Annotated in this window: 53 protein-coding genes, 1 rRNA gene and 1 riboswitch; of the genes, 12 read left to right on the top strand and 42 right to left on the bottom strand. The window is 41.0% G+C overall.

Going from position 1 to position 54,773, the window contains the following annotated elements:
• The 6 genes from BMX26_RS07585 to BMX26_RS07560 form a co-directional block, all read right to left on the bottom strand.
• A 16S ribosomal RNA gene (locus tag BMX26_RS07585) occupies nt 1–315 on the bottom strand; the annotation flags it as partial.
• A gap of 438 nt (nt 316–753) precedes the next feature.
• Complete coding sequence (locus BMX26_RS07580) at nt 754–1,374, bottom strand: histidine phosphatase family protein (RefSeq protein ID WP_075530838.1); 621 nt, start codon at nt 1,372–1,374, stop codon at nt 754–756.
• A gap of 73 nt (nt 1,375–1,447) precedes the next feature.
• On the bottom strand, nt 1,448–2,725 hold the full coding sequence (serS, locus tag BMX26_RS07575) for a serine--tRNA ligase (protein WP_075530837.1): 1,278 nt from the start codon (nt 2,723–2,725) through the stop codon (nt 1,448–1,450).
• Nucleotides 2,726–3,010: 285 nt separating this feature from the next.
• Nucleotides 3,011–4,462: an amino acid permease gene (locus tag BMX26_RS07570; protein ID WP_075530836.1), complete on the bottom strand. Its 1,452-nt coding sequence runs from the start codon at nt 4,460–4,462 to the stop codon at nt 3,011–3,013.
• Between the two features lie 124 nt (nt 4,463–4,586).
• Nucleotides 4,587–4,766, bottom strand: a riboswitch (Lysine riboswitch).
• 40 nt (nt 4,767–4,806) lie between these two features.
• Complete coding sequence (locus BMX26_RS07565) at nt 4,807–5,346, bottom strand: Rrf2 family transcriptional regulator (RefSeq protein ID WP_075530835.1); 540 nt, start codon at nt 5,344–5,346, stop codon at nt 4,807–4,809.
• Nucleotides 5,347–5,423: 77 nt separating this feature from the next.
• Entirely contained in the window at nt 5,424–6,233 is an 810-nt protein-coding gene (locus tag BMX26_RS07560) for a zinc-ribbon domain-containing protein (protein ID WP_075530834.1), read from the bottom strand.
• Between the two features lie 146 nt (nt 6,234–6,379).
• On the opposite strand from BMX26_RS07560, the gene BMX26_RS07555 reads away from it, so the two are divergent.
• The 3 genes from BMX26_RS07555 to BMX26_RS07545 are packed head-to-tail and all read left to right on the top strand — an operon-like array spanning nt 6,380 to nt 8,784.
• Nucleotides 6,380–7,225 (top strand): sulfite exporter TauE/SafE family protein, encoded by an 846-nt coding sequence (locus tag BMX26_RS07555; RefSeq protein WP_075530833.1) that lies wholly within the window; start codon nt 6,380–6,382, stop codon nt 7,223–7,225.
• The gene (locus BMX26_RS07550) at nt 7,225–7,596 is read left to right on the top strand and encodes a DUF1634 domain-containing protein (protein WP_075530832.1); all 372 of its coding nucleotides are present in this window, start codon (nt 7,225–7,227) and stop codon (nt 7,594–7,596) included. The genes BMX26_RS07555 and BMX26_RS07550 overlap by 1 nt, the downstream gene beginning before the upstream one ends.
• A gap of 12 nt (nt 7,597–7,608) precedes the next feature.
• Nucleotides 7,609–8,784, top strand: a complete 1,176-nt coding sequence (locus BMX26_RS07545; protein WP_075530831.1) for an LCP family protein — start codon at nt 7,609–7,611, stop codon at nt 8,782–8,784.
• A 31-nt stretch (nt 8,785–8,815) separates the two neighbouring features.
• Here BMX26_RS07545 and BMX26_RS07540 read toward each other — a convergent pair whose 3' ends face one another.
• From BMX26_RS07540 to BMX26_RS07510, 7 genes are all read right to left on the bottom strand, one after another.
• Nucleotides 8,816–9,244 (bottom strand): threonine/serine exporter family protein, encoded by a 429-nt coding sequence (locus BMX26_RS07540; RefSeq protein ID WP_075530841.1) that lies wholly within the window; start codon nt 9,242–9,244, stop codon nt 8,816–8,818.
• A 21-nt stretch (nt 9,245–9,265) separates the two neighbouring features.
• The gene (locus BMX26_RS07535; RefSeq protein ID WP_075530830.1) at nt 9,266–10,015 is read right to left on the bottom strand and encodes a threonine/serine exporter family protein; all 750 of its coding nucleotides are present in this window, start codon (nt 10,013–10,015) and stop codon (nt 9,266–9,268) included.
• 110 nt (nt 10,016–10,125) lie between these two features.
• On the bottom strand, nt 10,126–10,326 hold the full coding sequence (locus tag BMX26_RS07530) for a cold-shock protein (protein WP_075530829.1): 201 nt from the start codon (nt 10,324–10,326) through the stop codon (nt 10,126–10,128).
• Between the two features lie 148 nt (nt 10,327–10,474).
• The gene (locus BMX26_RS07525; RefSeq protein WP_075530828.1) at nt 10,475–11,122 is read right to left on the bottom strand and encodes a metal-dependent transcriptional regulator; all 648 of its coding nucleotides are present in this window, start codon (nt 11,120–11,122) and stop codon (nt 10,475–10,477) included.
• Between the two features lie 69 nt (nt 11,123–11,191).
• Complete coding sequence (locus BMX26_RS07520; RefSeq protein WP_075530827.1) at nt 11,192–12,076, bottom strand: RluA family pseudouridine synthase; 885 nt, start codon at nt 12,074–12,076, stop codon at nt 11,192–11,194.
• A 38-nt stretch (nt 12,077–12,114) separates the two neighbouring features.
• Nucleotides 12,115–12,936: a hypothetical protein gene (locus BMX26_RS07515; RefSeq protein ID WP_075530826.1), complete on the bottom strand. Its 822-nt coding sequence runs from the start codon at nt 12,934–12,936 to the stop codon at nt 12,115–12,117.
• A gap of 54 nt (nt 12,937–12,990) precedes the next feature.
• Entirely contained in the window at nt 12,991–13,179 is a 189-nt protein-coding gene (locus BMX26_RS07510) for a hypothetical protein (protein ID WP_075530825.1), read from the bottom strand.
• Between the two features lie 152 nt (nt 13,180–13,331).
• On the opposite strand from BMX26_RS07510, the gene BMX26_RS07505 reads away from it, so the two are divergent.
• Nucleotides 13,332–13,973: a phosphatase PAP2 family protein gene (locus BMX26_RS07505; RefSeq protein WP_173647770.1), complete on the top strand. Its 642-nt coding sequence runs from the start codon at nt 13,332–13,334 to the stop codon at nt 13,971–13,973.
• 143 nt (nt 13,974–14,116) lie between these two features.
• Nucleotides 14,117–14,806, top strand: a complete 690-nt coding sequence (locus BMX26_RS07500) for a GntR family transcriptional regulator (protein WP_075530824.1) — start codon at nt 14,117–14,119, stop codon at nt 14,804–14,806.
• Nucleotides 14,807–14,835: 29 nt separating this feature from the next.
• On the opposite strand, the gene BMX26_RS07495 is transcribed toward BMX26_RS07500, so the two are convergent.
• The 5 genes from BMX26_RS07495 to BMX26_RS07475 all read right to left on the bottom strand — a co-directional run bounded on the left by BMX26_RS07495 (nt 14,836) and on the right by BMX26_RS07475 (nt 18,170).
• A complete protein-coding gene (locus tag BMX26_RS07495; RefSeq protein WP_075530823.1) occupies nt 14,836–15,666 on the bottom strand; it encodes a hypothetical protein in 831 nt (276 codons plus the stop codon).
• A gap of 110 nt (nt 15,667–15,776) precedes the next feature.
• Nucleotides 15,777–16,118 (bottom strand): AzlD domain-containing protein, encoded by a 342-nt coding sequence (locus tag BMX26_RS07490; RefSeq protein WP_075530822.1) that lies wholly within the window; start codon nt 16,116–16,118, stop codon nt 15,777–15,779.
• Between the two features lie 12 nt (nt 16,119–16,130).
• Nucleotides 16,131–16,889 (bottom strand): AzlC family ABC transporter permease, encoded by a 759-nt coding sequence (locus tag BMX26_RS07485; protein ID WP_075530821.1) that lies wholly within the window; start codon nt 16,887–16,889, stop codon nt 16,131–16,133.
• Nucleotides 16,890–17,382: 493 nt separating this feature from the next.
• The gene (locus BMX26_RS07480; RefSeq protein ID WP_075530820.1) at nt 17,383–17,619 is read right to left on the bottom strand and encodes a hypothetical protein; all 237 of its coding nucleotides are present in this window, start codon (nt 17,617–17,619) and stop codon (nt 17,383–17,385) included.
• A 44-nt stretch (nt 17,620–17,663) separates the two neighbouring features.
• Nucleotides 17,664–18,170 carry a DUF1836 domain-containing protein gene (locus BMX26_RS07475; RefSeq protein ID WP_075530819.1) on the bottom strand — a complete coding sequence of 169 codons (507 nt, stop codon included), beginning with the start codon at nt 18,168–18,170 and terminating at the stop codon, nt 17,664–17,666.
• A gap of 185 nt (nt 18,171–18,355) precedes the next feature.
• On the opposite strand from BMX26_RS07475, the gene BMX26_RS07470 reads away from it, so the two are divergent.
• Nucleotides 18,356–19,183, top strand: a complete 828-nt coding sequence (locus BMX26_RS07470) for a DegV family protein (RefSeq protein ID WP_075530818.1) — start codon at nt 18,356–18,358, stop codon at nt 19,181–19,183.
• Between the two features lie 46 nt (nt 19,184–19,229).
• Here BMX26_RS07470 and BMX26_RS07465 read toward each other — a convergent pair whose 3' ends face one another.
• The 15 genes from BMX26_RS07465 to BMX26_RS07395 all read right to left on the bottom strand — a co-directional run bounded on the left by BMX26_RS07465 (nt 19,230) and on the right by BMX26_RS07395 (nt 37,278).
• On the bottom strand, nt 19,230–22,109 hold the full coding sequence (locus BMX26_RS07465; RefSeq protein ID WP_075530817.1) for a YhgE/Pip domain-containing protein: 2,880 nt from the start codon (nt 22,107–22,109) through the stop codon (nt 19,230–19,232).
• A 165-nt stretch (nt 22,110–22,274) separates the two neighbouring features.
• Complete coding sequence (locus tag BMX26_RS07460; protein ID WP_075530816.1) at nt 22,275–23,618, bottom strand: serine hydrolase; 1,344 nt, start codon at nt 23,616–23,618, stop codon at nt 22,275–22,277.
• Nucleotides 23,619–23,744: 126 nt separating this feature from the next.
• A complete protein-coding gene (locus BMX26_RS07455) occupies nt 23,745–24,926 on the bottom strand; it encodes a sensor histidine kinase (protein WP_075530815.1) in 1,182 nt (393 codons plus the stop codon).
• Between the two features lie 12 nt (nt 24,927–24,938).
• Entirely contained in the window at nt 24,939–25,628 is a 690-nt protein-coding gene (locus tag BMX26_RS07450; RefSeq protein WP_075530814.1) for a response regulator transcription factor, read from the bottom strand.
• Nucleotides 25,629–25,745: 117 nt separating this feature from the next.
• A complete protein-coding gene (locus BMX26_RS07445; protein WP_075530813.1) occupies nt 25,746–26,459 on the bottom strand; it encodes a hypothetical protein in 714 nt (237 codons plus the stop codon).
• A gap of 1 nt (nt 26,460) precedes the next feature.
• Nucleotides 26,461–27,285, bottom strand: a complete 825-nt coding sequence (locus tag BMX26_RS07440; protein ID WP_075530812.1) for a glycosyltransferase family 8 protein — start codon at nt 27,283–27,285, stop codon at nt 26,461–26,463.
• Between the two features lie 62 nt (nt 27,286–27,347).
• Nucleotides 27,348–28,601 (bottom strand): glutamate-5-semialdehyde dehydrogenase, encoded by a 1,254-nt coding sequence (locus tag BMX26_RS07435; protein ID WP_075530811.1) that lies wholly within the window; start codon nt 28,599–28,601, stop codon nt 27,348–27,350.
• An 8-nt stretch (nt 28,602–28,609) separates the two neighbouring features.
• Nucleotides 28,610–29,416: a glutamate 5-kinase gene (gene proB / locus BMX26_RS07430; protein WP_075530810.1), complete on the bottom strand. Its 807-nt coding sequence runs from the start codon at nt 29,414–29,416 to the stop codon at nt 28,610–28,612.
• A 50-nt stretch (nt 29,417–29,466) separates the two neighbouring features.
• Complete coding sequence (locus BMX26_RS07425; RefSeq protein WP_075530809.1) at nt 29,467–30,306, bottom strand: alpha/beta hydrolase; 840 nt, start codon at nt 30,304–30,306, stop codon at nt 29,467–29,469.
• On the bottom strand, nt 30,300–31,454 hold the full coding sequence (locus tag BMX26_RS07420; protein ID WP_075530808.1) for a hypothetical protein: 1,155 nt from the start codon (nt 31,452–31,454) through the stop codon (nt 30,300–30,302). The genes BMX26_RS07425 and BMX26_RS07420 overlap by 7 nt, the downstream gene beginning before the upstream one ends.
• Nucleotides 31,455–31,543: 89 nt before the next feature.
• On the bottom strand, nt 31,544–32,494 hold the full coding sequence (locus BMX26_RS07415) for an ABC transporter ATP-binding protein (protein ID WP_075530807.1): 951 nt from the start codon (nt 32,492–32,494) through the stop codon (nt 31,544–31,546).
• A 20-nt stretch (nt 32,495–32,514) separates the two neighbouring features.
• Entirely contained in the window at nt 32,515–33,558 is a 1,044-nt protein-coding gene (locus tag BMX26_RS07410; protein WP_075530806.1) for an ABC transporter ATP-binding protein, read from the bottom strand.
• Between the two features lie 9 nt (nt 33,559–33,567).
• Complete coding sequence (locus tag BMX26_RS07405; protein ID WP_075530805.1) at nt 33,568–34,593, bottom strand: ABC transporter permease; 1,026 nt, start codon at nt 34,591–34,593, stop codon at nt 33,568–33,570.
• 4 nt (nt 34,594–34,597) lie between these two features.
• Complete coding sequence (gene opp3b / locus BMX26_RS07400; RefSeq protein WP_075530804.1) at nt 34,598–35,527, bottom strand: oligopeptide ABC transporter permease; 930 nt, start codon at nt 35,525–35,527, stop codon at nt 34,598–34,600.
• A 122-nt stretch (nt 35,528–35,649) separates the two neighbouring features.
• Complete coding sequence (locus BMX26_RS07395; protein WP_075530803.1) at nt 35,650–37,278, bottom strand: peptide ABC transporter substrate-binding protein; 1,629 nt, start codon at nt 37,276–37,278, stop codon at nt 35,650–35,652.
• 375 nt (nt 37,279–37,653) lie between these two features.
• On the opposite strand from BMX26_RS07395, the gene hflX reads away from it, so the two are divergent.
• A complete protein-coding gene (gene hflX, locus BMX26_RS07390) occupies nt 37,654–38,910 on the top strand; it encodes a GTPase HflX (RefSeq protein WP_075530802.1) in 1,257 nt (418 codons plus the stop codon).
• 28 nt (nt 38,911–38,938) lie between these two features.
• Here the strand turns inward: hflX and BMX26_RS07385 are convergent, their stop codons facing one another.
• The 5 genes from BMX26_RS07385 to BMX26_RS07365 form a co-directional block, all read right to left on the bottom strand.
• Nucleotides 38,939–39,337 carry a GNAT family N-acetyltransferase gene (locus BMX26_RS07385; protein ID WP_075530801.1) on the bottom strand — a complete coding sequence of 133 codons (399 nt, stop codon included), beginning with the start codon at nt 39,335–39,337 and terminating at the stop codon, nt 38,939–38,941.
• A gap of 213 nt (nt 39,338–39,550) precedes the next feature.
• Complete coding sequence (locus BMX26_RS07380) at nt 39,551–40,378, bottom strand: DUF6681 family protein (RefSeq protein ID WP_075530800.1); 828 nt, start codon at nt 40,376–40,378, stop codon at nt 39,551–39,553.
• Nucleotides 40,379–40,380: 2 nt separating this feature from the next.
• The gene (locus BMX26_RS07375) at nt 40,381–40,818 is read right to left on the bottom strand and encodes a hypothetical protein (RefSeq protein ID WP_075530799.1); all 438 of its coding nucleotides are present in this window, start codon (nt 40,816–40,818) and stop codon (nt 40,381–40,383) included.
• Between the two features lie 85 nt (nt 40,819–40,903).
• Nucleotides 40,904–41,335: a Fur family transcriptional regulator gene (locus tag BMX26_RS07370; protein WP_075530798.1), complete on the bottom strand. Its 432-nt coding sequence runs from the start codon at nt 41,333–41,335 to the stop codon at nt 40,904–40,906.
• A 39-nt stretch (nt 41,336–41,374) separates the two neighbouring features.
• Nucleotides 41,375–41,926 (bottom strand): guanylate kinase, encoded by a 552-nt coding sequence (locus tag BMX26_RS07365; RefSeq protein WP_075530797.1) that lies wholly within the window; start codon nt 41,924–41,926, stop codon nt 41,375–41,377.
• Between the two features lie 131 nt (nt 41,927–42,057).
• On the opposite strand from BMX26_RS07365, the gene BMX26_RS09625 reads away from it, so the two are divergent.
• Both BMX26_RS09625 and BMX26_RS07360 read left to right on the top strand, forming a co-directional pair.
• Entirely contained in the window at nt 42,058–42,225 is a 168-nt protein-coding gene (locus BMX26_RS09625) for a hypothetical protein (protein WP_173648006.1), read from the top strand.
• Between the two features lie 104 nt (nt 42,226–42,329).
• Nucleotides 42,330–43,499: a cation:proton antiporter gene (locus tag BMX26_RS07360; protein WP_075530796.1), complete on the top strand. Its 1,170-nt coding sequence runs from the start codon at nt 42,330–42,332 to the stop codon at nt 43,497–43,499.
• Nucleotides 43,500–43,534: 35 nt separating this feature from the next.
• On the opposite strand, the gene BMX26_RS07355 is transcribed toward BMX26_RS07360, so the two are convergent.
• Together BMX26_RS07355 and BMX26_RS07350 are read right to left on the bottom strand one after the other, a co-directional pair.
• On the bottom strand, nt 43,535–44,932 hold the full coding sequence (locus tag BMX26_RS07355) for an amino acid permease (RefSeq protein WP_075530795.1): 1,398 nt from the start codon (nt 44,930–44,932) through the stop codon (nt 43,535–43,537).
• Between the two features lie 103 nt (nt 44,933–45,035).
• The gene (locus tag BMX26_RS07350; protein ID WP_075530839.1) at nt 45,036–46,637 is read right to left on the bottom strand and encodes a peptide ABC transporter substrate-binding protein; all 1,602 of its coding nucleotides are present in this window, start codon (nt 46,635–46,637) and stop codon (nt 45,036–45,038) included.
• 161 nt (nt 46,638–46,798) lie between these two features.
• On the opposite strand from BMX26_RS07350, the gene BMX26_RS07345 reads away from it, so the two are divergent.
• Entirely contained in the window at nt 46,799–49,219 is a 2,421-nt protein-coding gene (locus BMX26_RS07345; RefSeq protein WP_075530794.1) for a Xaa-Pro dipeptidyl-peptidase, read from the top strand.
• A gap of 30 nt (nt 49,220–49,249) precedes the next feature.
• Here the strand turns inward: BMX26_RS07345 and BMX26_RS09515 are convergent, their stop codons facing one another.
• Complete coding sequence (locus BMX26_RS09515; protein WP_143454881.1) at nt 49,250–49,363, bottom strand: hypothetical protein; 114 nt, start codon at nt 49,361–49,363, stop codon at nt 49,250–49,252.
• 106 nt (nt 49,364–49,469) lie between these two features.
• Between BMX26_RS09515 and BMX26_RS07340 the strand changes: the two genes are divergently transcribed.
• Nucleotides 49,470–51,230 carry a 1-deoxy-D-xylulose-5-phosphate synthase gene (locus tag BMX26_RS07340; protein WP_075530793.1) on the top strand — a complete coding sequence of 587 codons (1,761 nt, stop codon included), beginning with the start codon at nt 49,470–49,472 and terminating at the stop codon, nt 51,228–51,230.
• A gap of 522 nt (nt 51,231–51,752) precedes the next feature.
• Here the strand turns inward: BMX26_RS07340 and BMX26_RS07335 are convergent.
• On the bottom strand, nt 51,753–52,622 hold the full coding sequence (locus BMX26_RS07335) for an ROK family protein (RefSeq protein ID WP_075530792.1): 870 nt from the start codon (nt 52,620–52,622) through the stop codon (nt 51,753–51,755).
• A gap of 266 nt (nt 52,623–52,888) precedes the next feature.
• Between BMX26_RS07335 and BMX26_RS07330 the strand changes: the two genes are divergently transcribed.
• Entirely contained in the window at nt 52,889–54,193 is a 1,305-nt protein-coding gene (locus BMX26_RS07330; RefSeq protein ID WP_075530791.1) for an MATE family efflux transporter, read from the top strand.
• Nucleotides 54,194–54,773: the final 580 nt, after the last annotated feature.

Below are 54,773 nucleotides of genomic sequence, written 5' to 3'. Positions count from 1 at the left end.
CGGCTACGTATCATTGCCTTGGTAGGCCATTACCCCACCAACAAGCTAATACGCCGCAGGCCCATCCAAAAGTGATAGCCGAAACCATCTTTTACATAAAAACCATGCGGTTTTCATGGTTATGCGGTATTAGCACCTGTTTCCAAGTGTTATCCCCCTCTTTTGGGCAGGTTGCCTACGTGTTACTCACCCGTTCGCCACTCAGTCTTTTAATCGCTAAATGCAAGCATTTATTGATTAAAAGCTTCGTTCGACTTGCATGTATTAGGCACGCCGCCAGCGTTCGTCCTGAGCCAGGATCAAACTCTCGATTTATAAGTTTGTGACTCAAAATTTAAATTTACTAGCGAATTGACTTCGCAAATATTGTTGCTCTTGTCCAAAACAAGAAGCCCTGCACATTTGCTTATCGAAACTTTGTTCAGTTTTCAAAGATCTACTTTGTCGCGTTAGCAACTTAATCATTATATCATCAATCTTTTTGGATGTCAACTTCTTTTTTAAGGAAGTTTTTCTAAAAAAGACAGCCCAATTATTTTATTAAATTCAAAATAATTTGTCAAATGATATTTTTTATTGTCATGCGACAACTCAATTATCATACCACCTTTTAACAAATCATGTCAAGAGGTATTTTCCCTTGAAGTTATCTCGCTTAACAACAAATATTATGATACCAACGTTTTAAGCGACCGTCAAGGGAATTTTAAAATTAATTCTTTCTTTTTTAATATTGTGAATTATTATATTTTTTTACTGCAAAAAGTCCGTGTTATTCCACATTTCCAATTCAAAATGATTGAAATCGTTCGTCTTTATTACTGACAAAGATGTATTAGCCACTAACCCCTGCTGCCTAATTTCACTGAAACCAAGTCCCAGCATTCCCTTAATGGCAAAGGTATTCACCAAAGCATGGGCAAAAAGCAAAACTTTACCGTATGGGTGACTTGTATAAATTTGACGACAAGCAGCTAATAACCGCTGCGTAAATTGATAATAATCTTCACCACCCATTAAATCCGCAGTAAATTGTTCCGGTTCTTCCATAAAAATGCGATAAGTTTCACTTTGAATATGATCTTTAACCAAGTCACCATCCCAAAACCCAAAATCAAATTCAGCTAAATCGTTGACCGTTTGAATAGCTGCATTAAGCCCCATCCCTTCTAGCACCTTTTGACCTGTAATTTGTGCCCGCGGCATCGGACTGGTATAAAAAGCGCTAAATTGCGTTCCTTTGAGATATCCACCCAATTTCACGGCATCTTTTAAACTTTGTTCTAATAAAGGCGAATCTTTTCGACAACCTTGAAAACGCCCCTCTAAGTTAAATTCCGTTTTTCCATGACGGACAAAATAAAATTCAGTCATTTTTTTACCTCACTTTAATTTTTATTTTCATATATAAAAAAGGGTCGGTCAAAACCAACCCTTTTAAACCTGCTTAGTCTTCCTTGGTAATTTTTTCTAAACCACCCATATATGGACGTAAAGCTTCAGGAATCGTTACAGAGCCATCTTCATTTTGGTAATTTTCCAAAATAGCAGCTACAGTACGGCCAACAGCCAAGCCGGAACCGTTCAAAGTATGAACAAATTGCAGCTTGCCTTTATCGTCACGATATTGGATGTGTGCCCGTCGTGCTTGGAAATCTTCACAGTTAGAGCAAGAGGAAATTTCACGATACTTATTTTGTGCAGGCATCCATACTTCAAGGTCATGGGTCATTGCAGCTGAAAAGCCCATATCACCAGTTGATAAAGTAATAACGTGGTAAGGAAGGCCTAATTTTTCCATGATACTACCAGCATTTTGCGTCATCTTTTCCAATTCCTTGTAAGATTCGCCTGGTTTAGCAAACTTAACCATTTCAACCTTATTAAATTGGTGCATCCGGATTAAACCACGTGTATCACGTCCGGCACTCCCGGCTTCAGAACGGAAGCAAGGTGTCAAAGCTGTGAAGTAAACAGGCAATTTTTCGGTTGGGATTACTTCATCACGGTAATAGTTAGTCAAAGGAACTTCCGCTGTAGGAATTAAAGTCATATCTTCGCCATTAACCTGGTAGACATCTTCTTTAAACTTAGGGAATTGACCTGTACCATACATGGTTGCATAGTTAACAATGTATGGTGGCAGCATTTCCGTATAGCCTTCCTTAGCATGTTCATCTAACATAAAGTTATAAACGGCACGTTCTAAACGCGCACCCAAACCTTTGTAGTAGACAAAACGGGCCCCGGAAACTTTAGCACCACGTTCAAAATCTAAAATACCCAAGTTTTCACCAATATCCCAGTGAGCTTTTGGTTCAAACGTAAATTCTCTTGGAGTACCAACTTTACGCAATTCAACATTAGCTTCTTCATCAGGACCAACTGGAATGGTTGGGTTTGGCAAGTTAGGCAAGCGGGAAGCCATATCCTTAACCTTGGCTTCAACTGTTTCCAATTCTTCATCCAAAGCTTTGATTTTTGCGCCAACTTCACGCATATCAGCGATAGCTTGGCTGGCATCTTCTTTATTGCGCTTAGCTTGGGCAATAGCTTCAGACACTTCGTTACGTTTTTGCTTCAAACCTTCAGATTCAACCAATAATTCACGGCGGCGTTTGTCTTCTCCTAATAAAGCATCAATCTTAGCCGGATCAACATTGCGCGTTTTTAAACGTGCTTTGACTTCATCAGTATTTTGACGAATCATCTTAATATCTAACATCTTTTTTCCTCCTCTAATCTAATCGAAAAAAAGAGCCTCCTCATCCCCATCTGGGACGAAAAGACTCTTCTCGCGGTACCACCCAAGTTCGGCACAAGGCCGCTCTTTTAGAGTTAACGATCTCCCGTGCGGCATTACCCGCCCATATTAAATACGCTGGAGTTTCGGCTTGTGATTCTCAGCAATCTCACTTCTCTGTATAGCCTACTTATGGCGAACTTAGATGTTTTTTCGATTATTTACCAATATCGTATTACATTTGCTTTTAAATTTCAAGCTCAAATCTTATTTTTCATCTTTTTCAGAAATATCAGGCCGCTTTAAATCAATCTCTTCCAAAGGAATCAGCTTCGTTTTATGCCTAATTTTATAGTATAAAAATAAAATGAAGAACAATGGAACTGACATATAAGTAACCCCGATAGCCTGCCAGTCAAAGTTGGCAAATGATTTCAAATCTTGACCAACAATAACTAAAATACACAAAACAAAAGCCAAAATTGGCCCTAAGGGGAACCACTTAGCATGATACTTCAATTCGCTTAAATCATGTCCTTGCGCAATAAAAGCTTTTCTAAACCGGTAATGAGCCATGGCAATCCCGACCCAAGCAATAAAACCGGTCAATCCGCTGGCATTAACCAAGAAGGTATAAATCCGGGTCCCAAAAATGCTGGTCAAGAAAGTTAATAACCCGACAAAGGTCGTGCCCAGCAAGGCAAAAATCGGAATCCCGCGCCCATTGACCATGGCAAAAGGTTTCGGAGCGTCTCCACTGACACCTAAAGCAAACAGCATTCTGGTCGAAGCATACATCCCTGAATTAGCCGCTGATAAAACAGATGTCAAAATAACAGCATTCATCACCGAAGCAGCTGAAGCTAATCCTGCCCGCTTAAAGACCAAAGTAAAAGGACTGATAGCAATATCAGAAGCACTTGACCCCAGCAGGTTAGGGCTGGTATAAGGAATTAAACAAGCAATCACAAAGATTGACAAAATATAAAAGAGTAAAATCCGCCAAAAGACCTGCTTAATGGCTTTAGGCAGACTTTCTTCAGGATTCTTTGTTTCACCGGCAGTAATCCCAATTAACTCTGTCCCTTGAAAAGAAAAACCTGCCACAACAAAAACACTCAAAATAGCAGGTACGCCACCAACAAAAGGTGCTTTCTTATAGGTAAAATTTTCCAAATAAGTCGCCTTACCGCCTAAAATGCCAAAAATCGTCAGCAAACCGACTGCTAAGAAAACAACCACAGTGACAACTTTAATCAGCGCCATCCAAAATTCAGCTTCACCAAATGATTTAACGGATAAGGCATTAATTGCAAAAATAATTGCAAGGAAAAATAGTGAAAAAATCCACGCTGGAAGGTGGGGAAACCAAAATTTAAGCACCAATGAAGCGGTCGACAAATCGACTGCCAGCGTAATCGCCCAATTAAACCAATAATTCCAGCCCATCGCAAATCCTAAAGCCGGATCAACAAACCGCCGGGAATATTCCGCAAAAGAGCCGGTAATTGGCAAATATGTGGCCATTTCGCCTAATGATGTCATCAAAAAATACACCATAATTCCAATACCAAGATAAGCTACCAAAGCCCCGCCCGGACCGGCTGTACTAATGGCACTGCCACTAGCTACAAATAGCCCCGTCCCAATACTTCCACCCAGAGCAATCATCGACAAATGTCTCGTCTGGAGTGTCCGCTTAACCTTATTTTCCGCCATAAAAAAATCCTCCTAAAAATTAATTTACGAGGAGGTCATGCAAGCAAAAAAACGCACAATTCACGAAGAATTGTGCGTTGCGTTTTCTATCTAAATACTTTCATTCTGGTAATAATAAAGTATATATCTCGATAGCGCTCCGCTGCCATGAAGCAGCGACAGTCCTTGGTCTCTTAAACCAAGTCCCAGCGCAGGCTAGGTAAAGCTAACCGGCGCTTCGGCAAATATCCCTTTCACTCAGCTTCTAAGCTTCTTTACCCGCTCAGCTGACTTACTGATAATATTCGCGACCTCTTCTTCGACATGGACTATCTTAAGCCCTTTCTTAAAAAAATGCAAGTATTTTAGTTTTTGTTATTGGCCAAATTGTTCTTTAACTTCTCCATCCACAGGGCCGCTTGTTCACTATAGGAAAGCTGCAATTGGTTCCAATCGACCAAAGGAATATCTGTTGTCCCCAGCGTTTGACATAAAATATCATAGAGAGTAACCCTGTTTAAGGCCTTTTCCCACGCCAAATCCGCCTGCTCAAAAACTTTATTGATGGCGCTGCTGCCTTCATTGGCTAAAGGCCTAAAATCGCTAAAAACTAATTCCAGCAAACCATTATTAGGATAAGTGTGAATATTGCCTTCAACGGCTTGTACCACCTGCAAAACGGTAATCTTTTTAGGATCATCCGCCAAAGTAAAACCGCCGCTATTGCCTGAGGCTGACTTGATTACACCACCAACCACCAATTTGCGCATAATCTTTTTCAAATATGTCGCCGATCCGCTGACCCGTGTATGGATGACATGTGAAGCCAGGGGAATACGGCGGTCTTGGGTCGCCAAAAGCGCCGTAATACAAGCTGCTTGTTCAAATCCTTTTGTCAATTGCATCTTCATCCCGCCTTTCACCATGGATATTTAATATCTATATTGTAAAAGGAAAACCGGGCAAATACTATCAACGTTTTTTAAAATTTGTCCCTCTTTTTACTCCTAAAAGTATATTTGCCGCTGGTAATTTTTTGTGACTTCAAAGCCAGCAGCAAACAGATAAATTCACCAAACCCAGGGATAAATCTCAGCCAAATCAGCCAAGCCGGCAGCTCGCTGTCATGAAATCGTCTGATAAACGCCGTGAGCGTTACAAAAACAAAAAAGATAATCCAGCCATAAAAGCCGACAGCAAAAATCAAGCTGACCAAATGAGAATTTATTTGACTTACAATACTTAAAATAACACCCAAGCCTATACTATAAATGATTGTTAAGACATACATACCTAAATAGCCCCAAAAAAAGTCATCTGCCCCTAGGCGTTTGTTGACTTTAAACATATCTTTTAACATCAGTTTAGTAGATACGATCAATCCTGGTTTAACCGATTCATTTTTGCCAATATGATATTTTTTGGCATTTGCGGCCTGCATCTTTTTGGTTTCAGCCTCAATTTTCATTAAGAAATTTTCCAAATCCTGGGGCGAATTAATTTCGATTTTTTCAATATTTTTCAACGTATCATCATTGAGCATCTGTTCTAGTAATTTATCAGGGTCATCCTCTTGCGGCTCTGGCTGGCTGACAGTTTCGTCATAAAAAAGCGTGGCTTGATCAAGCCCGCAGTAAGGGCAAAAATTGGCATTGACCGGAATAGCTTTTTTACATTGCTTGCATGGTTTGGTTTCAATCGATGTGCCCTCACGTTCTTGGACAATACCGCAAAAGTGGCATCTCAATTCATTAGCTTCCAGCTGGCGCCCGCATCTTTGGCAATAAAACATTTTAGGCCCTCCATTCTTAATATACTCATACCTACTTTATTAAGTTTTTATTTTTTTTGCAAGAAATTGCACCATTTTTGAAAAAAAAATTTACCTAATCTGCTAGAATAGATTTTGTATTTTTTGATTTAGAAAGGATTCTTTTTATGCTTCATACAGCAATTATTATGCTCCTTATCGGCCTTTTCGCCGGTATCATGGGAGCTATCCTCGGCATCGGCGGTGGGATGATTATCACACCCATTGTTACTTTGGCTTTAGGTTTAGATATCAAATACGCCATCGGAGCCAGTATCATCGCCGTTATCGCCACCAGTTCAGGCTCAACCATTGCCTTTTTGCGTGACGACGTTTTAAATCTCAGAGTAGCCATGTTTTTGGAAATTTTCACAACCATTGGCGCCATTATCGGTGCTTTATTAACCGGTTTATTTGATCCAATGATTCTTTACATCTTATTTGGCTCTCTTTTGATTTTCTCAAGCTGGAATATGTACCGTAAATTGTGCCGCGGACAAGAAGTTCTCAAACGGGTGGAACCCGACCATTTGGCCCAAAAATTACGGCTAAACAGCTCTTACTATGACAAAAATTTGCACCAACAAATCGACTACCAAGTGGAAAATGTACCTTTAGGTTCTTTAATTATGTTTGGCGCAGGGTTAGCCTCCGGCATGCTCGGGATTGGCTCGGGAGCTTTCAAGGTGATGGCTATGGACGGTGCTATGAAAATGCCGCTCAAACCTTCCAGCGCTACCAGTAATTTGATGATGGGTGTTACGGCAGCAGCCAGTGCCACCGTTTATTTCTTCAATGGCTCCATCAGGCCTGAAATTGCCGTTCCTTTAGCCCTTGGTATCATTGGCGGGGCTACCATCGGCAGCCGCATTATGCAGATTCTGCCATCCAAAGTTATTAGAGCAGTCTTTATTCCTATCCTGCTTTATTTGGGCTTACAGATGATTTTGAAAGGATTTGGGGTGACAATCTAATGAATAAGAAAGAAACGACACGGGAAGAAATGATGGCCGTCGAAGTCGTTATCGGCAAAATTATGCGGATTGGTGTACTCTTAGCAGCCGGCGTGATGATTTGCGGCTTTATTTTATTTTTAGTTCATCAAACAAGCGGCTATCCTGGGCAAACTTTTCCCACAACCTTAGCTGCCATTATCACAGGAGTCGGCCAGCTTAAAGCCTATGCCTGGATGATGGCCGGTATCTACTTGCTTATTTTGACTCCCGTCTTGCGGGTCGTGGTCTCCATTTATGCCTTTATCAAGGAAAACGACCTGCTTTACGCAAAAATTACCACTTTCGTCTTACTTATTTTGATTATCAGTTTTATCATAGGTCATAGGTAAGGAGGAAAAGTCATGCCACAAAGATCATATGACCACAACCGACGGCTGCAACGCCCACGGCAAAGTGTAAATCAACGACCACACCGGTATGCTAAAAAGAAAAAGCAAAAACGACGAGGCTGCTTCTTTTGGGCTTTGCTAGTGGCCGTCATTTTAGCTGTTGTCGGCGGTCGCTTTGCTTATGCAAAAATTATGAGCGCTAAAAAAGCAGCTGATTCTATTTTTCAATCATCTAACATCCAAAAAGCACGGAATGTTGCTTCAGCCTTAAAAAAAGGCCGTCCCATCTCCGTCTTATTGATGGGGACTGATACCGGGGCTTTAGGACGTAACTTCAAAGGCAGAACTGACACCATGATGATTGCCGTGCTCAACCCCCAAAAGAAAACCATGACCGTCGTCAGTTTGCCACGTGATACCAAGGTTACGATCCCAGGTTATGAATCCATGACGCCTTCAAAGCTGAACTCAGCCTATTTCTACGGCGGATCTGGTACAGCGGTCAAAACGGTGCAAAAATATCTCAATGTGCCAATTGATTTTTACGCTACCATCAATATGGGTGGTTTGGAAAAGCTAATCGATTCTGTGGGCGGCATCGATGTTACCCCTGAACTAACTTTTACCTATGACAATCAGTCATTCGTCAAAGGTCAAAAAACACATATGAATGGTGCTCGCGCTTTAGCCTATGTCCGAATGCGGCATGACGACCCACTTGGCGATTACGGCCGCCAAACTCGTCAACGACAAGTTTTAACCAAATTAGCCTTCAAAAGCAGCCAGTTGACCTCATTAATCAGTCAAAAGTTTTTGTCAACCGTTTCCAACCAAATGGTGACTGACCTAAGCTTCAACGACTTGCTGGTCGTTGGCAGCAAATACCGGGTTGCAACCCACAATATGGTCACTGACCACTTAGCCGGTCAATCGACGATGGTTGACGGCCAATCATTTGAAGTTCCAACCACTACCGAAAAACAACGCATTACCAACCTTTTGCGCAAGGCTTTGGGTTTGAAAAAAGCTACAACCGGTTCAACCGGCCTCTTCAATGATGACGACGACGCAAGCGACAGTGATTACGATAGCAGCTATTCATACACAACGACTAACGACTATTCAACTGATACTAATGGGTATGACTCCAATACAACGTCTGATTATAACAATCAAAATAACTACTAATTAATAAAAAAATAGACGGTGACTGCACCGTCTATTTTTTTGCACTTATAACTTTAAAATAAACTTGCGAGACAAATTCCGCTAAAAAAAAGCCGACGGCAATCGCACCGGCAATCATCCCGGCTTGAACTAAATAATCTAGGGCTTGATCGTTCATTCCAAAGGCAAATGAACGCACCGCATTGTATGACTGGCCTCCAGGAACCAAAGGTACTAAACTGGGAATATTAAATAAAATCATCGGCATTTTCATCATCCGCGCACAAAACATCGCCGAAATACCAATCACAAAAGCTGCCAGTAAGTTAGCCAAAACCATACTGTGTCCATAATCTTTAACTAACAAATAAACAGCCCATCCCAAAGTCCCCACTAATCCGCAAGGGATAAGCCCTTTTCTGGGGATATTTATGATAATTCCAAATCCGACCGTCGCTAAAAAGCTGAAACTAAGCTGCATTAACCATTCCAAAATCTCACCTCATAAAAAGCGCAGTACGACAGCAATCCCAAAGCCAATCGCACACGCTGAAATCAAAGCTTCGGTTCCTCTAGCAATTCCACTTAGCAAATGACCGGCTAAAACATCACGCACTGCATTAGTCAACGGCACCCCCGGCACCAAAGGCATGATAGCCCCAATTGCTACCATACTCATATCACTGGCTAAATGATAATGCGTCGCTAAAGCCGACATCAGGCCAATTGATACCGCCGCTAAAAATTCACTCACAAATTTAACCCGAAACTTAGTATTGATATACCAATAAATATAATAGCTGATTCCGCCGATAATAAATGCCGGTAAAAAATCAATCCATTTGCCACCATACATCACCATCAGCGTCGCACTTACTGCGGCCGCCGCAAAGACCTGCCAAGAAATTTTAAAGGTGGGCGCCGTTTGACTCAAAATCACCAGTTTATCCCGCATCTCTTCTAAAGAAATATTCCCAGCTTGAAAATCACGCGACATTTGGTTGACCCGCGAGACTAATTCCAGATCAATACTGCGCTTATTAATCGGCTCAATCCGTGTTAATTTGGTTTTAGGCGCCGTCATCATAATTCCCGTCGTTGTTTCAAAAATGCGCGGCTCAACAATGCCGGCGTTGCGTGCAATCCGATACATGGTATCATCTACCCGAGCCATATCAGAGCCACTTTCAATCATCAATCTGCCGGCATTTAAAATGACTTCCATTGCTAATTCATCATGCTCTACATCCATTTGCCTTACCTGCCCTTTCTTACCGATTATGACAAAGAAAAAAACGAAAGTAAAGCACAAAAAAAGCTAAGGGCTTTACCCTTAGCTTTAATAGTTAAGTTAAAAACTTTTTAGTCCTTAACCACGTTAGCAGCTTGCAAGCCGCGTTCGCTTTCTTCAACATCAAATGTTACGTGTTGGCCTTCTTCTAAAGTCTTGTAGCCTTCACCTTGAATTGCAGAAAAGTGTACGAAAACATCGTTGCCGTTTTCACGAGTAATGAAGCCGTAACCTTTTTCTGAATTAAACCATTTAACTGTACCTTGTTCCATATTGAAATTCCTCCTGCGCCCTTTTGAGGGCAAAAATATTGTAATTCTGCCGGCGCATGGAGATGTTGATGAAACGATACCCAAACTAACCAATCAAAAATACTAAATCATTATAACACATTTAAAGTTTTTATAATAGCTGATTAGCTTATTTAACGAAAATATAATGTGCTGCCTTGTAGCCAATGCTGGTTTTTTCACCGCTATCACTGTAAGTTAATGCAATCGGCCCTTCGAAAGGCGCATGTTCACCTACAATCAATTTGTCGCCTAATTTAATGTGAATATCATCCAAATAAGTCAGCAATTCATGGTTATCAATAAAACGATCCACGATAACTTCTTGTCCTTCAGGCACATCTGCTAAAATCAAATAACTTTCTTCGCGATAAGTCCCTGATAAATCAGGAATAATTCCGCCATGAGGGCAGTGTTCCGGATGACCCAAAAAAACTTCTAAATGATCCATCAGATTATCACTGGTAACATGCTCTAAAACTTCGGCATCATCATGCACATCGGGCAGCTTGTATTTCAACTTATCAACCAAAAATGTTTCCCATAGGCGATGACGGCGTACTAAAGCTTCAGCCACCTTGGTTCCTTGCGCAGTCAATGAAATTCCTGCATAAGGCGTATGATCTACCAAGCCTTCCTTAACCAGCTTAGCCACCATTTCAGTAACCGATCCTGCCGCCACATTTAAACTAAGTGCAATTTGTTTATTTGAAACTTTTTTCTTACGCCCACCCAATTCAAAGATGATTTTTAAATAATCTTCTTTCTTTGGTGTCATACCTTTCACCTCAAACTATTTTTAGCTTAACTTGATTATACCAAAAAAATCTTACCAGTTAGCCTAATTTTACGTCTTTTGTGCTAATTTTGCCAAAAGAGCTTCCAAATCATCCGGCAGCTCCGCATTAAAAGTCAACTGCTTTTTTGAAAAAGGATCATTGAAGCTTAAATAGTAAGCATGCAGGGCCTGTCTAGGGCAGGCTTCTTCCAGGGGTCCGCCATATAAACTATCTGACACAAGCGGGTGGTTTAAAGCTGCAAAATGCGCTCTAATCTGATGAGTCCGCCCCGTTTTTAAGGTGCACTCAACTAAAGAAGCCTCGTGATATCTTTCTTTTACTTCATAACAGGTCACCGCTTTTTGACCGGTTGGATCAACCAACCGTCTAAAAGCCCCTTCTTCTTGTTTTAAAGGCAAATCGATAACACCCTTATCCTGCTTCAAATGCCCTGAAATAACGGCTAAATATTTTTTATCCAATTGCAGCTGGTCAACCATGCCCTGCGCAAAACTGTGCTTAGCAAACAGCATCAGTCCGCTTGTGAAGCGGTCCAGTCTTGAAACCACATGGATAACCAGATTTTCCGCTTGACTGGATACTAAATAACCCTTAACCCGGTTCACCATCGTATCGGTTTGGTTAGTCGGACCAGGGACACTGGATACGCCGGCTGGTTTATTCACCAGAAGCCAGTTTTGATCTTCATAAACAACACTGATAGGCTCAAAACTGGTTTCAATTCTGGGATCCGCTGCTTCTTTTGGCAAAACAAATGTAATTGTTTCGCCTGGCTGAACCTTAAATGACAAAGACCTTGGTTTTTGCTTTTTTAAAACCTGTCCTTGTCCATGCTTAAGTTTGGCCAGCATCCGCTTGCTGACACCATTTTGCTTCAAAAGCTGCTTAATGGTTAGGGATATTTGGCCAGTATTTTCAAAAATAAATTCCATTCTTCAACCTCTAAAAAAGGCGACCTACGCCGCCTGTTTTAAAATTTAAATTCAATTTTAGTTAAATCATCCGACAAATAATCAATAATTAAACAAATCATTGCTGGTACCAATAAACCAACAGCTAAAAGCCACTTTGTTTGAATTATCAAAATCACATACATATAAAAGGCGCTATTGGCTAAATCTAAATTAGTAGGAATATAGTTATTAAACCGATAAGACCAAAAAAGCGCCGATATTAAAATCCCGATTCCAGCTAACAAAAGCGCACAGCCAACTGTACAAAGGTAATCAAGCTTTGGTTCTTTAATTAGGCAAGCTATTAAAGTCGCCACCAGCAAACAAAGACTTAAAGGAAAAACAATTTTAGCCAGCCAAACGGTCTTTTGATACCAGGCATAATTAGCTTGAACCCGTGTTTTCTGCTGTCTGACAGCTAAATAAATTTTAAGATTCTTTTTAAAAGCTGCGCGATGCTTTTTCCAATAACTTTTATCAGCGGCTGAACTATGCTTTAAGATATTGCTGTTTAACATTTGATATAATTCCTGACTGGAAAAAAGCCGTGAAGAATTATGCGTAAATTTTTGGGCAGCATGATGATACAAATGATCCACTTGCCCGGTTGTCAGCGTTAATTCTTGTGTCAAAGACAATTTCAGATTACTGAATTGCGCCACCTCAACGATAGCATTATCCAGCCCTTTAATCAGCACCTTATTGACCGTTAAAGGCGACTTAGCTAGTGGTAATTTCGTCACTAAAAAAGTACTGCTTAGCGTATCAGCCGCCAGCAGCAAATTAAATATCAACCCTGCCAGCCAAAAGATCATATAAAATTTCGCTTTACTTTTCAATTCTCTTCTCCTATGCAATCCGAATGTTATCTTATCACATAGGAAAATTAAAAGCTAATCTTGTCTCCAATAAATCATCGTTACAATGTCAATCAGCATCACAATAATCAGCAAATTCAAAAAAGTATAGCCAATAAAACCGTCATAAGCAAACAGCCATTTAAACAAAGGAATTTTAAATGCTGCCAGGACAAGCACCACAAATAGTGCAACTAATTCTAAATAATTTCTTTTGCTAAGCATTATTATCTTCCTATTCTATCATTCTCATTATCCATTGTCGCATTATAACATATTTAGTTCTAAATTCCTAAAGATTTGTTTAACATGTTTAACAAAAATTAGCTTTTACTTGCGGATTTACATGCTACAATTTTTCAGAAAGGATGTTAGTTATGATCAATATTATGCAAAATAAATACCGTCCCCTCTATGCCGGTATCAATTTTAGTTTATTTTTAGTTCTCGCTTTTTCGATACATTTCAATTTAGCTTGGGTCAAAGTTTTCGATGATACTATTCGCCATTTCTTGGGACAATTCATTACACCTAGTCACACCAAAATCGTTATTTTTTTAACCAATCTGGGCAGTCCCAGTGTTTCTTTCGTCTTTTCCTTATTAATCTGCTTTTTAGTTTGGAAAAAACATGATTTGGTTGATGCTACGTGGGCCTCTTTAGTCATTATCAGCTTTAATTTAACCAATTTTATCGTCAAAAATATTGTTCAGCGCAAGCGACCAACCGATAAGTTGATTCCGCAGGCTGGCTTCAGCTTTCCCAGCGGACACACCTTCGGGACAGCTCTCTTCGTTTTTTTGGTCTGCTTGCTGCTGGTGCCTCATATCAAAAGTCGTCTCTTGCGTTGGATAGTTGATGGCTTAGGTTTTCTTTGGATTATTATTATTGCTTTAACCCGCATCTATTTGCATGTCCATTTTCCCTCAGACACGCTTGGCAGCGTCCTTTTGGTCTTTTCCTTGTGGGAAATAGCTCTGCCAATTTCATATCATTGGCAACATAAATACCGGTCGTAAAAATCTGATTCCAATCAGATTTTTTATTTTATAAGAATATAATTTACTAATATAAAAAAGATACAATTTTATATTAAATAAATTTGCTTTTATTTAAAAGTTAGCGCATAATAGCCCGTAAGGAGTTAAAGGGGGGAGATTATGTGCCAACCAAATATCAAATTGTGGCTCACACCATTCAAGAACAGATTACAGCGGGGTTTTACCAGCCCAAAGACAAATTACCTAATCAAAAACAATTAGCTGCACTTTTCAGTGTCAACCGCTTAACCGTCAAAAAAGCCCTAGACTCATTAGAAGCTAAAGGCTTAATTTATAAACAGTCTGGTCTGGGAACATTTGTTGCTCCCCAGCCTTGTTTTAGACAAGCACTGGATATTCCGCTGGAAACGGCTTTTGATAGTCAGGTTCAACCTGAGATTTTAAAGATTAACGTCGGTCTGCCCGATTTAAAGATTGGCAAAATTTTACAGTTAGGCCGGTTTGAGCCGGTTTTTACCCTGTATATTTTATTAAAAGATCAGACGCACTGTTTTTTACAAAAAACATTTTTGCCCGTTAAACTGGTTCCTAAACTGGCTGAAGCTAAGCTTACGTTAGGGCTTAAAAATTATCTCTTAGAGCAATGCGGCTTTAAATTTGGCGGTAGTTTCAACCGCATACACGCTACTTACGCCGACTCTTTGGATGTTAAATATTTAAACCTGCCTCCCAAAAGTCCGGTATTAGAACTCAACCACCTCACGTGGCTTTCCAATGGTCAAATGCTGGCCTATACCGTCCGACACGATTCCAGTCAGGCTAATTATACTGTTTCCTGTTCTCACCAGTAAAAAAAGAGCTGCGGTTAACGCAGCTCTTTTTATTTAAATTCATCAGCAATGTCCTGAATGTTCTTGCCCTCATTTTTCGAACGCCAGATAACCTGTTTTACCTGTTCATCTGTAAAAGCTTTTTCATCTAAGCCCCGCTGTTTCAAAATTTTACGGGCTTGTTTAATCTCTTTTTTGGTAATATTTTGATAGACTTCATCCGATGAAAAATGATTGCTTACAATCACATTTTGCTTCGTATTCTTGCTACTATCGCTGGACGTATCGGTGTCACTATCAACGGTATATCCCAGCGAACTTAAAATTTGATCATTTTTATTTTTTAACTTCTTCGCCTTTTGATAAAGATCTTGATAATAATCTTCCGTGATACTGCCATAGCCTAAAATAACAGCTAACTTGGTATTAGAGGCTGTATATTCATAATTATCAGCTAAAATTTCGGCTCTGCGATAAGCTTTAGTAAAAATTTTTCTTTCTTTAAGCACCTCTGTCAGTTCAGTGGCCATCCCAGCAGATCGCCGAACCAGCATTGAAGAGCCGGCATCAACATTTGAAGCTTTTTGAAAGTGTGCTTTAGCCTTGCTATATTGGCGCTTATTTACTTCATTGAGCCCGCGCTGATAATTGTTTAATTGGCCTAAAACCACCGTTGCCAGCTGATCGTTGGGTTTTTTCTTTAAGGCATTGCGATACGAAAGTTTAGCCGCTTTATAATCGCCGTCTTTAATATGCTGCTTGCCTTCAGCAATCGCATTTTCATAGTATTGACGTGTTTGGATTTTGCTGGTATAAGCATAGCCGCCGAAAATAACCAGCAGGATAATTCCAATAATCGTCCACCACAACCATCTTTTCATCAAATTCACCTCTTTTACCTTCAATTATAACATGCTTTAACTTTTCCTTAACAGGAATTAAAAATTTATCGTTATACTAAAAAAAGAGCTGTTAATCCAGCTCTACTTTCTTACAGTGGAAATGTCATCGCTAGCAATGCGACCGCTACAAGCCCAAACACAACGGATAATCCCATTGAGCGTGACCTATAGGCAATAGCCACAACGATAACGGAAGCTAAAATTTTTGCCATGTAGTCAAAGCCAACAAAAGTATAATTTTTCGTATTCATAAAAACATCTTTAACAACTAAAGCTGTAAATAGTGAAACGGGCACATACTTCATCCACTCGTTGAACCATTGCGGAATCTCCCGTGTCGAAAAAATTCGCAACGGAATAAACCGCGGTCCAAAAGCAACTAACATCGACAAAATAATCAAAATAAAATGATTTGTCGTCGTCATATTCATCCTAAATTACCCCTACCTGCTGATAACTTTGCGACTCGCCTTTGGCTTGATACGCTTCAGCCAAAAACCTTTGGTGTGCCCCTTTTTTACTAAAGTATCTTCGATTGCAAAACCAATCAAAGAGGCAATCAGCGTCGCCACAACTAGTCCCATTGTACTCTTGAGCACAGCCATCGAAACAATTGCTAAAATAGCCGAAATCAAACTGGTTAAAATCGTCAATTTATTCTTAATCTGCATGACAATCATATACAAGAAAAGTGCAGTTAACGCATAATCAACAATAGCTAAATCAATTTTTATCACATTTCCGATGAGGCTCCCGATTAAATTAGCCAAAGTCCAAAATAACAGTGAATAATGTTCGACCATTAACGCATCTTTAGGCGTCCATTCTTTATCAGTAGCGAATTTCAGGTAATTGACTGCATAATTTTCATCGTTCAAAGAAACAGCAAAGAAGTATAAAAATTTTTTACTTGTTCCCCGAACATATTGCGACAAACTGGATCCTAAAAGTGCATAACGCAATTCTAGGAAGAACAGCATAACTAAAATTGTATGCATTGGGGCACTCGTCGTTAGCATGGACGCAATCATGAATTGCGCCCCGCCAGAAAAGACTAACATTGAAACCAAAGCTGTCAGCAATGGATTAAACCCAGCTGCATTCAGCAAAATCCCACAGGCAAGTCCGATGGGAATATAACTCAAACACAGTGGCATAGCAATCTTAAAGACCTCTGCCCAACGTGGTTGTTCTTTTTCCACAGTATTCCTCCATCATTATCTGAATGTCAATTTAAATGCGGAACAAACCCCGCAATTTCGATTATAACATAAGATGTAAATGAACTGAAATCCAAAATCGCGCTTTCATGCAAATCTAATTAAAATCCGAACAATAAAAAAAGAGGACTTTTCCCTCTTTGCACCTGATATTCAAATGTAGTAAAAAAATCCTCCAAAGGTGCCCGTCTGCTTGCAGGAGGCGTATGACCTCTCACGCTTGCACCCTAGTGTAGTACGGCTTTGGCTCATAGGCTTTTAGCGCTAAGGCTCCACCGCCTTGATGGCTAAAGCCATACGGCGTTGGTGGAGCCAGCTTAGCGTACAAAGCCTAAGCATTCGCCAAAGCACCCTAGTTTTAGTCGGGCAATCGCTCGCATGAGCCTATAAATAAGCACAACCACCTTGGGGGCTTGCAGACCCACGGCGGTGGTCGCAGCTTATTTTACGGCTCATAAGCGCTCACGCTTGCACCCTAGTTTTGCAAGGTCATTTTTTGATATGAGATAACAATTTTTTGCTTTAAATCAAGGGCCGTGGTGGTGTTCTTGAATTCATCATCAAAAACTAAAATAGCTGAATTGCGCAGTTGCTTTTCCACAACACCTGAAAAATGGTGGCGGTGATAGGTAAATTCAACATGGGTTCCCGGCATAAAGTCTTGACCCAACTTTGAAATTTCAATTTTGCGTTCTTCTCTGGACGATTCCATAAAAATCCCTCCTATATCTCAATTATACCACGCCCCTTTTAATCCTAACGCAGCAGGGTAAAATAGTTATCTAGATAAATTTTATATGAAGCAGCTTGAATAATACTTTGCAGCATGGCTTTTTCTTCTGTCTGTTCCGTTCCTATCACTGCTAAAGGCTTATTTTCATCAATAACATGCGCCCAAATATTTTGAAATTCAGCTTGAAAATACGGGTAAGCAACCGTTAAAGGATAGGTTTGGTGCTGTATTTTCATCAACAGTTTTAAATCATTCAACGAAAGCACTGTTTTGGCAATCGCAATAAAAAATAAATCTGCTATTTGCTCACGGTAGTACATTTTTTTAACTGGTCCTTGGATAATGCCCTGCTTGACATAATTACTCACCATCGAGCTCGTCAAATTAGTTCCATTTAAGGGCTTTAAATGCTCATTAATAAAATAGACCGTCTGCTCTAAATAAAGCCCCACATCAGGAATCTGCTCAAAAGCCGGCAACCTATATTCGGATAAGTTCGCTTGTAATTGTTGTTTTTTTGGTGAAACCATTTCCTCACCTTTCTTCACTTATTGCCTGTATTATAAAGGCTTAACCAAAACTAGTCAATCATTCTATCTAAGCCGTTTTTCAAAAACGCTTTACAAGTAAGTCAATTCAGGCTATACTCTAATAGTAAATCAGCGGTTTTTTAAAAACCTATAACTAAGAATTTAAATCTAAAAGGACTTAAAAAATGACAACAAAAATTATTTCTGATTCAGCTTCAAATGTCTTAAGCTTAGACAAGGTTGCTTTTGAAACAGTTCCCTTAACTATTAGCATTGACGGTCAGGATTTTAAAGATGACACCTCCTTATCCATCGAAACATTAGTTGATAAACTTCATCAAGGTGAAAAAACTTCAACCGCTTGCCCTAGCATTGCGGCTTGGCAGGAAGCTTTCGCTGGTTATGATGAAATTTTTGCCGTAACGATTACAAGTAAGCTTTCCGGCAGCTACTCCAGCGCCGTCCAAGCTGCTCAACTATATATGGAAGACCATCCCGAAGTTAAAATTCACGTCATCGACTCTAAATCAGCTGGTCCTTCCATCGCCTTAATCATCGAACATCTGGAAGACTTAGTTGCTTCCGGTATGCCTTTTGAGGCCATCGTCACTGAAATTGAAGCTTATACTAACAAAGCTAAGTTAAGTTTTGCTTTAGAAAACCTTGAAAATCTGGCTAAAAATGGTCGTATCAAGCCTGCCGTGGCTAAATTAGCAACCATGCTTAAAATTCGTCTCGTGGGTATCGCCCAAGATGGTGAATTAACCCCTATCGGCAAACCACGCGGCTTGAAAAAAACCGTCGCTATCATGCTCAAAGACATGGAAGAACGCAACTATACCGGTGGTAAAGTGATTATCGCCCATACTTTAAATGAAACAGCCGCTAATGTTTTAAAAGCTTCCATCATTAACATTTATCCTAAGGCCCAAATCAAAATCACTCAGACTAGAGGATTATGCACTTATTACGCCCAAAAAGGCGGCTTAATGCTCGGCTTCGAAGGTAAATAAGGCCAAAAAAAGGTTCACGCTATTGCGTGAACCTTTTTTATTTTACTTAATTGCCTGGATATTCGCTAACCCAATCTTCCTTGTATTCTTGATCCGGACGGATAATCCGCATTGTGGTATAAAGAAAACCACCAAAGACTACAATAAAGACTAATTGCACTAAGATGGAATGCAAGACTTGCATTGAACCAAGACCTGATGTTAAAGCTTCACGGAAGCCGTAAACTGAATAAGTCATCGGCAAGTATGGATTAATAGCTTGGTAGAAGCCAGCCATCCCTTTCGTAATTTCAATTGGGAAAGACCCGCCACAGGCGCCAAGTTGGATAACCAGCAAAATCATGGCCACAAACCGGCCTGGGTTGCCAAATGACATCGCTAAGAACATCACTAAGAACATACATGTCAAAGAGAAGAAGATGGCATTAGCGACCATTTGGAATGGGTGGTCAGGATGAAGACCGCAAATCATCATCAAACCTGTTTCAACTATAGCGTTGCCCACGGCTACTAAAGCGCCAATCGATACTTTGCTTAAGAACCATTCTTCTGCTGTACCATCTTCGGTGGACAAACGGCGAATTGGGTAAACCAAGTTGAAGACTAAAGAACCAACAAATAAAGCAACTGAAAGCATGTATGGTGCTAAGGCATAACCGTAGTTAGGCACAACACTGTAATGTTTTTCGTTGAGTTTAGTTGGACTAGCAAACATCTTGGCATTAACATTATTCAAATTAAGCTTGGAAACAGTTCCTGAAGCTGTCACTAAACCGCTAGCCAATTTCTTATTGCCTTGATATAAGGTCTTAGAACCTTGGTTTAACTTATTGGAATTAGCATCCAACTTAGCTGTTCCTGAAGCAAGCTGGCTGATACCGCTAGTCAAGGTTGGGACACTATCATTTAAGGTATCCAAGCCTGAAGCAAGCTGATTTGCACCCGAATTGAGTGCGGAAGAATTAGCCGCTAATTGACTCGTTCCAGAAGCTAGTTGGTTAACACCTGAAGCTAACGTTGGAACCTTACTATTGAGCTGGCCTAAGCCGTTTGCTAAAGTAGCTGAGCCACTGTAAAGCTGGCTTGAACCGGCAGCTGCTTGATCCACCCCATTAGTATAAGCTGCCACCCCAGAAATTAACGTTGGGATGGATGATTTAGCAGACATTTGTGCAACTTGAGACGTAATCACAGCAGTAGCTGAACTAGTGCCGCCATTGTTAGCCGCAGCTAAAATAGCTGAAACATTAAGGGCTTTAGCTGCACTTGCACCATTGACCCCACTGTTCAGTTGTGCAGCATAAGTTTGCGCACTTTTAGCTAAGGTTTGCAAGTTGGAAACCCCGCTGGCCAATTGCTTAACGGTCGTCTGCATCGTGGTATTCGTCATGGAATCACTCGAAGACATCAAAGCATTAGCTTTCGTTAATAAGCTTTGCACATTTGTCATGGCACTTTGTAAGCTGGTCAGCTGACTCTTCATTTGCGTTAAACTGGAGGCTACAGGTGACATTGCTGAAGCAAATGACTTAGCTGCCGTTTGAATAGTGGTAATATTAGTCCCGGTCTTTTGCGCATCAGCCATAACCGTCGCCGTTTGCGTTTGCGCATCTTCTAAGGCTGCTTTTTGCATACTCGTTAAATTACTGTCACTAGCCAATACCTGCTTAATTTCAGCATTTGCTGTGGCTGCAGCCTTATAAGATTCAGTGGTTTGGCCGCCAATAGAAGTCAGATTGCTGGTCAAAGCACTGGTAAAGGCTGTTTGCGCTGTCTCAATGCTTGCCAACTGACTTTCAGCCGTCTTAAGTTCAGTTGCCAACGTTGGCAATTGGCTTAAAACGGGGGTCAATTGTGCTTCTAAGGCTTTAATTTCAGCCATTTGGGTTTGCACGCTCGCCATTTCATTCGCCATGCTGGTTAATTGGCTGGCTGGAATCTGATTTAAGCCGGTTGCAATTGTGCTGTTCAAAACATACATAGCGGCTGCCCCTTGCGGCAATTGGGAAAGCTTGGCAGCCCCATTCTTCAAAGTAGCTGAATTATTGTGCAAAGTAGCTAAACCATTATTAAGTGTAGCTGTACCACTAGTCAATTGGTTAGAACCACTGGCCAATTGGCTGACACCGCTGGTCAAAGCCGGCACGGAAGTCTTCATGGTTTGAACCCCAGTGTTGACTTGGTCAACGCCGTTAGTATAAGTACTAATTCCGTTAGCTAAGGTATTAGCCCCGCTGGCCAATTTCAAAACACCGCTGCCTAAAGGTTCAACCCCGGCATTTAACTTGATAACGCCCTGGTTTACTTGACTGACACCAGCAGTATAGGTATTAACCCCATCAGATAAAGTCTTTGACCCATCAGCCAGTTTTTTAGAGCCTGTGGCTGCGGTCTTAAAGCCGGCGCCAACCTTTTTGATAACCTTAAACATGGTATCAGCATAGGCTGTTGAAACCGACTTTTTAATACTGGAATCGACTTTGGTTGCCCCCTGCTTAGAAATAACTTCCCCGATGTAGTTAAGTGAATCATTGGTTTTATAGGTTAACTGCATCTTCTTAGGATTTTTATCTAAAACAGTTGTCGCATTTTTAGAAAAATTCTTGGGAATGGTGATAACCATATAATACTTCTTATGGCTAAGTCCGTATTGAGCTTGCTTTTTGGAAACAAAATGCCAGCCCAAATCATCGTTCTTCTTCAATTTATTAACCAATTGATCACCGACGGCAAAAGTCTTGCCTTGGAATTTAACGGACTTGTCTTGGTTAACCACGGCAACCGGCAAATATTGGGTGTTGCCATATGGATCCCAAACAGACCGCAAGAAGAAGACCGCATACAAGAATGGAATAATCATCATCGCACACACTGTGGCTGTCAAAATCTTATGACTGAAGATATATTTAAATTCCGCTTTAAGCATCTTGTATTTTCCTCCTTAATAATTAATTTCTATTTTCAACTTCATAATATACACTCAATGTCCACGAAAAACAATGAAATAGTATGCGACAAACGTTCTAATTTGTTCATAATAACGTTTTTCGTACAAAAAAAGCCGGCTTAAAAAGCCGACTTATCTTTACTATTAATAATTTTTTCCGGTAATTGTTCGCCAAGCAATCACAAAAATATTGGCTTTATCAACACTTTTGGTGGTCTTAGCTTTCAAAGTCAAGGCATTAGATCCGTCAAGGTAGTACAAATCTTGTCCCTTAACAGTTACCTTGAAAGTCCCTACTGTTTTGCCTTTAGCGATTGGAGCTAACAATTTATGCTTTTCTGTCAGTTTCTTATCAGCTGTAACTGTAGCCGTTAAATTAGAAGCTGAAACCGTATTTTTGAGCCAAATATTAGTAGCTTCTTTGGTGTTAACCCCAACTGATAAAGCTTTGCCATGATAAACCGGCAAAGTTTTAGCGGAACTAAAAGTCTTATTAGCCGCAATATCGGTGTAAGAATAGCTGTTATAGCAATATGACATTAACTTTTGCGTTTGTTCAAACCGGGATAAATCTTCTTGGCTGGCATGCTTAGCACCTAAAACAACCGTAATCAACCGGTGGCCATCCTTGTTAACAGTAGCTGTAAAGCAGGCACCGGCACTATCAGAAGTACCTGTCTTAAGGCCATCAACCGGCAAAGCTGTATAAGCCTTAGCTAAACCTTTTAACATCCAGTTCCAGTTTTCCATTTGCGTTTCTGAAGTACCGTTGTTGAACTTCATGCGGGCAATACTGGTGGTTTCCAAAATTTCAGGATAATCTTTCAAAGTGCGGTAAGCCAAAATAGCCATATCTTTGGCTGACAATTTGTTTTCAGCACTATCAGATGCACCAGGATATTTACCGGTACCAACTTCACCATTAGCTAAACCATTAGCTGTATACCATTCAGAATCTTTGATTCCCATCTTAACAGCTTCTTTACGCATCATATCGATAAAGTTCTTTTGCGTACCCCCGACAGCACCGGCCAGGGCCATGGCTGCCCCATTAGCTGAATAAACCAGCATAGCCTGATACAAGGATTTAACTGTATACCGTTGTCCTTCCTTCAAAGGAACATTGGATAAGGTAGTATCTTGACTGACTTTTTGTGCAGCACTATCAGGTAAAATCTTTTGATTCCAACTGAGCTTGCCTTGCTTAACAGCTTGCAAAACAAGGTAGGCTGTCATAACTTTGGACATTGAAGCAATTGGTAAAACTTGTTCAGCGTTCTTAGCGTACAAAATTTGACCCGTATTAGCATCAACGGCAATAGCCGCTTTAACATCTAAATTCAAGCCGGTATCCGTTTGACCAGGCAAAGATGCGGCTGAAACTTTTTGATTTGACAGGCTTGATATACCTGCTAAAGCAGTGGTACCAACAGTTACCCCTGCAATAAGTGAGATCATTGTTTTCTTCAATGATTTAAACAACTTCATGGTTAAGCAGTCCTCTCTAATTAATTCATATATAAGAATAAACAAAAAAAATCACTTATTCAATAGCTTTTTGACGTATTTCAGAAATTTAATGTTTATCAAACAAAAAAAGTAGGTTTTAAAAACCTACTTCATTGTTTCAAGCCCTAATTCTTCCTTAGGCTTGATCAATTTTTGCTCATGTTTAACCGGAAAATGCATGATAAAGCTTGTTAATTTTTCATCGGATGTCACATAAATATAGCCATGGTGTAATTCAACAATACTTTGAACAATCGCTAAACCAAGCCCCGATCCACCAGTTTCACGTGAACGTGAGGATTCCGCCCGATAAAAACGTTCAAACACCTGGCCGACCGATTCGGCCGGGATGGGCTGGCCATCGTTTGAAACCTTGACAATTAATTCTTGTTCCGATAAATTTTTGGCTTCCAAATAGATGTGTTTACCGCCTTTGCCATATTTAAAAGCATTCGTAATCAGGTTATTGAAGACACGCGCTAATTTTTCACCATCAGCTTCCATCATTAAAGGATGGTCAGGGACATCAATCACAAATTCCATCCCCTTCTTTTGCCCTTCAAGCTCATATGAAGCTCCCATCTGCTCTAACATCGCGCCTAAGTCTAATTGGCCGATATTTAACGGTGCATCTGTTTGCCGCACCTTGGTATATTCGAATAAATCTTCTACCAAAGACTTCATTTGTTTTGATTTCAAAAAAGCCGTATGGGTATAAGATAAAAGTTCAGCTTCATCCTGATATTTTTTTTGCTCAACTAATCCCAAATAGCCGATAATAGACGTCAAAGGCGTTCTGATATCGTGGCTGACATTGGTAATCAATTCATCTTTAGACCGTTCAATCCGCCGTTCTTCTTCCATCGCACTAATCGTACTGTCGACCAACGCATTCACGCTTTCGACCACCCGCTGCATTTGTCCTGTCAGTTTAAAAGGAATCCGGTGGGAAAAGTGCCCTGAAGCGATGTAGTGAAGTTCAGCAATAATATGCCGCAATTGCATTTGACGGTAACGCCGCATTAAGCGCCAATAAACCACAAAACCATCCACCAGCAGCATGGTACAGGTAAAGACCCAACCCCAAGACCAGAAACGAATCGCATGCGGGCCAAAGGATAATGACAGCTTAATTTGAAAAATACCGGCTGCCAAACCTGGATTTCTGGCAATTTCTTGATCAATGAGCACAAAAATGGACATATTAAGCAGCAGCAATAAAATGACGGTCGCGATACCTTCGCCAAAAAGTTCGCTTTTTTCCCGTGTGGTTAATTTAAATTGCAAACGACCACCCCATTAACGTGATTCAATCTTGTAGCCTACACCCCAAACTGTTTGGATAACTTTTTCACCGCCAGTCGCTTCTTCAATCTTATCCCGCAAGTGGCTGACGTGTACCATAACCGTCTTAGCTGATACAACTGATTCTTGTTGCCAGACACGTTCAAAAATTTCATCCGCAGAAAAGACACGGTTGGGATGGCTAGCAAGCAGGTACAAAATACCAAATTCAAGTGCAGTCAGCTGAATTGAGTTGCCCGTTACCGTTTCAACTTCGTGGGAATCCTTTTTAATGATTAAAGGCCCAATTTCAATTTGATCAGGTTCATCATTTTTAACATCATGCTGGCTACGACGCAAGAGCGATTTTACCCGTGCCATAACTTCCAACGGGTTGAAAGGCTTAGTCACATAATCATCAGCCCCTTGAATCAACCCTTGAATCTTATCCAAGTCATCCGTCTTAGCTGACAGCATCAAAACCGGAATTTGGCTTTCTTTTCTAACTTCTCTGACCACTGCCAAGCCATCCATTTGCGGCATCATAATATCCAAGATGATTAAGCAAATATCGGGATTGGTGTTTAATTTAGTGATGGCTTCTTTGCCGTTGTAGGCTTTTTCAACTTCATAACCTTCATTTTTAATGTAAATACTGAGCAATTCAACAATATCTTTATCGTCATCAACAACTAAAATTTTCATTTGAGTCCACTCCTTTTCACCGTAACATTGTCGTTATCCCTATCATAACAGAATTTAGTACCCCTGTTCGTAAAGAAACATCTAAAAATCAACGCATAATTTAAGAAATCTAAAGATTCAGCTGGCAATAAAGACCTGGTCGTCAATAAAATCGATGGCTGGATGGTTAATATTTAATGCGGCTGGCACAGTCAAGTGTGCCAAATCCCAAAAAGCTTGCGAATTAGTGGCCCCATGATACTCGCCAATCACGATAAAATCTCCCTGCCACTGGTGATCGCGCAAAAATTGCAGGATTTTAACATCCTCCTGGTCAAAATCAGGAGCCCATTCTAAAATAAAAGCCTGGGTCGTCAGATAATATTTTTTTACGGCTGCTAAAGCATCCATTTGCTCCACATCAGTCCACGGATTGGGGGCTTGATTGTCCTGTCCTTGCCAATCAAGCTGGTCAACGGCCAAAACATTGTCCAAAAAAGATGCTATCACCGCGTTGCCGGCCATCAGCTGGATTGTTTTTTTGCCCGCTAAAAAAGTTGCCAAATCATTAAGCCAACTCTTTGAAAAAAGGTGCCACAGGCCGAAATTTTCAATGACCACCTGCCTTAAGTCGGCTAACGTTTGATCAATATCCATAATCTGCGGACAATCGCCTAAATGATCCACTATAAATTGCTCGCTAAAATTAAAAGCACTAATTTCAGCCGGCAGATCATGCTGCGCTAGGCTATCAATCAGGTCGATGGCCTGGCTTAACCTGCACTTTACGCTTTTATTTGACGTTTGCGCCTTAAAAGCGGCTAATTGTTTGAGATATATTTGATATTCCATTTTACCTTCCTAAAAGATCCTGACATTTTTTGTGATAATGCTTATAAAGGCCTGCAAATCGGCCATTATATGCCTTTTTCCACGGCTTATCCCGTCCACAAAAATGTAAAAGGCGTGTATTTTTAATAACCCAGTCTAAATCATATCTGCCAAAACTGATGGCTTCATATATCGTGGGCTTTCTGGCATCATAATTATCATATTCATCCGGCAGGGCCAAGATTTTTTGACCATATAAACCATTTAAAATATCCTGGTCAGGCAAAAATAAATTATTCTGATTTTCTTTCAAATATTGAAAAATAGCTTGTGCCTTGACCTCAGCTCTGATTTGCGGCAAATTCATTAATAAAACGCCCGAATTATAATAATTTGCGCCACTTTCGGGTCCAAGGCGCACATTATTTAATACATCCACCATTTCCAATCTAGTGTGACTGCAGGCAGCATATAAATAATCTTTTAAATCAAGCTCATAAAGGGGCTTTAAATCATTAATGCAAAGCAAATCGTTATCCAAATATAAAATTTTATCCAAGTCATTCGGCAAATATTCCTGCGCTAGTAAGCGGTAATAAATGGTCGTCGGATACCGGTCGGTCGTCGGAGCGGATGCAAATAATTTTTCATCAATCAAAACCGGCCGGTAGACAAAACCTAATTTAGCTGAAAGGCCTTCAATCAAGGCTGTTTGCTGCAATTTTTGCTTTTGCAAAACATAGACGATCAGCTTTTCTTTTTCTAAGCTGGTATTTTCCACAATCGAATAAATGGTTGTCAGCATTTGTCTAGCGCCTAAATCATCAACCGCAAATAACAAATTCATATAACCCCTCCTTTAACTCTATTATACAAAAAAACACCAGCTAAAAAGCTCGTGTTTTTGGTTTATTTTCTAATTTGACCATTGCCTAAAATGACATATTTGAAGGTTGTCAATTCATTTAAGCCCATTGGTCCTCTAGCATGCAATTTTTGAGTCGCAATGCCGATTTCAGCGCCAAAACCAAATTCAAAACCATCGGTAAAGCGGGTTGAGGCATTCACATAAACACAGGCTGAGTCAATTTCATTTAAAAAGCGCTGACTAGCCTGGTAATCATTGGTAACAATAGCTTCAGAATGGTGGGTACTATGCTGATTGATGTGCTTGATGGCTTGGTCTAAGGAATCAACCACCCCCACAGTCATAATATAGTCGTTATACTCAGTATCCCAGTCTTCTGGTTGCGCCTTTTTGCAGCCAGGACCTAAGATTTGACAGGCCCGGTCATCTCCGCGCAGTTCCACGTGGTATTTAGCCAGGGCTTTGGCCAGGTGCGGCAGCATCTTATCGGCTGAATCTTTATGCACCAATAAGGTTTCAGCCGCATTGCAAACGGACGGCCGTTGGCATTTAGCATTGACGACAATATCCTGCGCCATTTTTAAATCGGCATCCTGGTGTATATATACGTGGCAGTTTCCCGCACCGGTTTCAATCACTGGCACCTTAGCGTTTTTTACGACCGTTTGGATGAGCCGGGCTGACCCGCGGGGAATCAGCACATCTAAATAGGCTGTCATTTGCATAAAGCGGTTAGCCAATTCATGCGACGTGTCCGTAATCAGCTGCACTGCGTCAGGATTTATGCCGGTTTGTTCAAGGCCTTGGCGCAAGACCTTGGTTAAAGCAATATTAGTCTGCAAGGCTTCTTTACCGCCTCTTAAAATCACCGCATTGCCGGATTTAAAACATAAGCCAAAAGCATCTACGGTTACATTAGGCCGGGCTTCATAAATCATCCCCACAACCCCTAAAGAAACACGTCTTTTGCTGATTTGTAAACCGGCATGGTTAATCCAGCCCTGGTCAACGCGGCCGATTGGATCAGGCAGGCTGGCAACTTGCTTTAATCCTTCTGCCATCGCCACTATCCGGTCGCGATTTAACGTCAACCGGTCGGTAAATTTTTGCGGTCGTCCGCCCTGCTTAGCCTGCACTAAATCAGCTTTATTAGCTGTTAAAATAGCTGTTTCATGTTCAAGCAAGGCCTGAGCCAGTTGTTTTAAGACCTCATTTTTCTTAGATGTAGGCAATTGTGCCAATTCAAAAGCCGCTTTCTTGGCCTTTTGTCCCATTTCTTCTAAATTAAATTCCATAATCTGCCTCATTTTTTACGAAATAAAGTTCCTATCTTATCGCCGTGCATAATCTTAAAAATCACCGCCGGATCAGCCCCGTTGGCTAACACCATCATCCGGTCATGTTTTAAAATACGTTTGGCAGCCTTCAGCTTGGTCATCATCCCACCAGTACCGAATTTACTGCCTTTGCCGCCGGCTTTTTTAACTACGTCAGCATCGATTTTGTTAATCTCAGCAATTAATTTAGCGTCTTTGTGCTTTTGCGGATTTTTATTGAAAAAACCGTCAATATCAGACAGCATAATCAACAAATCAGCATCCACGATATCTGCTACAATCGCTGACAGTTGGTCATTATCACCGAATTTTGTATGGTGGTCCAACTCATCAACGGCAATGGTATCATTTTCATTAATAATAGGAATGACACCCCACTTTAGCAATGTATCCAATGTGTTAAACACATTTTGCTTGCTGGTAGGATAATCAAGCACATCATGGGTTAACAAAACCTGGCTGATTTTTTGACCATAAGTACTAAAACGTTGCTGGTAAATTGTCATCAGCAAGCCTTGACCGATTGACGCCAAGGCTTGCTGGGCGGGAATCTCATCAGGTCGTGTGCTTAAACCTACTTGACCCATTCCAACACCGATAGCACCCGAAGATACCAATACTACTTGCTTGCCTTCGTTAACCAAGCCGCTGAGAACAAAACACAACTGATCAAGCGCATGCAGGTTAATTTGACCATTGGCATGAATTAAAGTACTGGTCCCAACTTTGACGACAACACGTTTAACATCGTCTAATTGGCGCTTTTCACTCATAACAATTTCCTTCTTCCTATAAAAATTAGACTTCTTTACTATAACACGATTTAGCTAGCAGGACTAGCTGTCCTATTTTTATGGTCGAGCAAGTAGCGGTCGATTAAATCAATAATCTGCTTATTTTGCGGTAAATCAGAATGTCCTGCTTGATTGCCGGTCACCTCAATCTGGGTAAAGCTTTTGACCTGCTTTTGAAAAATATATTTACCGGCTTCAACACTTTCTTTGGGAACAATGCCATCAGATGTATAAGTTTGCGTGCCTAAAATCGAATAAACCTGTAAAGTTGTACTGAGTTTGTGCTTATTTTTAATAAAATCAGCCAGCATTTGCGTTTTATGCTGCAGTTTTTTTTCAGCAAAATTATAAGGCGATCCCACCGTCATCAGCCTTTTAAAGTCGATATCATAATTTTGGGCCTGATGTTCTAAAAAATAGGTCCAAACTAAGCCGCCATTGGAGTGACCGAAACACTTGCAGTTATTAAAATCATACCGGCTGCTTAAATCTTCAAGGCAGATATCCACCATTTGCGCTTGCTTTTTAATATTTTGATAACCATCATGATTATTTTCAAAGCCGATAACAATAAAAGGCTCGCGGTCATGGCGTAAAATTTTTCCTTGATAAATGATTCGTCCGGAATTTAGCACTTTAACCTTCAATAGGCTATGTTTTGGGGAAGCATCCTGATTAATTTGTTTAACCAGCCGGTCAAAGCGATTAACCGAAGCCGAACTTCCAGGAATTAGAATCACCGGCGATAAGGTCGAATTGTAGTGCTTTATCCGGTACTTATTGGTTTGCTTAACATAGTCACCGCAGACCAAGACACTAACCAGCGTCAATATCATAAAGCATATCCCAAACAAAAATTTTTTTAACATACGCTGCCCCTCTTTTTTATCCACAAGTAAAAAACCAGACTATCGAGCAAAGTTATCCACAAAGAAAACACTAAACTGCTAACTTGCCCATTAGTTGCAACAAAGGACCGCAAAATTATCGGCGTCCCGTCCAAAGGCGGATAAACCCCTGGACTGATGACCCTGCTTTTTATCCCAACCATTGCTATTACGGTATTTAACGCCGGTACCAGCAGGCTTGGAATGAGCAAAAACGGATTCAAAATGACTGGAACTCCTGTATTTACTGCTAAATCATACCCCCAAAAACTTGGGACTAAGCATAACCAGCCCATTTTCTGATATCCTAGGTAAAATAAGGCTATCACCAGCCCCAAAAGCGCTAACTTACCATAACAATAGTAAGATGAATAAGCTGTGATTGGTGTGGGAACCTGGCTTAACTGGCCGTAATGTTTTAAAGCATAATGGAAGTTTTGGGTGACTGTGATGTCTTCAAAAAAGCTGTCCGCATCCGCCAGACCTAAAAGGCCCAGCCACTTTTCCAGCGCGCTTTGCAAGCTTAAAAAAATAATAGCTAAGCCGCCTTGTGCATGACTGGTAAACCACAAATCTGTCACTAAAAATTGCCGTATTTGGTTTAAACCTAAAGCCAGCAGCAAATTTACCCCCAAAGGAAGCCAAGTTGCCTGCGGCACAGTTTGCTTGTGACATTTTTTGGACACATATGCTAAAAAAGACTGGCTGAAACTAAAAAGTTTTCCACAAACGTATCCATAAACTAAAGCCAAAAAGATCCCATTTTCCCCTAGCAAAGGCTGGCTGAAGCTATACGTTTGCCCTTTAGGTTCAAGGCACACAAGTAAATAACCGGCTAGGCCCGCGGTCGCACCGGCATGCCCTTTTTTGCCTTCTAATTCCAGTGTATAAAAAGCGGCTTGATAAGCACACAATAAAGCTGCTAAGCCGCTTGTTGCCTGGCGCACACTTCTTAACAGCTGACTTAAGCCAGCCGGCAGATCAAAGCCAAAAAAGCTGTCTTCTCCCCCTGTAGTCTCCAAGATAACCGTTGCTAGCCCGCCGATTAAGACAAAATAAAATACGGCTTTTAAACTGTGCTGAATCACTTTAAAAAATAATATTTGGTGTTTGAAGTTAAATTTGCCCACCCTTTTCCACCTACCTTATTTTTAGTATACGTCATTTAAGAATTATCCTGTTAACAAAAAAAGCCTCCTCGAAAGGAGACTTTTTTAACTTATTTTTCGTATTCAGCAGCCCGCTTTTGATACATTTCGACTTCGTCTTCACGGCAACGCACAAAATGTCCCGGGGTGATTTCCCGTAATTTAGCTGGCTTACCTTCGACGTCTTTTTCAACTGAGGCATCGTAGATAATTTGCTTGCGGTTACGTTCAAATTCAGGATCTGGTACAGGAACCGCTGAAATCAAACTAGCTGTGTAATCATGCAATGGCTTTGTATAAACATCATCAGCTGGTCCAACTTCAAGCAAACGGCCAAAGTGCATAACCCCAATGCGGTCAGAAATATACTTAACCATGGAAAGGTCATGGGCAATGAAGAGGTAGGTCAAGCCTTTTTCTTCTTGCAATTCCTTAAGCAAGTTGACAACTTGAGCTTGGATGGAAACGTCCAAAGCAGAGATTGGTTCGTCAGCGATAATGAACCGTGGTTCAACCGCTAAAGCACGCGCAATCCCGATACGTTGACGCTGGCCACCGGAAAATTCGTGCGGATAACGACTAGCATGATCACGGTTCAAACCAACCGTTTCAAGCAAGTCTTCCACTTTTTGGCGCCGATCTTCTTTTGATGAAGCCAAGCCGTGGATATCAAGACCTTCAGCAATAATGTCTTCAACTGTCATCCGCGGATTCAATGATGCATATGGATCTTGGAAAATCATTTGCATATCACGGCAGAATTTGAGCTTATCTTCTTTGGTCTTTAACTTGCTGACATCCTTGCCATCAAAAATGATTTGACCATCAGTTGGTTCATAAAGGTGAATCACACTCCGACCAGTTGTTGTCTTACCTGAACCTGATTCGCCAACAAGTCCAAAGGTTTCGCCTTCGTAGATGTCAAAGGTAATGTCATCAACGGCTTTGACCATATCTTTGCCTGAGCCGAAGTATTGTTTTAAGTGCTTAACTTCGAGCAATTTTTTTCTTTGTTCTGGCATACGGTTTTCTTCCTTCCTTGTTACTTGTTAGCCTTAGCTTGCATTTTTTGCCAAATTGCTTGGCGCCGCACGATTTCATCAGGCGGTGTAATCTTTGGTGCGTCTGGATGCAAGAGCCAAGTTGCAGCATAGTGTGTATCTGAGACTTTGAAGAAAGGCGGCTTCTTTTCAGCGTCAATCTTCATTGCATATGGGTTACGAGCTGCAAATGGATCACCCTTTGGCGGATCAAGCAAGTCAGGAGGTGTCCCTGGAATAGCTTCAAGCTTAGTACTTGAGAGTGTTGGCATGGAGTTCAAAAGTCCCCAAGTGTATGGATGTTTTGGATTGTAGAAAATTTCATCCACAGTACCATATTCAATGATTTGGCCTGCATACATAACAGCCACACGGTCTGCCATCCCGGCAACTACCCCTAAATCATGGGTGATGAAAATGATGGAAGTTTCAATTTTTTGTTGTAATTCTTTCATCAAATCCAAAATTTGTGCCTGAATCGTAACGTCTAAAGCAGTAGTTGGTTCATCAGCAATCAAAATTTCAGGATAGCATACTAAAGCAATCGCAATCACAATTCTTTGGCGCTGACCACCAGAGAATTGGTGCGGATAATCATTAATCCGTTCTTCGGCGTTGGCAATCCCAACTAATTTCATAATTTCAAGTGCTTGTGTCCAAGCCTTTTTCTTTTCAACATGCTTATGAATCATTAATGGTTCCGCAATTTGCTGGCCAATCTTCATTGTAGGGTCAAGTGACGTCATTGGATCTTGGAAAATCATCGCAATGTCCTTGCCACGAATACCCTGCATATCTTTTTCAGATTTTTTCAGCAAATCATCACCATGATATAAAATCTCTCCGCCCACAACTTCAGCGTTATTAGCCAATAAGCCCATCAAACTTTTAGTTGTAACTGATTTACCAGAACCAGATTCACCCACAATGGCCAAAGTTTCACCTTTATCCAAGTGAAAACTAACATCACGGATAGCTTTAACATCGCCAGCGTAGGTGTGGAAATTGATTTTAAGGTTTTTAACATCTAAAATTCTTTCGCCCATCTTAACTACCTACCTTCTTGTCTTTGGATCAAATGCATCGCGAAGACCATCACCCAAAAGGTTGAAGGAAATCATCAATACACAAAGGACGATTGCCGGATACCACATTTGGTATGGCAAAAATTGGAAGTTCTTTTGACCATCATTAAGGAGTACCCCAAGTGATGTTTCAGGAGCAGAAATACCAATCCCGATGAAACTAAGGAAGGCTTCGAAGAAGATGGCACTTGGAATAGTGTACATCGTTTGGATAATGATGATACTTGAAAGGTTTGGCACCAAATGCTTAATGGCAATCTTAACTGGTGATTCCCCTAAAGTCCGGGCAGCTAAAACATATTCTTGACTCTTCAGCTGCAGGGTTTCCGCACGTATCATCCGCGCCATCGTGGTCCAACTGGAAATCGCAATCGCACAGATAATAGAGGTCATACCTGGCTTGAAGACCAAGAGCATTAAAACAACAATAACCAAACTAGGAATGGAAGAAATGATTTCAATGATACGCTGCATAACATTATCAACCATTCCGCCCTTCCAGCCAGAAATAATCCCATACGAAACCCCAATTGTCAAATCAAAGAAGGTGGCAACTACGGCAACAATCAAAGAAATCTTCGTACCATAAATGATGCGTTGAGCTAAGGAGTGGCCTAAGTAGTCGGTCCCTAAGACAAAATACTTACCATCAGGTACGTTGTTAGCCTTATATTGGTCAACCCAAACACCGCCTTGCTTTAATTTACCATTAAGGCCGTTGATGTTAACGCCAGGAATCTTCGCTGGCAAGTTGGCATATTGCGGTGCTGATTTTACCAATTCTGAGTGGTTGATAAATGGTGTTGAGCCAAAAGCCACCACCATCATAATCACAATAATGATTAAAGAAACAACCGCACCTTTATTCTTCTTCAAACGGCGCCATGCATCTTGTGTAAAGGTTAAAGATGGAGCCGCAATTTTTTCGGCATCAAGCTCTTCTTCTTTTGGTAAAGCTTGAAAATCTTCTGATGTTACTTTTAAATTCTCTTCCATACTCTTAATCCCCATTTCCTGCAAGACGAATACGTGGGTCAATAATACCGTAAATAATATCAGTCAGTAAGATAACAGCTACCAAACCAGCTGAGAATAACATGGTAACACCCATGATAGTTGGGTAGTCGTTAGTCGTGATTGACTTAACAAATTGTTCACCAATCCCAGGAATTGAGAAGATATTTTCAATAACCATGGAACCAGTCATCAAGGCAACCGTATATGGTCCAATCAAGGTAACCAATGGAATCAAACTGTTGCGCAAAGCGTGATGGTAAACAACTTGGAACTTGCTCAAACCTTTAGCACGGGCAAGTTCAATATAATCAGAGTTCAACACATCAACCATCCCTGTTCTGATGAAACGGGCGGTTTCAGCCAAAGGCCCAACACCTAAAGCGATGGTTGGGAGGATTGTATATGAAAAGCCACCCCAATCAGCAATCGGTAAAATGCCAAGTTTAAGTGCGATATAGTATTGCAGCAAAACAGCCAAAACGAAGTTAGGCACTGATTTACCGATGATTGATAAAACAGTAACTAAAGTATCAACCCAAGTATTACGGTTAATAGCAGCAATTGAACCTAAGATAATCCCGAAGAATACCCCAAAGATCATAGCTTGAATACCTAATTGAGCTGAAGCGCCTAAACGGGTTGCAATCAAATAGGAAACCGGCTGGTTGCTAAATTGGAATGATGTCCCCATGTCGCCATGAAGCATGCCAACTAAATAAATTAAATATTGCATCCAAACAGGTTTATCCAAGCAGTATTGCTTGTTCATGATACTAATCTGTTCTGGAGTCATTTTTTCTTGGTTTGAATATGGTGTCCCTGGCATCAACTTCATTAAGAAGAAGGTAATCGTTGCCACCAGGAATAATGTGAGTACCATATAGAAAACCCTTTTTGCTAGGTATTTTTTCATAACAATCCCTCTCACATTCTTTTGCGATTTAAAAGCCTAAAAAGCTTTTAGAAAAATGTCTAAAGATAAACTAATTGGGGAAAGTCCAAATTACCTTTCCCCAATCAGCAGTTACTAACTAATTAATTACCTGAGATGTAAGCATTCTTAAAGTTGTAGTTTGCACCAGCAGAGTTGTAAATTACACCTTTAACTTTTGGCTTAATCATCCAAGCGGTTGCTTGTTGATACAATGGAGCAACACCTTGATCATTCATCAAGATCTTTTCTGCGCTCACTAAGTCATTCCAACGCTTAGCAGTATCGCCAGCATCTGTTGTCTTAGAAGCTGCAATCAACTTATCATATTGTGCATTTGACCATTTTCCGGCGTTATAGGAGTTGTCAGATGTGAACAAGTCCAAGAAGGAGATAGGATCTGAGAAGTCAGCACCCCAAGCTGAAATAACCACGTCGAAGTCGCCAGAAGTTGTCCGAGCTAAACGAGTCTTAAATGGCACGTTAGAAACGTTAATTTTTGAACCCTTCAAGTTGGATTCGATGGCACTTTGGATAAATGCTGTGGTATTCTTAGCTTTATCAGTATCATCACTCAAAAGTGTGAATTCAAGACTAGTCTTACCAAGTTCTTTCAAACCTTCGTTCCAAAGTTTCTTAGCTTCGGACAAGTTGTAAGTTACGCCATTCTTTTGGTAAGCTGCTGTGGCAAAATCTTCACCATTGCGGCTTGCAAGACCCATAGATACAAGGCCTTTAGAAGGAACAGAACCGTCACCTAAAACTTTCTTAACGAATTGTTCACGGTTAACAACCATTGACAAGGCTTGACGAATCTTCTTGTTCTTGAAAGCAGCATTTTTTTGATTGTATTGGAAGTAGAAAGTTGAAGCAGCTTTGCGAATCGTGTAGCCTGTTTGACCCTTAAGTTGCTTAGCTTGTTCAGCACTCAAACTTGTTGCATCAAGTTTGCCTGATTGGTATAAGTTGTAAGATGTTGTTGTTGTCTTATTAACTTTGTAGTTAATAGCTGAAAGCTTAACATTCTTCTTATCCCAATAGTTGGTATTCTTCTTCAAAGTCCACTTGAGGTTTGTACCAGTCCAGCCGGTCATTTGGAATGGGCCATCGTAAACCATGTACTTGGAAGCTGTACCATACTTAGAACCGTACTTTTCAACAACCTTTTGGTTTTGTGGGAAGAAGACTGGAAAGCCCATTAAAAGCTTTAAATATGGGATTTGACGATCTAAAGTTACAACCAATTTGTAATCGCCCACGGCCTTGATTCCGGCTGTTTCAGGACTCTTCTTGCCATTCATGATGTCAGTTGCGTTCTTCACACCTTCAAACAAATAAGCATATTGCGAATTTGTCTTCGGATTCAAAGTACGACGCCATGAGTAAACAAAGTCCTTAGCAGTAACCTTGTCCCCGTTGGACCACTTAGCACCTTTGCGCAAAGTAAAGGTATAAGTTAAACCGTCGGATGAAACCTTAGTCTTGGTTGCCAAACCTGGTTCGATCTTAGAATTCTTACCCAAACGATAAAGACCTTCCATGGTGTTGTTCAACATATCAAAACTAACTGTATCCGTTGCAGTTGAAAGGTCCATTGTAGGAAGTTCAGCTGTTTCGTTCCAATTCAAAACTTGCTTAGATGTGCTGCTGCTGGATTTTGATCCACATGCACCTAAAGTTAAGGCGCAAAGAGCAACAATAGCACCCGAAGCTGCTACTTTAACTAATTTCATAACTTAACAACTCCTTAATAATGTCAGGAAATTTTTAAAATGTCTTTTAACAGTTATTTAAATTTTATATGAAAAGCGTATTAAAATCAAGCACTTAATCTAATTTAATCTGTTTTTTTTCGTAGTAAATCCTTGAAACGCCCGCATATCAGCGTTTTTTAAATATTAATCTTAATGACTTTTTACACATTTTTCCACTACAAATCTTTTTGAATTATTTAAGAAAAAGGTCAAATTTTTACTAAGGTTTCTTCTTTTTTTCGTTTCTTACCTTAAAGATTATCAATTAATTTTAATTACTATTCCAAATTATTAACGGTTAAAAAGGCAAATGTTATAATATAGTTACCTTTATTATGAAAGAAGGGAATTTTAATGACAAAAGCTATTATTTGCGGCGCTGATTTCGGTCAAGCGGATTTTTTATACACTATGGACGAGTTGGAAAACTTGGCACATGCCTGCAACCTGGACGTATCAAGCCGCGTAACCCAAAAATTAGATAAACCAATTGCTGCCACTTATATCGGCAAAGGTAAAGCCGAAGAAATAAGCCGTCTGGCCCTTGCCAATGCAGCTTCTATCTTGATTATCAACGATGAATTAACACCGATTCAAATTCGCAACCTGCACCAAATTACCAATCTCGATGTGATTGACCGGACTGAACTTATTTTGCAGATTTTTGCTTCCAGAGCCCAGTCTAAAGAAGCCAAGATTCAAGTCCAAATTGCCCAATTACGGGTTCGGCTCCCCCGGCTTCATACCGATAACAACGTTAAACTCGACCAGCAAACTGGTGGCGGCGGTAGTTTCAACAGTCGCGGTGCTGGTGAAACCCAATTAGAAAAAGACCGCCGGGTTATCGGCAAAAAAATCAGTTTTTTGAAAAAAGAACTCAAAGAAATTGAAGCTAAACAAGAACTCACCCGCAAACAAAGAGCTAAAAGCAGCCTCAAATCAGTCGCCTTGGTCGGATACACCAATGCCGGCAAATCAACAACTTTAAATGGTCTCTTGGCTTTATGCCAGCAAGATGATCAAAAACAAGTCTTTGAAAAAGATATGCTTTTTGCCACCTTGGATACTTCAGTTAGACGGCTAAACTTTAAAGACCACCGCGATTTTTTAGTCAGCGATACCGTTGGTTTTGTGTCTCACCTGCCACACCAGCTGGTCCAAGCTTTCAAAACCACCTTAAAAGAAGCTGCTTTAGCTGATTTGCTCGTGCAGGTCGTCGACGTATCCGATCCTAACTATCCAGATATGATTAAAACGACAGAAGATACCTTAAAAGAAATCGGCGTTAATGATATTCCGATGATTTACGCCTTCAATAAGGCGGACAAAACCGAGCTCGTCTTTCCCGAAATCATCGGCGACCAAATTACCTACTCAGCCAGAGATGAAGCTTCCATTGCCAAATTAGTTGAACTGATCAAGCAAAAACTCTTCGCTGACCAAAAAAAAGCTGTCTTCAAAATTCCTTTCAATCAAGGCAAAGTCTTAGACGAATTAAATGTTAAAGGTCACGTTTTAAAAATCGATTACGACGCAGAAGGCACCTTGATTTCGGCCGAAGTTTCACCAAGCCTATACCAAAAACTTGAGCGTTTCGTTCTCGAAGCATAAAAAAAAGCCAGCTTAAAGCTGGCTTTTTTTAGCGTCGGTCAATCAGATAGACTTTAGCATCGCTTTCTCTAAAATTCAAATAGCGTAAAAATTCATCTAAACTCCCATTATCATTTTTAATAGCCACAACTACCTGTTCAACCGTTCCAAAATAATCGAGTAAATGCTGCATTAAATTCTTGGCAACCCGTTGATTCTGATATTCGGGCAAGATGAGCAAATCTTTCACATATACCAAAGTGGCATAATCGCTTAAAGCCCTCACCAATCCGATTAGTCGGCCTTCTTCATAAGCGGCAAGCACATATGATTTTTTTAACCCCTTGCGCAAATGTTCGAGCCCCGAAACATTTAATTCAAGCCCACATTTTTGATATAGCCTAAGGATATCATTTCGATTCAACTTTGGATTAACAATCAGCTCCATTAAAATCCGCCCCCTAAACATCGTATTGATTAAAAAAAGATTATAAAATATACAAACTTATTATATTTTAAAAAAGCCTTTTTTTCAACAATTTTTCATGATTATCTTTGCTTGCATGTGATTTTTTTTAGAAAAATATTTGATACAAATAGCAATCATTAAAAAAAGCAGGCTTTTGACACCTGCTTTTCCTTACTTAATTTTTGCACTGGTTTACTGTGCTGCTTTATCTGCCTCTAAATCTTGATAAGCAATCTGCACTTCCAGTTCATAAGGAGCCTTCTTTTCAATCATATTTGACCGTCCAGCTATCTTATAAGGCCCTTTAGCAATTAACACCGTCGCTAACGATAACCGGTATTTCTTTAAAGCTTCCTTAACATCTAAAAGGCCCACCGTTTTAACCTGAGCCAGCGGCTGTTTTTCCATTTCATTAACCCCGCCATAAATAAACAGCTGCTCATTTTGCGTTACTAATTCAAAATATGGCAAGGCTTTAGGCGCTGCTAAAACATAAAACTTCGTTTGCGAACTGCTGTTTAACATATCTTTATCAGATAAACCGCCATAATCGGCTGTTAAATATCCTATCGCTACTAATTTTTGCGCTAAAGCTGCTAAATGCTCTTTTTGTTCCGCCGTAAAAGTCAACGTTGACGGTAATAAATCAGCATCTGTGTAAATACCGTTCGTTTGTACAAAGCCCAACGGATTCTTTTGCTTTTTTTGTGCTTCAGCTGCCGGATCTTTGGGGGTGATGCCCAATAATTTTTCAATTTTAGGGGTAATATCGTACTTTGACTGCTTATCTTTAGTGAAATAATATAAAGCATTCAGGTAAGCAAAATACAGCAACACTAAGAAGGCTAAAATGTATAAGGTCCCTCTTAAATAGTAGCCATTGGCAAAGAAACGGTAAGCAACATACAGCAGGTAAAAATTGCCAATTCCACCTAAAATTGTGTAAATTTGGCCTTTTAACTTGGCATTCATGCTGAAGTAGCCGATATAGCCGTTAATCAAGCTGAGTAAACTAAACATCTCTAATTACCTCCATTCGTAGTCGTCGACGTGTCTGTGCTGGCCGAACTGGCTGTATTTGAACTTGAAGCTTCATTCGTTGAAGATGAAGTTTGGGTTGCTGATGACGAACTGGATGTTGTGTCGGTGGTCGTTTGATTCGTCGTGTCTTGCGTTGTATCTTGCTGCGTTGAATCTTGCGTTGCACTTTCAGCTGAAGATTGATTTTGGTCTTCCATTGATGATTCATGGCTTTCATCTTTTGGCCTTTCTTTATGGCTGGAAGATGAAGAGCTGACAGATGACATCACCGCTGATGACGATGATGAAACTGATGAAACTTTCGCCTTGCCTTCTGATGTGTGGGTAACTGTATTTACGGCCACATTCGTTGCACCTAGGGCTAAAACAATTGACATAATAGCAAATGGTGTCAACAGCGGCGCCGTTCTTTGTGCCATTTTAATTCCTCGTTTCTAATAATATTCTTTGATAATCCTACTACATTTTTCCTTTAAATTTTCATTGAAATAATTAAATTTTGATTTATTTTGATGCGCTTTGCTGTTTGCATTGGGCACAGATGCCGTATAGTTCAAAGCGGTGGTCGGTAATTTCAAAGCCAGACAGCTGGTCGTTGATGATTTGGCTTAAATCCAGCTTAACTTCATACACCCGTCCGCATTTTTGACAGATAAAATGGTGGTGGTGGAAGTTATCAAAATCACATTGATATTTGACGCTGGCTCCGCCTTGCCGATTCTTCTTTTCTAAAATACCAATCTCTTCAAATTCCCTAATATTGCGATAAATTGTATCATGGCTCATACCTGGAAAAAGCGTGCGCATGTATGCATCAACGGATGTAACGCTTAAAAAACTATCGCTATGCTGACTCAAGTATTCTAATAGTGCTTTTCGCTGCTTAGTCACTTTATAGTTGTGGCTCTTTAAAAGCTGCAACGCCTGATCAATCATTATCTCACTCCTAATCGTAATAATTACGATTATACCATATTACGAACGCCATTTTGCCGTTAAGTCTTTAAGTTTTTCTTGTGTTTGACCCCAATCATCATTTTCAAGTCGCCAGACATGCGGCAAATCCTGCATAACTTGATCTCTTTTAGCTTCTTTAGATGCCAGACGCTTTTTAATCAAGGCGGGCTGATCGCCTCTTTTTTGCATTCTTTGGCGCTGAACGGCTTCATCTTTGACTGTCAAATAGATAATTTCCGTTTGCTTCGGCATAGCTTTAAGATAAGTCAAAGCCCCCTTGGTATCTAAAATAATAACTGCTAAGGAACTTTTTTCAAAGGCTTTGTCCAATCCTTCTTTGGAAGAACCATAAAAATAATCATCATATTTTACATATTCAAAATAGTGCCGTTTAAAAAAAGTGGTCTGATCTTCAAAAAAATAATCTACTCCATCTTCTTCGCCGGCTCGTTTTGGTCTGGTAGTGTGGGTCAAAATCAAGCTATAGCCTAATTTTTCAACTAAATAATTGCGAACCGTCGTCTTACCGGTGCCTGGTGCACCACATAAAACAATTACCTTGTTGTCCAAATTTTCTCCTCCTATTTATGCAAAAAAATTGCGTAAAACGCTTTAATATTGTATACTATATTCATTGAGTTGAAAACGAATACATTTTAAACTCAAACTAACTTAATTTTACTATGAATGGAGGGCAAATTATGAAATTTGGTCAATTTTCTAAAACAAATTATTCAATCGCATTAGACACAAAATCACAACTTTTTATTGCCCGCTCAAATGATAACCCTGAATTTGAAGCTTCCGGCATTACTATTCAAGACGCACTTTATAATCTGTCTAAGCTTGATAAAAATATCAAATATTAATTTGAAGGCTGCCTTGGGCGGCCTTTTTTATTTGCTAAGCTAATATGGCCTCGATATAATTAAAATAGCATTTATGGCTGTTTGTTATAGAAAGGAAGAGCATTATGTCTTATTTAGGAACTTTAAGTTTAGTTCTAATCACCACAGCTTTTATGGGCCATTTTAGCCGGCGTTTGGGCATGCCGGCCGTTATCGGTGAATTGGTCTGTGGTATCATTTTAGGTCCGGCCGTTTTGGGCTGGGTCACCAATACTTCTTTTGTGCATATTTTCTCTGAAATCGGCGTTATCATTTTAATGTTTATCGCCGGTTTGGAAAGTGATTTAGCCTTACTTAAAAAATATTTGAAACCAGCCTTTTCTGTGGCCATCAGCGGGGTCATCCTGCCGGCCTTAGTGATTTACCTGTTTGGCCGCTGGTTTAATTTCACCAACGAAAAAGCCATCTTTTTAGGGGTTACTTTTGCGGCTACATCAGTCTCAATCTCTGTTGAAGTTTTAAAAGAACTGCATTTCTTAGACTCTAAAGAAGGTACTACTATTTTAGGAGCGGCTGTTATCGATGATATTTTAGCGGTCATCATCTTAAGTGTCTTGGTCAGCCTCTTTAGCGACGTGGCACAAAAAGCAGGCGGCCAGGTACAAAGCAACATTTGGCTATCATTTGTCTTCCAGGTCATCTACTTTGTCTTTATCTACCTCCTCTTCCGCTTCATCGCTCCAATGCTGATGAAATTAGCCGAAAAATTGTCTATCTCGGCTGCGGTGACCTTGATGTCCGTCTTCATCTGCATGGGTATGGCTTACTTGGCTGAAGCGGCTGGTCTAAGTGATGTCGTTGGTGCCTTTTTTGCCGGGGTTGCTATTGCCCAAACCCCTTATAAAAAAGAAGTTGATTCCAATATTGAACCAATCGGATACGCGGTTTTCATCCCGATGTTTTTTGTCAGCATCGGACTTAACATGACTTTCAAAGGTTTCTTATCCGATCTGATTTTTATTATTCCTTTGACCATCTTGGCCCTGTTAACCAAACATTTAGGTTGCGGCTTGGGAGCCAAACTTTTAAAAATGGATTTCAAATCTGCCAATATTATCGGCGCCGGCATGGTCTCACGGGGAGAAATGGCTTTGATTATTGCCCAAATCGGTTATGAAGCCGGTCTTTTATCGGCTAAGTACTATTCAGGCGTTATCATTGTTATTATTTTAACCACTATTATCGCCCCGTTTTTGTTAAAATATGCTGTACTTTCTAAAAAAAGTGCCGCTTAAAAAAAAAGCGCAAAGCTGAAAACTTTGCGCTTTTTTTAAGCTTTTTGATTCAATTTACTATGCCTAATGCCATAAGCAAAATAAATAATTAAGCCGATTAAAAACCAGAGGACAGAAGCAATCCACGTTTCAAGCGACAACTGAAACAGCATGCCAACACAGCAGGCCGCTGAAATCAGGGGCAAAATTGGATAAAACGGCACTTTAAACCCATCGTGATTAGGAATATCCTGCCGCTTGCGCAAAGGGATAATCCCTAAAGAAATAAAGGTAAAGGCTAGTAAAGTCCCGATATTAACCAAACTGGTCAATTGATCTAAAGAAACAAAGCCCCCAAGCAAAGCTACGACCACCGTAACGGCTAGCATACTATGTTTCGGCACCCGCGTTGTAGTGTCGACAACACCCAAAAACTGCGGCAATAGTCCATCACGTCCAATCGAATAAATCAAACGTGAGGAACTGAAAATCATCGATACCATCATGGTAAACATCCCTGCTAAAGCACCAACAGACAATAACCCGGCAAACCAATCCTGACCCGCCAATTGAAAAGCATAGGCCACCGGGTTAGCCACATCCAATTTAGTATAAGCTGTCATGCCCGTCAATACAGCGGCTACTAAAATATAAAGGACAGTACAAATAATCAAAGTACCGATAATCCCTCTGGGCATGTTTTTAGCCGGATTTTTAACTTCAGCGGCTGAAGCAGCAACCACATCAAAACCTAAATAAGCAAAAAACACCTGAGCCGCACCGGTCACGACACCTTTAGCACCAAAAGGCATAAAAGGATGCCAATTAGCTGGTTTAACGTAAAATAATCCTACCACGACAAATAAAACAATCACTAAAATTTTAACCAAAACCATCACTTTATTTAAAGTCATCGATGATTTAACCCCGCGGTTCAAAATATAGGCGATAAATAAAACAATCAAAATCGCCACCAGGTTGATATAGGTCCCCTGGCTGGGATTAAAGGGTCCGCTAACAGCACGGGGCAGCGTTATGTTAAAGCCTTTGAGCAGTGAAGCGGTGTAGGCGGAAAAACCCGTTGATACCGCAGCAACTGCTAAAATATACTCCAAAATCAACGCCCATCCAAGGAGCCAGCCGATAATTTCACCAAAGACTACATTGCCAAAAGAATATGCCGAACCGGCAATCGGCAGCGCTGAAGCAAATTCGGCGTAACACATAGCCGCTAGCGAGCAGACCACTGCTGCCAAAATAAATGAAAAAACAATGGCAGGTCCGCTATACATTGCTGCCACTGTCCCCGGTAAAATGAAGATACCTGTACCGATAACCGCCCCAATACCCATGGCAATCAAATCACCGGCCGTTAACTGCTTGACGAGCAGTTTATCAGAATCCAAGTATCGTTTAAGACTTTCTTTTTTTAAAACCCGCTCTCTTAAGCCCATTCAATCACTCCCATAATCAGTAAAATACAGCTACTAATATTACTAAAAACAACATTAAATGTCAATGAGAAAATAAAAAAAGCAGCGGTCTTATCCGCTGCTTTTACTTAGCATCTACATATCTCAAATAATACGTGGTCGCATATGGTGAAAAGGTGATACCTTTAACCCCTTTAGTGATAAAGTAGCCTTCTGTCGACTGGAATACCGGTACCACAAAAGCATCTTGTGCAATCAGAATTTTTTCAGCCTTAGCATACATTTGCCGGCATTTAGCGCTGGCCTGCATCGTCTGCACCTGCTCTACCAGCTGCCAATAAGTTTGATTCTGATAATCGCTTAAATGAAGCATCCCGCCATAATTAAAGAAGCTGGATAAATCGACAAAATCCGGCTGCCATGACAGGTAGACCATATCATATTGGTAAGCATCCGCTTGTTTAATTTTTTGCGCTAAAGAAACAGCCTTAACCTTTAAAGTCACATCAGGCAGTACTTGCTTGAGTTGCTTAGCGACTTTTTGAGCCACCAATTGACTTTCGCTAGTATTCGTAGCCAGCATCGTTAAGGTAATTTTCTTTTGCCCCAATTCTTGCTGCGCTAACTTCAAGTATTTACGCGCTAGTTTGGGCTTGTAGCCGACCAAATTGCCATACTCTTTTCTAAAACATAAGTCATTGGACAAATTATAAGAATAATTTTGCGGAATCAAGCCATACAAAGCTTGACCGCTTTTAAGCTGCTTTTTGACCAGCTGCCGGCGGTCTAGGGCATATGTTACAGCCAGTCTAAAATGACGATTAGCCGTAACTTTTCTTTGCGGATTAAAATTCAGCACGATAATTTGCGGTATCAGATGTTCGTGGAAATCCGCATCTTTTTTGTAGCGGCTGTTATATAAAGTGCCCACGCGCACATAGTCATACTTGCCTTTTTTAAAATCTTTGACCACATTAGCCGTCTTTTCATCGGTGTAATATTTGGCTTTCTTTAATTTAACACTTTTGTGTCCCCAATAATTTTGGTTCTTAACCAAAGTCCATTGTTTAGCTTGGGGCGTCCAGTGGTTGAGTTTGAAGGGACCGTTAAAAGCCGTGTACTCGGCTTTGGTCCCGTATTTAGTACCATATCGCTGTACCAGCCGGTAATTTTGCGGCATGGCAACGGTACTAGTAAAAACTTGCTGATAATATGAAACAGGTTTTACCAACGTGACTTGCAGAGTCAAATCATCTAATGCCTTAACCCCTAAGGAACTTAGTGGCAGAAGCCCAGAGTGTACAGCACTGGCATTTTGCAAGATTTTGAGACTATTCCAACTGTTTCCACTCGTTTTGTTAACAGCTCTCTGCCATGCAATTACATAATCTTTTGCCGTCACCAAATCCCCATTAGACCAATGGTTCTTTTTCAAATGATAGGTCAAAACCCTTTTGTCACTGGATTTTTCTTCACTCTTAGCTCCGGCTAAAACTAAATAACCTGCTTTGTCCAAACGATATAATCCCTCATAGACATTTTGCGCAATTTGCGAACCGTTAGCATCTTCTAACTTAGCTGTATCTAACGTAACCGCTCTATCCCTGATAGCGAGTTTAACCACTTGATGATGTGAAATTTTTTTAGCCTGTTGAGCTTGTGTACATCCTGAAAGCAGTAAATCCACAACTAAACTCATCCCTAAAAAGCCGATTTTATGTTTCATCAACACAACACACCCCATTTCAAGAAAACGTTTACTTCCCTTTAATAACAACCTTTCCCGTCCATTGTACCCTCCTTTTTTAATAAATGCAATTCAATCAATGCCTTGCCTGATTAAATGCGTTATAATAAGGTTAAAATATTTTAATCAGGGGGTTAAGTATGAAATTCAATCAATTCTCTATTGTCAAAACACCGTTTGCCATCCAGCAAAAAGAACTCGCCAGCCTCGGGTTTATTGATGATGCTTCCTGGCAAAAAACTAATCTAAACCAACTATTTGCAGACCTGTTAAAAAAATGCTTCCCGCAAGCTAAAACGGCTGCTGCCAAAGATGAAAAATTTCATCAATTAGCTGCCACTTCTGCTTTAACTATCGTTGAATTTTTGCAGACAGAGCCGCTCACCCTAGACGTCTTTTATGCTGTCGGCATGCAATTGTTGGGCTTTGAAGTTGGCTGTGATTTTTCCTTGAATCACCCGCTGGAAGCTATGGATAAATACAATTTAACCCATAAAAAGAAGTTAAATGACCAAAAAGATTTACTCAAAGCCTTTTATCTTTTATTGAACACTAGAACCAAAAACGGCCAAATCTTCTTGGACCGCTTAGCCAACTTAGGCTTTTTCACTCCTTTTTATGACCTGCCGGCTGAAAAAAAGCCGCTCTTCTTTAATGGCAAGGCCCAACCTGTCATTGATACTAATCAATTAATCTATGAAGTTGTTTATGTTGAATCCGACCTTGATTCTGACGGCGACGGCAAGGCTGATCTGTTAAAGACTGAAATTATCCGGCCTAAAGATACCGAAAACGGCCTTAAAGTCCCAGTGGTTTACACGGCCAGCCCTTATAATCAAGGCACAAATGACAGCGACGTGGAAGCTTTAACCCATGATGTTAATATCAAATTGACCCGTAAAGAGCCTAACCATTTAACTTACGATGACATCAAAGCGCCCGTCTTTAAAAAACCGGAAGTTAAAAAAATAACACCCGTTGATTCCGCTAAAGAAGCCAGCGAAACTTTTGGCCGTGAATTTTCTTATACGTTAAATGATTACTTCTTGGCCCGCGGTTTTGCCGCTGTCTATGCCGCCGGCATCGGCACCCTTGATTCTGACGGCTTTAGAACCTGCGGCAGCAAAGAAGAAACCCTATCCGCCACCGCTATTATTGAATGGCTTCATGGTGACCGCAAAGCTTTCACCGACCGTACCAGCGGCGTTGAAATCAAGGCTTGGTGGTCCAATGGCAAAGTTGCCATGACCGGCAAATCTTATCTGGGAACATTAGCCCAAGCCTGTGCTACCACTGGGGTCAAGGGGTTAGAAACCATTATTGCCGAAGCTGCCATTTCCAGCTGGTATGACTACTACCGGGACGGCGGCTTAGTCATTGCTCCTGGCGGTTTTCCCGGTGAAGATGCTGATGTTTTAGCTGAAGATTGCTTCAGCCGGCGCCAAAATGCCGGTTCCTTTTTAAAAATCAAGCAGGCATGGAACAGCCATTTGAACCAAATAACCCAAGGTCAAGACCGTACTTCCGGCAGCTACAACACCTTTTGGGATGCACGCAATTATCTAAATGATGTCCAAAACGTCAAGTGTGATGCCATCTTAGTCCATGGTTTAAATGATTGGAATGTTAAATTACGAAACGTCTACCAATTCTACCAAGCTTTAAAATCACTGCCTACCACTACTAAGCTGATTTTGCACCAGGGACAGCACATCTACATTAATAATTTCCAATCCCTTGATTTTAGCGAAATGATGAACCTGTGGCTCTCCTATAAACTTTACGGCTTAGATAACGGAGCTAAAAATATTCTCCCAGACGTCTTAGTCCAAGATAACACCCAAGAATCGACCTGGGTAACACAAGCTGACTGGGTAGAAAAAGATGCCAAAAACTACACTTTAGGTTTACGCCCTTGCGGCAAACTCAAGGAAGGACAATGCAAGAAAGACGATCAAAAACTCACTTTCGGCGATGTTTTACCTAAACATCTTTTTGAGGCCTATACCAAAGACACGGCTAAATGGCAAGCTGACCTGCTTAGTTCAGATACTGTTTTAGCTTCCAACCGGTTAATTTGGCAAAGCAAGGCCTTAGCTCAAGCCTTAACCTTAGAAGGCACACCGCATTTAGATCTTGATGTCGCCGTCGATAACGATCACGGCATGCTGAGTTTTATGGTGGTTGATTATGGTTTGGATAAGCGCTTGGCACCGGTACCGGCAACCTTAGCCCGCAAGGCTTTAGACTGTGGCTTCCACTGGCGTAATGACGATTTGATGGAATTTAAATTGGCTTCACAAACACCGTTTAAGATGATTACTAAAGGCCATTTGAATTTACAAAACCGTACTAATTTATATCAGGCTGACGATCTTAAACCAAATGAATTTGTGCACCTATCTCTAGACTTACAGCCAATGCGCTACGTCTTAAAAGCCGGCCATAAGTTAGGTTTAGTCATCTACGCCACAGATATGGGCATGACTGTTCGTGGCAATGAAGACCTCAAGTATACCATTGATTGCAAGCATTCAAGTTTAAGTTTTTATGCTAAATAATAAAAAGACCTAGCATCCGCTAGGTCTTTTTTAGTGTTGCTCAATTAAGGTATACGCATTTCCTTGGTCGTAAGGGTGACGTTCAATCGTATACTCTAAAGCGCGTCCATCTTCTAAATAAACGGTCTCTTGCACCTGTAAAATAGGATCGCCCCCTAGTTGATTAGCTTGTTAAAAAAGTCTTTTTATTTGACCTAAAGTAAGGTTTAGGTTTTACAATAGATGCGAATTAAGAAAAGGAGGCAACCACATGCTTTTAGAAAAAATCACTTCATCTGCTGATGTCAAAAAACTCTCAAATGCAGAACTTCACACCCTTGTTGATGAAGCCCGCCAAGCTCTCCTGCAAAAAACCAGCCAGCACGGCGGCCACAATGGCCCTAACTTCGGGGTCGTTGAAATGACAGTCGCCCTGCACGATGTCTTCGATACTCCCAAGGACAAAATTGTCTACGACGTTTCCCACCAATCATACGTTCACAAGATGTTAACAGGGCGCGCTCAAGCCTTCTTAAATCCTGCTCACTACGATGATGTTTCCGGCTACACCAACCCTAAGGAAAGCGAATATGACTTATTCTCAGTCGGACATACTTCAACTTCTTTAGCCTTGGCTTCTGGTTTAATGAAAGCTAGAGACGTCAAAGGCGAAGACTATCGTGTGATTGCTGTCATTGGTGATGGTTCCATGTCTGGCGGCCTTGCTTTTGAAGGCTTGGATGAAATCGCCAACGTCAACACACAAGCTATTGTTATTTTAAATGATAATGACCAATCCATCGCACCTAACCCTCAGCGCGGCCTTTACACTGCTTTGCAGTCCTTACGTGAATCAAACGGAGAGGCTCCTGACAACTTATTCAAAGCTATGGGTTATGAATACCACTACTTAGATGATGGTAATGACTTAGATAAGTTAATCGCCCTCTTCAACGAAGTCAAAGATGCCGACCACCAGGTATTGCTTCATATCCACACTGATAAAGGCCATGGCTTCAAACCAGCTGAAGAAAATCATGAAGCTTTCCACGCCGGTGGTCCTTACAATCCCAAGACCGGTGAATACGTTCAATTCGGCGACCCGACAAAGCCAACATACAGCTCTGTTTTAACTGATTTTATGCTGGACAAGATGGAAAAAGACCCAACTGTCGTCGAAGTCACAGCCGGGACACCAATGATCCTGCTGACTCCAGAACAAAGAGCCAAGTTTCCTAAGCAATTTGTTGACGTTGGTATTGCTGAACAAGAAGCTGTTACCATGACTGCTGGTTTAGCTAAAGGCGGCGCAAAGCCGGTCTTCACCGTCTACTCCACCTTCCTGCAAAGAGCTTATGACCAAGTATCCCATGACCTGGCCTTAAACGACCTGCCGGGTACAATCTTGGTATACATGGCCTCAGTTAACGGGATGAACGACGAAAGCCACATCGGCTTCTTCGATATTCCATTCTTAGCCCACATTCCAAACGTGGTTTACCTGGCTCCAACCAACAAGGAAGAACTTTTGTCCATGACCAACTGGGCCATCGAACAACAAGACCACCCAGCAGCTATCCGGGTTCCAGTAGGTCCGCTGGTTGAAACCGGCGTAGCAGACACTACCGACTACTCTGTCTTAAACAAGAACCAGGTCACCCAAAAAGGTTCCAAGGTTGCTTTGTTTGGATTGGGCAACTTCTACCACTTGGCAAAGCAGGTTGCTGACAAGCTTGAAAAAGAACATGGCATCAAAGCAACTTTAGTAAATCCTAAGTTCGTCACCGGCTTGGATACTGAACTTCTGGACAGCTTAGAAACAAACCACGACGTTGTAGTAACTTTAGAAGACGGTGTCTTAGAAGGCGGCTATGGCCAAATGGTTGCTTCCTACCTTGGAAACAAAGATTTAGCTGTCCAAACATACGGTTTATCTAAAGCCTTCCATGATCGCTATAATGCAAGCGAATTGCTTGAAAAAGAAGGTATCACTGTTGACAACATTGTCAACCACGTTTTAGCTAAACTTTAACAGCAAAAAAAGAGCAGGCTTAAAGCCTGCTCTTTTTTTATTTGTAGATAAAATTTCTCCAAAGGTGAAGTGCACCTTTGAAGCTTAAGCGCTCAGTTTTGCACCCTGATGTAGTCGGGCTTTTGGTCGCATGAGCCTAGCGCTAAGGACCTGAAGGCTAGGAGGGGACAAACCCCTCGCGTCGCCATCAGGCCAAGCTTAGCGTACGGCTCATAGGCACTCAGTTTTGCACCCTGATGTAGTACGCCTTATGATCGCTCGCCAAAGCACCCTTTTTTAGTCGGGCTTTTAGTCGCATGGGCTTAGTGACAAGGAACTACTCCTCGGGGGCTTAACAGCCCCGCTTCATCGCAGTCCAGCTTGTCATACAGCCCATAACCGCTCCAAAAAGCACCCTGGTTTAGTCGGGCTTTGACTCGCATACGCCTACGTCTAAGCTGTGTCCGCTTGGAATCGTACCGATTCCCGCGCTACCACGAGCTTAGTCTACCGGCGTATGACCGCTCGCCAAAGCACCCTGGTTTATCTAGCAGCATTGATGGCTAAAAGTAAGCAGCCAGTGATTCCGGCATCGTCGCCTAATTCAACGTGCACGATGTAGTCATCAAGATCTGGTGTCTTAACATAACCATTCATTTGTTCTGCAAATGACTTGCGGATCATTGGGAAGAGTTGTTCTTGCTTGGAAACACCGCCACCAAAGATAATCTTTTCTGGTGACAAAATCAATGTGTAAGCCATGCAAGCTTGGGCTAAGTAGTAAGCTTCAATTTCCCAATCCTTAGCATCCTTAGGAATGTCATAAGCCTTAACACCGCCGGCACGAGCCTCAACAGCAGGTCCGCATGTTAACCCTTCAAGGCAGTCTTTGTGATAAATGCAGTAGCCTTCGTACTTGTCATCCGGATGACGGCGCATGGTAATGTGCCCCATTTCAGGGTGGCCGAACCCTTCTAAGACTTTGCCGTTAACAACGGCACCGCCGCCCATACCAGTACCAACTGTCAAATAAACGCAGCTCTCATTGTTCTTAGCAGCACCTAATTTCAGTTCGCCATAAGCAGCTACATTAACGTCTGTGGTCCAAACATAAGGAATATCGTAGTGCTTCTTCATTTCACCTAAAAAGTTGTAGTTAGCCCACCCCTTCTTAGGTGTAGTGGTGATATAGCCGTAAGTCTTGGATTTTTTGTTAACATCGATTGGGCCAAAAGATCCAATCCCCATTGCACATACTGGGTTTTCATCAAAGAACTTGAAAACTTCAGCCATTGTTTCTTCAGGAACCGTGGTTGGAATTTTAACCCGCTTCAAGATATTCATTTCTTTGTCGCTGACTGCGCACACAAATTTTGTACCGCCAGCTTCAATTGCACCATAAAGTTCAGACATAGTGATCCTCCATTTGTCTTTTGTTCAAGAGCTTAATGTGCTAAACGTTTGACATATTTGCTGGTAAAGCTCTTTTAATTACGTCTAAATTCATCATGAAATTTTCGCCAATCATCAACTTTTGGTTACGATTTCATCGTACCTTATATTATATGCTTATCGTTTATCATATGACAACATTTTTTTCATATTTTTAATAACTTTTCTTGTTAGTTTAAAATTTTACTTCTATAATTTACAGATAAAAGCTTATGTGAGGTGAAATTATGTCAATTACAAAAGAAGCCGGTAATTATATTATCCGTAATATCTTTGCTTCTTTAGGTCTATCAGCTTACGTCATCATTGATGCTTTATTTATTTCAATTGCTTCAGGATCCATGGGATTGGCTGCTTTAAATATTGTCCTCCCCGTGTTCAACCTTTCCAATGCCATTGGCATCATGTTTGGCATTGGCGGCAGTTCACTTTATTCCATGAATAAAATCAGGCATCCGCAAAAAGTGGAAAAGTTATTTTCCCAGCTCTTGCTTACCGGACTTATCATTGGACTGACGATTGCCTGTTTAGGCACCCTTTTTGCCCCGCAAATTTTAACTCTTTTGGGTGCGACAGCAAAAACCTGGTCTTTAGCCAATATCTACTACCGGATTGTGATTTGTACGGCACCTTTTTTTATCTGCAACTACATCTGCATTAATTTCATTCGTAATGATGCCAACCCGCGCTTGACAATGCAGGCTTCTTTAACGGAAACTTTTTGCGTTATCTTAGCGGATGCCTTTTTAATCTTTGTGTGCGGGTTAAAAATTGAAGGTGCTGCCATAGCAACCTTCGTATCTCCAATCACCAGCCTTTTGGTTTTAAGCCGCCACCGTCATTTTAAAGGGCGCAAGTTAAAACTTTTTTGGACAAAACCTAAGCTGGATATCATCGTCAAATCATTTAAATTAGGCTTCCCGTCTTGTTTAACCGAGCTTAGTACCGGTGTGATGATTTTCTTGTTTAATATTGTGTTGCTAAAAATTTCAGGTGATACGGCCATTGCTGCTTATGGAGTTATCTCTAATATTGCCATTATGACCTTAGCTCTTTCCAACGGGGTAGCTTTAGGCGTGCAACCTTTGGCCAGCCGTGAATATGGACAAAAAAACTTCGCCAATGCTAAATCTGTCATTTTCTTTGGCTTAAAAATCAGTCTTGCCTTAGCTGTCTTAGCCTATCTAGGATTAATCATCTTCCGATATCCGATTGTAACCCTCTTTAACCAAGAACATTCCGCCGCCTTGCTAAAAATTGCCTGTGCCGGTATTCCGCTGTACTTTATTTCCAGTTTATTTGCCAGCCAAAATCTTGTCATCAATATGTCTTTAGCCGCTATTGATCAAGCCCAAACGGCATTTTTGCTGGCAATTCTGCGCGGATACGTCTTGATTTTTATCTGTCTCATGCTTTTACCGCATTTCTTAGGTCTTAACGGTGTTTGGCTCGCCAGCCCCCTTGCCGAAGCCCTCACTTGTCTGTTAGGATTTATTATGTTGCTAAAAAAGGGTGCAAAACTGAGCGTTTAGGCTTCGTAAGCTAAGTGCCCTGAACCCGCCGTGGGCTGTAAAGCCCCAAGGGTTAAGGGTCTTAGCTCTAGGAGCTTGCCAAGAAAAGCCCAACTAAAAAAGGGTGCTTTTGGGAGCGGTTATGGGCTGATGACAAGCTGGACTGCGACGAAGCGGGGCTGTTAAGCCCCCGAGGAGTAGTTCCTTGTCACTAAGCCCATGCGACTAAAAGCCCGACTAAACCAGGGTGCTTTTTGGAGCGGTTATGGGCTGTATGACAAGCTGGACTGCGACGAAGCGGGGCTGTTAAGCCCCCGAGGAGTAGTTCCTTGTCACTAAGCCCATGCGACTAAAAGCCCAACTACTCCAGGGTGCTTTTGGGAGCGGTCATAAGGCGTAAGATAAGCTGGAAACGGCGCAGTGGGTCTGCAAGACCCCAAGACGTTTGTGCTTAGATTTAGCCTTATGCGAGCCAAAGCCCGACTAAATCAGGGTGCTTTGGCGAGCGGTTATACGCCGGTAGACTAAGCTCGTGGTAGCGCGGGAATCGGTACGATTCCAAGCGGACACAGCTTAGACGTAGGCGTATGCGACCAAAACC

It is taken from the genome of Ligilactobacillus sp. WC1T17, assembly GCA_900110005.1.
GTDB classification, from domain to species: Bacteria; Bacillota; Bacilli; order Lactobacillales; family Lactobacillaceae; genus Ligilactobacillus; species Ligilactobacillus ruminis_A.
Note: the sequence above shows the minus strand (reverse complement) of the source record. Positions and strands in the feature narration are given on the sequence as shown.

Excerpts from the sequence above, each read along its gene's own strand:
- BMX26_RS07580 (WP_075530838.1), bottom strand. The coding sequence starts at position 1,374 with ATGACTGAATTTTATTTTGTCCGTCATGGAAAAACGGAATTTAACTTA.
- serS (WP_075530837.1), bottom strand. The coding sequence starts at position 2,725 with ATGTTAGATATTAAGATGATTCGTCAAAATACTGATGAAGTCAAAGCA.
- BMX26_RS07570 (WP_075530836.1), bottom strand. The coding sequence starts at position 4,462 with ATGGCGGAAAATAAGGTTAAGCGGACACTCCAGACGAGACATTTGTCG.
- BMX26_RS07565 (WP_075530835.1), bottom strand. The coding sequence starts at position 5,346 with ATGCAATTGACAAAAGGATTTGAACAAGCAGCTTGTATTACGGCGCTT.
- BMX26_RS07560 (WP_075530834.1), bottom strand. The coding sequence starts at position 6,233 with ATGTTTTATTGCCAAAGATGCGGGCGCCAGCTGGAAGCTAATGAATTG.
- BMX26_RS07555 (WP_075530833.1), top strand. The coding sequence starts at position 6,380 with ATGCTTCATACAGCAATTATTATGCTCCTTATCGGCCTTTTCGCCGGT.
- BMX26_RS07550 (WP_075530832.1), top strand. The coding sequence starts at position 7,225 with ATGAATAAGAAAGAAACGACACGGGAAGAAATGATGGCCGTCGAAGTC.
- BMX26_RS07545 (WP_075530831.1), top strand. The coding sequence starts at position 7,609 with ATGCCACAAAGATCATATGACCACAACCGACGGCTGCAACGCCCACGG.
- BMX26_RS07540 (WP_075530841.1), bottom strand. The coding sequence starts at position 9,244 with ATGCAGCTTAGTTTCAGCTTTTTAGCGACGGTCGGATTTGGAATTATC.
- BMX26_RS07535 (WP_075530830.1), bottom strand. The coding sequence starts at position 10,015 with ATGGATGTAGAGCATGATGAATTAGCAATGGAAGTCATTTTAAATGCC.
- BMX26_RS07530 (WP_075530829.1), bottom strand. The coding sequence starts at position 10,326 with ATGGAACAAGGTACAGTTAAATGGTTTAATTCAGAAAAAGGTTACGGC.
- BMX26_RS07525 (WP_075530828.1), bottom strand. The coding sequence starts at position 11,122 with ATGACACCAAAGAAAGAAGATTATTTAAAAATCATCTTTGAATTGGGT.
- BMX26_RS07520 (WP_075530827.1), bottom strand. The coding sequence starts at position 12,076 with ATGGAATTTATTTTTGAAAATACTGGCCAAATATCCCTAACCATTAAG.
- BMX26_RS07510 (WP_075530825.1), bottom strand. The coding sequence starts at position 13,179 with ATGCTTAGCAAAAGAAATTATTTAGAATTAGTTGCACTATTTGTGGTG.
- BMX26_RS07505 (WP_173647770.1), top strand. The coding sequence starts at position 13,332 with ATGATCAATATTATGCAAAATAAATACCGTCCCCTCTATGCCGGTATC.
- BMX26_RS07495 (WP_075530823.1), bottom strand. The coding sequence starts at position 15,666 with ATGAAAAGATGGTTGTGGTGGACGATTATTGGAATTATCCTGCTGGTT.
- BMX26_RS07490 (WP_075530822.1), bottom strand. The coding sequence starts at position 16,118 with ATGAATATGACGACGACAAATCATTTTATTTTGATTATTTTGTCGATG.
- BMX26_RS07480 (WP_075530820.1), bottom strand. The coding sequence starts at position 17,619 with ATGGAATCGTCCAGAGAAGAACGCAAAATTGAAATTTCAAAGTTGGGT.
- BMX26_RS07475 (WP_075530819.1), bottom strand. The coding sequence starts at position 18,170 with ATGGTTTCACCAAAAAAACAACAATTACAAGCGAACTTATCCGAATAT.
- BMX26_RS07470 (WP_075530818.1), top strand. The coding sequence starts at position 18,356 with ATGACAACAAAAATTATTTCTGATTCAGCTTCAAATGTCTTAAGCTTA.
- BMX26_RS07465 (WP_075530817.1), bottom strand. The coding sequence starts at position 22,109 with ATGCTTAAAGCGGAATTTAAATATATCTTCAGTCATAAGATTTTGACA.
- BMX26_RS07460 (WP_075530816.1), bottom strand. The coding sequence starts at position 23,618 with ATGAAGTTGTTTAAATCATTGAAGAAAACAATGATCTCACTTATTGCA.
- BMX26_RS07450 (WP_075530814.1), bottom strand. The coding sequence starts at position 25,628 with ATGAAAATTTTAGTTGTTGATGACGATAAAGATATTGTTGAATTGCTC.
- BMX26_RS07445 (WP_075530813.1), bottom strand. The coding sequence starts at position 26,459 with ATGGAATATCAAATATATCTCAAACAATTAGCCGCTTTTAAGGCGCAA.
- BMX26_RS07440 (WP_075530812.1), bottom strand. The coding sequence starts at position 27,285 with ATGAATTTGTTATTTGCGGTTGATGATTTAGGCGCTAGACAAATGCTG.
- BMX26_RS07435 (WP_075530811.1), bottom strand. The coding sequence starts at position 28,601 with ATGGAATTTAATTTAGAAGAAATGGGACAAAAGGCCAAGAAAGCGGCT.
- proB (WP_075530810.1), bottom strand. The coding sequence starts at position 29,416 with ATGAGTGAAAAGCGCCAATTAGACGATGTTAAACGTGTTGTCGTCAAA.
- BMX26_RS07425 (WP_075530809.1), bottom strand. The coding sequence starts at position 30,306 with ATGTTAAAAAAATTTTTGTTTGGGATATGCTTTATGATATTGACGCTG.
- BMX26_RS07415 (WP_075530807.1), bottom strand. The coding sequence starts at position 32,494 with ATGCCAGAACAAAGAAAAAAATTGCTCGAAGTTAAGCACTTAAAACAA.
- BMX26_RS07410 (WP_075530806.1), bottom strand. The coding sequence starts at position 33,558 with ATGGGCGAAAGAATTTTAGATGTTAAAAACCTTAAAATCAATTTCCAC.
- BMX26_RS07405 (WP_075530805.1), bottom strand. The coding sequence starts at position 34,593 with ATGGAAGAGAATTTAAAAGTAACATCAGAAGATTTTCAAGCTTTACCA.
- opp3b (WP_075530804.1), bottom strand. The coding sequence starts at position 35,527 with ATGAAAAAATACCTAGCAAAAAGGGTTTTCTATATGGTACTCACATTA.
- BMX26_RS07395 (WP_075530803.1), bottom strand. The coding sequence starts at position 37,278 with ATGAAATTAGTTAAAGTAGCAGCTTCGGGTGCTATTGTTGCTCTTTGC.
- hflX (WP_075530802.1), top strand. The coding sequence starts at position 37,654 with ATGACAAAAGCTATTATTTGCGGCGCTGATTTCGGTCAAGCGGATTTT.
- BMX26_RS07385 (WP_075530801.1), bottom strand. The coding sequence starts at position 39,337 with ATGGAGCTGATTGTTAATCCAAAGTTGAATCGAAATGATATCCTTAGG.
- BMX26_RS07380 (WP_075530800.1), bottom strand. The coding sequence starts at position 40,378 with ATGTTTAGTTTACTCAGCTTGATTAACGGCTATATCGGCTACTTCAGC.
- BMX26_RS07375 (WP_075530799.1), bottom strand. The coding sequence starts at position 40,818 with ATGGCACAAAGAACGGCGCCGCTGTTGACACCATTTGCTATTATGTCA.
- BMX26_RS07370 (WP_075530798.1), bottom strand. The coding sequence starts at position 41,335 with ATGATTGATCAGGCGTTGCAGCTTTTAAAGAGCCACAACTATAAAGTG.
- BMX26_RS09625 (WP_173648006.1), top strand. The coding sequence starts at position 42,058 with ATGAAATTTGGTCAATTTTCTAAAACAAATTATTCAATCGCATTAGAC.
- BMX26_RS07360 (WP_075530796.1), top strand. The coding sequence starts at position 42,330 with ATGTCTTATTTAGGAACTTTAAGTTTAGTTCTAATCACCACAGCTTTT.
- BMX26_RS07355 (WP_075530795.1), bottom strand. The coding sequence starts at position 44,932 with ATGGGCTTAAGAGAGCGGGTTTTAAAAAAAGAAAGTCTTAAACGATAC.
- BMX26_RS07350 (WP_075530839.1), bottom strand. The coding sequence starts at position 46,637 with ATGAAACATAAAATCGGCTTTTTAGGGATGAGTTTAGTTGTGGATTTA.
- BMX26_RS07345 (WP_075530794.1), top strand. The coding sequence starts at position 46,799 with ATGAAATTCAATCAATTCTCTATTGTCAAAACACCGTTTGCCATCCAG.
- BMX26_RS07340 (WP_075530793.1), top strand. The coding sequence starts at position 49,470 with ATGCTTTTAGAAAAAATCACTTCATCTGCTGATGTCAAAAAACTCTCA.
- BMX26_RS07335 (WP_075530792.1), bottom strand. The coding sequence starts at position 52,622 with ATGTCTGAACTTTATGGTGCAATTGAAGCTGGCGGTACAAAATTTGTG.
- BMX26_RS07330 (WP_075530791.1), top strand. The coding sequence starts at position 52,889 with ATGTCAATTACAAAAGAAGCCGGTAATTATATTATCCGTAATATCTTT.